The following is a 57,671-nucleotide window of genomic DNA, read 5'->3' as shown; positions in this document are numbered from 1 at the left end:
GACTCCTCAGTCAGTTCGATCGAAGTTCGGCGGCGGTTTCCAGACGGCGCGCGTGCAGCACCGGGTACAGCGCGGCGGCCGCGGCCATCGCGACCAGGCACAGCGGCACCACCACGAGGGGACGCCCGACGGCGCCCCAGTCGACCTGCACGCCGTAATTGACCGGTGAGGTCAGCGCTTGCAGGTAGACCAGTCCGGAGCCGCCGGCCAGACCGGCCGCGACGCAGGCCGCCGCCAGCAGCGCCGCCTGCACCACGATGACGGCCTGTTCGACGCCGGGCGTGGCCCCCAGCGCGCGGACGACGGCGCGCTCGCGGCGCCGCTGGACCAACCCCAGCAGGAAGATGTTCAGCACGCTCACCCCGGCGATGCCCATGATCACGTAGCCGGTGACGGTGAACGGTTCGAAGAACCGCGGGACCACGGTGGCCGCCGCCGCGCGCCAGCGGTCGTTGTCGTAGACCGAGAGGCCCTCGCCCAGGGCGGCGAAGGTGTCCACCTGCGCCGCGGCCTCCGGTGCGGACGGGAAGTGCACGGCCACCCGGGTGCGGGCCGCCGCCCAGCGCTGCGCGGCCTGCGTGCCCGATACCAGCACCACATCGCCGATGGGACTGTCCGACAACATCGCCGGGTCGAAGACGCCCGCGACGCGGAAGTCGGCGTAGCCGGTGGGCGTGGGCAGCGTGACCGTGTCGCCCGCCGCGGCGCCCAGCCGTCCGGCGGCGACCACGCTGAGCCCGATCTCCCCGGCCCGCAATCCGTTCCAGAGCCGGTCCGCGTCGCCGAGCGGGGTGGCCAGGGCGGTCGCCTGCCTGCTGCCGGGCGTCACCCCGACGATGAGCCGGGGTTCGGTCGGCGACGGGATGACGGCCGTCCACTGATCGTCGACCGGATTCCCTCGAGCCGCTTCCTCGATTCGAGCGTAGGTGGCGTCGTCGATGCTCGCGGGCCGCTGGTCGAGCATGCTCTTCGGCTCGATCACCAGGGAGGTGGGCAACCCCGCGGTCTTGTGCCCCGAGACGTCGGCGGTGAGCAGGGCCTGCATGGTCTGCGCGCCGATGGCCAGGGTGGCGCCGAGCGCGGCGATGGCGGCCGTGGAGGCGAACATCAGGGCGTAGCGCCGGATGTCGCCGTGCGCCAGCCTGCCGATCGCGGGCAGGCGGGCCGCGACGGGCGTCACCAGGACGCGCACCAGGCGCGGGGTGAGCGAGATCATCGCCGCGGTGAATCCGGCCAGGCCGAGGAAGATCCCGGCGTTGCCGACCGTCAGCGACACCTCGCCCTTGTTGAAACGGCGCAGCACCACGATCGCGAGCACGATCAGCGCGACACCGGCGAGCATCGGATACCACGACACCCGCCGGGGCGCCTGAACCCCGCCGAACCCGGCCACCGAGGCCAGCGGTCCTTCGCGGACCAGCTGCCAGGCGGGCACCGCCATCGCGAGCAGTCCGCAGACGGCGCCCGCGCCCACACCGAGCGCGATGATCGACCGGTCCCAGGCCAGGGCGAGCTCGGCCCCGGAGCCCGACAGCACCGAACGGCCGAACCGGTCGACGAGCCACGCGCCGAGCAGATAGCCCGTCGGCACGGCCAGCAGCCCGCCGACCGCGCCGAGCAGCGCGCCCTCGCCGAGGAAGCCGGCCAGGATGCGGCGCGGCGTCGCGCCGAGCACCCCGATCGTGCCCATGACTCGGCGCCTGCGCTCGAAGCCGAACAGGACTGTGTTGACGGCGATGAGCACGCCGATCAGCAGGCCGGCGATCGCGGTGAGGTCCAGGGTCTGTTTGGAACTGGCGTAGATCGCGGGGATCTGCGGACGCGGCGGACCGACCGAGGCGATGCCGTCGGTGGCGGCGGCGAGTGCGCCGGAGAGGTCGGCGCCCGCGTGCGGCAGGACGAACAGCGAGGTCAGGTGGTCGGACGCGCCGAGCACCCGTCCGGCGTCGGTGGGCGAGGTGGCCAGCAGCACGCGGCCGGCGTTCATGCCGTCGAGCGGTGCGCGCGCGGGGAACGTCCAGCCGAGGTGCGCGGCGTCGGCGGCCCGGCCGGGCAGCGGGATCGGCGCTCCCGGCGTGAGCCCCAGGTCGCGGGCCGCGTCCTCGGACATGCCCAGCGGCAGGCCCGGTCCCGGCGTGAGTCTGGTCGCCGAGGCGAGGCCCGCGCAGTCGAAGGGGCCGAGCAGTCGTTCGACCGCGCAGGTCGCGCCGAGCACGAAGAATCCCTCGGCGCCTCCGCCGAGGTCGATCTGGGTCATCCCGGCGGTCACGGGGACGACCGCGTCGACGCCGGGCACCGCCGCGACCTCGGCGACGGCACCGGCGGGCAGCCGCCCTTCGACCAACGGAATGACTTGTAGCACTTCCGATCCCGCGCCCTCGGCCAACGCGGGGCCGAAGGCGTCGAACGGGCGCAGCAGCACCTGATTCAGCTGCACCACCGCGACGACCAAGGTCACACCGACGGCGACGCCGACGACCGTGAACACGTTGCGCCGCCAGTCGCGCAGTACGGCCGCGAGATGGAGACGGCCGAACACGCGCAGGGCCGCGCCGATTCGTCCCCTCACTCGCCCAGCCCCCAGGCGGCCGCTCGCTCCTCGGCGCGTCCGTCGACGAGAACCAGCTGTCTGGTGCCGTATTCGACGGCGGCGGCGTCGTGGGTGACCATCACCACCGCGGTGCCTTGCTCGTCGGCAACGTCGCGCAGCAGCGTCAGAACAGATTCCGAGGACCGGGTGTCGAGGTTGCCGGTCGGTTCGTCGGCCAGCAGCACGGCGGGCTCGGCCACCAAGGCGCGGGCCACGCTGACGCGCTGCATCTGCCCGCCGGACAGTTCGGCGGGCAGATGCCCGGTCCGGTCACCCAGGCCAACGCGCTCGAGCAGGGCGGTGGCGCGGGCGTCGGCGATTCGGGCCGGCACACCGTCGAGCAGCAAGGGCAGCGAGACGTTGTGCACCGCCGACAGGGTGGGCACCAGGTTGAACGACTGGTAGACGAATCCGAGGTGGCGGCGGCGGAACGCGGCGCGCCGGTTCGGGCGCAGCGCGGCGATGTCCTCGTCGCCGAACAGCACCCGCCCGGCGTCGGGGGGTTCCAGACCCGCCGCGACGTGCAGGAGCGTCGATTTGCCCGCGCCCGACGGCCCTGTGACGACCACGAACTCGCCGGGCCCGACGGCGAAGTCGACCTCGGCGAGCGCGCGCACCAGTTCACCGCCCCGGTGGAAACTCTTGGAGACTCCCTCCAGCCGCAGCACCCGGCCCGCGTCGATGGCGTCCGCCGTCTCGGTCGCTGCGACCATCACTCACACCTTCGCCCCACTCGTCGGCTGTTGCCCTGCGAAAGACCCAGCCGTTCTTGCTTTTTGCCTCGTCGCACGCGAATTCGGTGGTCCGTGCCGGAATGTCGCGTCGGCTCCGGACTATTCGTGCGACCCGTACACCGTCCACGCAACGCTCGTCGTGAACGGCTCTGTATCAGACGGGCGCGGGCACATCACCCGAGTATGTCCAGACGGAGCCCGGCGAGTCACTGCACGCTGACGAGAACAAGAGGGTGGTGAATTTGGCTCGAGTCACTAGACATCCGGCCGCCGAGAGTGACGAATCGGTGACAGTCGATCTCTGCCGTGATGCCCTGACTTCTGCCGTCCTGCGGCGGGTGGGCCCTGCCCCTAGAATCGGTATCGGTTGGTTGGCAGGGCTTTTCGGGGGTATCGATGTACCAACTTCCACCCGATCCGTTCGATTCCGAGTCGACCGATCGGCTCCTGCGCGCCCAGCGGCGGAAGTCGGTGATGTCCAAGCGGATCGGCACGGTGCTCGTGGTGACGCTGGTGCCGCTCGCGGTCGTCGCGCTGGTCGCGTTCGTGGCGATCATGCTGCCTTCGATGATGGGGGAGTCCGCGTCCTCCGGTGTGTCCGCGTCCTCGAGCCCGTTGCGGGAACTCGCGCCGGTCGATCCGACCAAGCCGTACGCGAACACCCCCGCCGCAGGCTGGGCGGAGGGGGAAGCGGGGATCGTGGTGCCGCCGCCGGTTCCGCTCGGGCGGTTCACGGCCGAGGACGTCGGCGCGGCGATGGCGAGGGTGCGCGAGCTGATCATCGCCGCGCGGCTGAACCCGCACGTGCTCGGAACCCACGACGCCGAGCCGGTGCTGGCGCTGCTGGCCGGGCATCAGGCAGAGGAAGCGCGCGCACTGCTGCGTCCCGGCAACGAGGCCGAGACGTGGTGGGTGTCGGTCAAGATCGCGCCGGGGCACCGGCTGCTGCCCGTCGCCCCGCGCGTGGCCGGGTCGATGACGCCGATCATCGACGAGCAGGGCGATCTGGTGATCCGGACGAACTTCCTGATCGCCTACGCGTTCCACCACGACTACCCGAAGGTGCTGGACGGCCCGATGGACATCGTCGCGGTCGACCGCTGGGAGTTCGACTACATCTGGGTGCAGGACCCGCGGTACGACGCGGGCTCCCAGGGCATCTACTACGGCGACATCGCCGCGCACAGCTACTCGGTGAACTGCTCGCTGCACGACAAGGGTTTCCTCGCACCCAATTACAGCAATCCGCCCGCTGTCACGCCCATCCGTGAAGCGCGTGATCCGGAGGAGTACTTCGACCCGGGTGTCCCCATTCCGGACGAGAGCAACTGCTGAATCGGCTGTCCCGCAGCCGATTCCGGAGCGGAACCGGTATCGGCTTGCCCGGCAAACGGGTTCACGGCCACGAAAACGACCGCGCCCGCACGGAGTTCACCGTGCGGGCGCGGTCGCTGGACGGAGCCGGTACTACTTCGCCAACCCGGTCTCGATCGCCTCGATGATGCGCGGACGCAGCTCGGCCGCGCGGATGATCGCGTCCACCGACCCGACCTCCACCGCGCGCTGGATGCTGTGCACCCGGTCGAACTCCGCCGCGACATCGCCGAGCTTCTCGGCCCGCACCGAACCGCGCAGCTCGTCGAGTTCGGCGGTGAGCGCGGCCCGTTCGGTGCCCGACGCGTTCGCCGCGCGCTCCTCCAGTTCACGGACCCGGGGATCGGTGGCGGTGCGCTTGTCGACCTCGTTGGAGAACACCACGGCCGCGGCGGGCGCGCCGCCGAGCACCGAGGCGAACGAGCCTTCCAGCGCCAGCACCGTCATGTTCGGGTTCAGGGCCTTCGAGAAGACCACGAACGCGCCGCCGTGGTAGCGGGAGATCACGCAGAACACGATCGGGCCGCGGAAATTGACGATGGCGCGGCCGATTTCGGCGCCGTACTCCAGCTGGAGCTTGCGCATCGACTCCGGGGAGCCGTCGAAGCCCGACAGGTTCGCCAGCACCACGAGCGGCCGGTTGCCGCTGGCGGTGTTGATCGCCCGCGCCGCCTTCTTCGAGGAGCGGGGGAACAGCGTGCCCGCGGTGTAGACGTCGGGGCCGTCGGTGGACGGGAACCCGCGACGCGGCACACCGCGCGACTCGATGCCCAACAGGCACACCGGGATTCCGCCCAGGCGCGCGTCCTGCACCACCGCGGTCTCGGCGTCGGCCATGCCCGCCCAGCGCTCCAGCACCGGGTGGTCCTGGTCGGCCAGCGCCCGCATCACCGTGCGGATGTCGAACGGCTTCTTGCGGTCGGGATTGGCCGTGGCGGAGAAGATCTCGCCGACGGTGGTGAAATCGCTGTCCGGCGAGACGTGCGGGAAGCTCGACACGTCGCGGTCGATCGGGTCGCTGGTCTCCGAACGGCGCGGCGTCTGCTCACCGGGCGCCACGTAGGTGTGGTCGTAGTGCGACATCAGCACGTCGCGCGCGGCGGTCAGGTTCGGCGCCCAGTACTGCGCCTGGCCGTTGGGGCCCATCACACGGTCGTAGCCGCCGATGCCGAAGTTGTCCTCGGCCGACACGCCACCGGAGAAGTCCAGCGACTGCTTGCCGGTGAGCACCATCGCCGAGTCCGGCGTCATCACCAGGATGCCCTTGGTGTGCATGAGCATCGTCGCCTCGGCGTTCCAGTACGGCTGCGCGCCGACGTTGATGCCCGCGACCACGATATTGATCTCGCCGCCGTCCTGGGTGAACTCGACGATCCGCTTGAGCGCGGCCGCCACCCAGTCCATGTTCTCGGTGCCCGACTCCATGGAGATCCGCGCGCCCGAGGACAGCGCGTACCACTCCAGCGGCACCTGCATCCGCTGGGCGAGGTCCAGCGCGGCGATCACCCGGCGGCACTCCGGTTCCGACAGCGCGCCCAGCGATTTGGTGGGATCGCCGAGCAGCACCACGCGGGTGATGCCGTCGGGATGCTGCGCCGTCCTGGTGGTGACCACGCCCGCGACGATCGCGGCCTTGTTCTGTCCCTTCGGCCGGTCCACCGGCACCAGCGCGTGCGTGGCGTCGAGGTCGTACTCGGTGAATTCGCCGAGCAAGCCGGTCAATTCGTACGGGTAGACGGTGTTGCGGCTGCTGGCGCGCAGCACCTTCTGGCGGTACTCGTCGATCGGCTCGACGGCGTCGTCGGAGCGCTCGCCGATGGTGACCTCGGTCCCGGTGGCGTCGAAGGCGATCCGCACCGCGACCTTCACCAGCTCGCCCGTCTTCGGATGCACATGCCGGGCGATGAGCAGGATCTCCTCGATACCCGCGCCCGCCGTGATCGGCTGGATGCGGTCCACGATCATGTCCAGTTCGGCGCGCGTGATGTCCACCGGCGGCCAGATGTACATGACGACGCGGTTGGTGTGGAACCGCTTGGCCGACGGGCGCAGCGACTGCGCGCGGCGGATGGAGTCGAGGCAGGCGGCGATGGTGCTCTCCGCCGTCGGCAGGGCCAGCAACCTGCCGTCGTGGTCGCGCAGCGCGGTCAGGTCGCGCACTTGGGTGAAGGCGACCAGTCGCTCGTCGGAGGCGTTCTCCTTGGCGACGCAGCGGAACAGGTAGACCTCTTCGTCCGAGGACGGCAGGCGCTTGAGGTCGAACTTGCGCAGCCGCGTCATCTGCATGCGCTGCGCGATGTAGGGGTGCAGGCCGCGGATCAGGCGCTCCTCGGCCATGCCGGTGGTGGTGGGCCGGAAGGTGAAGTGGTGGTGCATCACCGCGCCGCCGCTGCCCGCGACGGTGGTGGTGATCCGGTGCACCTGGTTGGGCAGCGCCCGCGCGCCCAGCACCTCCTGCAGCGCCGCCGCCAGCGCGTCGAAGTCCTCCGGCTGGTTCTCCCAGCTCAGGTAGATATCGGCTTCGATGGAGGCGGAATCGTCGGCCAGTTCGGCCAGACCGGCCAGCGCGGTGTCGAGGGCGTCGAAGCTCACCGCGGCCGAGACCAGGCTGGTGCCGCGGCGCTCGGCGATGACGAACGTGGTGCCCGCCGCCTGCTGGGTGCGCACCTCGGACAGGCCCTTGTTGCCGTAGTAGCGGCGGGTCAGGACCTCGAGCATCACGGTGTTGTCCAGATCGCCGCGCACCAGGCGCTGGCCGAGCAGGCGCACCAGCGGCTCGGTGCTGCGCACCATGTCGGCGATGCGCTCGGCGCGATCGGGCGCGGCCGGGTTCGCGTCCAGGTGGCTCAGGTGCTTGCGCACGTTGGTGTAGACGCGGGCGCGGTTGCGCCGCAGCAGCGGCTGGCCGTACCAGGCGTACACCACGCCTCGGGTGAGGTCGGCGATCACCGGGAACCGCACCTGCGTGGCCGCGACCAGGCGCTCCAGCGCCAGGCCGACCGGCTCCTGCAGCGCGCGGTCCGGCACCGGCTCGCCCAGCCATTCGCGCAGCAGCGTGGTCACGATCGTGACGGTGGCCGAGGGTCGCTGGGCAGCGAGGAAGATCCGGAACACCGCGCCTTCGAGATCGGGCGTGCGGTCCAGATCCTCGATGCCGTAGTGCCCCAGTGCCTTCGCCAGCTTGGCCCGGTAGGACTCAGGCAGGCCGGCGCGCTCCACGTCGAGGCTCTGCAAGTAGGTGTGGAAGTACTCGCGGGCGCTGTGCACGTGGCTCTGGCCGCCCTCGTCCTCCCAGGACCGGTCGCGGCTCAGCTCGGCGAGATCGGCGAACACCTGGAGCAGTTCCAGCTCCTCGGCCAGCGGCCTGCGGTTGTCCTCGATCGCGGCGCGGCGCAGCACCAGGTAGTCGTCGAGCACGCGACGGTCGTCGTGCGGGTCCACGTCGAAGCCGAGCAGCAGGCTGCGCAGATCCTGCAGCGCGCGCGAGATGCGCTCGTGCGGCTGCACGGTCGCGGGTTCGGCGGGCAGATCCAGCTCCACCGCGCCGGTCGACTCCTCGGCCTCCACGCCGTCCTCGGCCAGCGGCTCCAGACGCAGCAGCGGCGCACCGGTCTCGACCTGGGTGCCGACGGTGACGGCGCACTCCTTGAGCCGGGCGCGGAACGGTGCGCGCAGCACCGTCTCCATCTTCATGGACTCCAGCACCAGCACGGGCGCGCCCGCCTCGACCTCGGCGCCGACCTCCAGCGGCGTGGCGACCACCAGCGCGGGCGCGGGCGAGCGGACGACGCCGCCCTCGTCGCGGCTGATCCGGTGCGCCACACCGTCGATGTCGACCAGGTGGATCGGGCCGTGGGTGGCGGTGGTCAGGCGGTAGCGGGTGCCGTTGACGACGATCTGGCCGGTGTGCTCGTCGAAACGCTCGAGATCCACGTCGGCCGTGCGCACGTCGCCGCCCGCCTCGATGCCGACCCGGAACCGGTGCGCGCCGATCCGGGCGACCCGCACGCGATAGCCCACGCCGCGCAGCTTGAGATCGCGCGGACGGCCGCTCTCGTGCTGCACCTGCGGGCGCCCGCCCGACGCGGTGGACAGCAGGCGGTGGCGCTCGGCGCGCTCGTCCTCCTCGTAGGCGTCGATGGCGGCCGCGGCCAGCGCGACGGTGGAGTGCCGCTGCGAGACCAGCCTGCCCTCGCCGCGCACCCGGTCGATCCAGCCGGTGTCGGCGCTGGCGTCGATCACCTCGGGCTGGTTCAGCAGGTCGAGCACGAAGCTCTTGTTGGTGGCGCCGCCCTCGATGACGACGGTGGTCTGCGCCATCGCGCGGCGCAGCCGGCCCAGCGCCTGCTCGCGGTCGTGACCGTAGGCGATGATCTTGGCGATCATCGAGTCGAAGTCGGCGGGGATGGTGTCGCCCTCGCTGACGCCGGTGTCGACGCGGATGCCGGGGCCCGCGGGCAGATCCAGGCGCGCGATGCGGCCCGGGGCGGGCGCGAAGTCGCGGTCGGGGTCCTCGGCGTTGAGGCGGGCCTCCACGGCGTGGCCGCGCTCGGCCGGCGGCTCGCCCTCGAGGCGTCCGCCGGAGGCCACGTGCAGCTGGGCGCGGACCAGATCGAATCCGGTGGTGTACTCGGTGATCGGGTGCTCGACCTGCAGGCGGGTGTTCACCTCGAGGAAGGCGAACAGCCGCTCACCCGGGTGGTAGAGGAATTCGACGGTCGCCGCGCCGCGGTAGTCGACCGCGACGGCCAGGCGCTCGGCGGAGGCCTTGAGTTCGGCGGTCTGCTCGGGGGAGAGCACCGGCGAGGCCGACTCCTCGATGATCTTCTGGTTGCGCCGCTGCACCGAGCAGTCGCGCACGCCCAGCGCCCAGGCCGTGCCCTGGCCGTCGGCGATGACCTGCACCTCGACGTGCCGCGCGCCGGTGACCAGCCGCTCCAGGAAGACCACGCCGCTGCCGAACGCACGCACCGCCTCCTGCCTGGTGCGTTCGTAGGCGTCGACGAGTTCGGCCTCGTTGGTGATCACGCGGATGCCGCGCCCGCCGCCACCGGCGGTGGCCTTGAGCATCAGCGGGTAGCCGATCCGCTCGGCGGCCGCGAGGGCGTCCTCGACGGTGTCCACCGCGCCGCGGCTCCACGGCGCGACCGGCACGCCGACTTCCTCGGCGATCAGCTTGGCGCCGATCTTGTCGCCGAGCTTGCGCATCGCCTCGGGGCTGGGCCCGACGAAGGTGACGCCGATCTGGTCGCACAGCTCGGCGAACGCCGGGTCCTCGGCGACGAAGCCCCAGCCGACCCACGCGGCGTCGGCCTTCGTGGTGACCAGCGCCTGCTCGAGCGCTTTGAGATCGAGGTACGGGCGGGCGGCGGCGGGGCCGAGGTCGTAGGCGACGTCGGCTTCCCGGACGAAGGTGGCGTGGCGATCGACATCGGTGTGGAGCGCGATGGTTTCGATCGGCCGCCCCGTCTCCGCGGCCAGATCTCGGACAGCGTGAATGAGGCGCATGGCGGCCTCACCCCGGTTCACGATGGCGATGCGGCTGAACACTCGCCGTCTCCTTCCTGCGTATGCACTGGCCCGGTCGGGCGAGGGTTTCGATCCCGATTACGCGTAGTCTGCCCCCTCCCCGTCCATAAGTGCACAGCACTCCGGGGTTACCCGCACGTATTCCTTCGAAGGCCGGCGTGACCGGCCGCCGGCGCGCGGCCGGACGGGTCTCGCGCGGGCGGGCGTGCGATGCGGGTGCCGCGGGCATTTGCTCCGGGCTAGCTGTGGAGCGCGGGATCGACGTGCGCGGCAGGAAGGCCGCGGATCAGCCGTCCCGGCTCACCGCGGCGCCCGCGACCCGGCCGTACGGGACGGCGTCGAGCAGGGTGACGTGCACCCGCGCCCCGTTCGGCACCGTGTAGCTGCGCCGCTCGCCGCGCCGCGCGCCCACCAGCGCCGCGCCGAGCGGTGAGTCGGGGGAGTAGATCTCCAGGTGCGAGCCGTCGGCGCCGCGGGTGCCGAGCAGGAAGGTCTCGGTGTCGTCGGTGCCGTCGTAGCGCACGGTGAGGACCATGCCCGGTTCGGCGATGCCGTCGTCGGGCGGGTCCTCGCCGACCACGGCGTTGGTGAGCAGGTCTTGGATCTGCCCGATCCGCGTCCGGCGCCGGTAGAGCGCGGCGGCCGGGTCGTCGTCGGCGGTGTGCGCGTCCTCGGCGTGGTCGGCGGCGAGCAGGCCGGCCAGTTCGGCCTGGAGTTGTTCGCGGGCGTGCGGCGTCAGCCAGACAGGTGTCATGTCTCCCTACCGGGGTGTGTCGGGGTGTGGAACAGCGGAGGCCGTCAGGGCGGCCTGGAGGAGGGGGCCGCCCTGACGGCGAAGTCCGCGGCGCCGGGCATCGAGGCATCCGGCTCCCGCGGATCGGGGGAAATGGCTCCGGAAGTCAGCCCGGTGGCGCGCTCGGAGGCGGACACCACGGGGTGCGCTCCGGACGGAGCCGTCTCGCCGTGCGTGCCATGGTCACCTCCTGCTGCCGGGCGAAATGCGCTGTTCCCGCCATCATGGCCCGGTTCGGACCCGGTGGGCTTGTCCGATCGGCACAGTTCGGCACCGGTCGGTTAGGGGTTCTCCACAGCGGGCTCGTCCTCGGCGGCTGCGAGGTCGATCGTCATCGCCAGGCGGGCCCGCGCGTCGTGCAGGTCGAGGACGGCGATCTCGTTCATCCGGCGCAGCCGGTTGCGCACGGTGTTCGGGTGCACGCCCAGCCGGTCGGCGGCCTCGGTGAGATCGCCCTGCGCGTCCAGCCACGCCCGCAGCGTCGCCACGAAGGGCGTGCCGTTTGCCCGATCGTGGCTGCGCAGTTCCGCCACCGGCCCGCGCGCGGGGACCCGGCCGGTCCGGGCGGTGGCGCGCAGCCGTTGCAGCAGGATGTCGCCCCACGATTCGTCGTAGGCCGGAGTTACGGAAACCGACGGCCGATGTTCATGCAGCGCCAGGCACTCGTCGGCCTCCTGGCGGGAGAGCTTCAGGTCCGCGCTCGACGCCGCCGCGCCGATCCCGGCGCACAGCGTGAGGTGCGCGGGCAGGCCGGCGCGCAGGCCGGCCAGCCACTCGCGGGCGGTGCGGACCCGGTCGGCGGGCAGGATCGTGTAGACGGTGTTGTCGGTCAGCGCGCTGCGGCCCGGCCGCGACCAGCCGAAGCCCATGGTCGCGTGTTCGAACGCCAGCAGCAGCCCGGCGTGCCGGTCAGCGGCCGCCCGGGTGCGCACCGCGACCACGCGCAGCGGGCCCGGTGCGAGCCCGAGCCTGCCGATCAGCGTCGCGGCGTCGGGCGTGCCTTCCAGCAGCCGGATCACCAGGTCGGATTCCACCTGGCGTTCCAGGTCCGCGCTCGCGCGGGAGCGCAGCAGGTGCAGGGCGACGGTCGGCGCGCTGTCGGCCAGCGCGGCCAGCCGGTCGCCCGTGAGCGGAGCGGGGGTGCTCACCCACACCGACCCCAGCGGCTCGCGTCCGACGCGGACCGCGACGACCATCCGTCCGGTGAGGCCGGGTGCGGGCGCGACGAACAGCGGCTCGTCGGAGGCCGCCAGATGCGCGGGGACGCCCCGGGATTCGAACAGCGCGCGCAATGTCTCCGGCGCGCGGCGGCGCAGGACCGTCTCCGAACGCGCGGGGTCCGACTCCTGGCTCAGGCTCGAATACGCCACCACTCGCGCGAGCCGGTCCTCGATGGTGACCGCGCCCCCGACGGTGCCCGCGAGGCTGTCGGCGAGGGCGAACAGGTCGGTCGGCCCGCGCCCGGCCGCCGTCTCGCGTCCTTCGAGAACCACCCCGTAGACCACCCCGGCCAGCTGACTCCACGACACCGACGGGTCGACCACCAGCACTGCGAGATCGGGGGCGCTCATCTGCTCGCCGTCGCCGTCGCGGGCCAGTACCACGACGGCCCGTGCCGCCCGCGCGGCGGACACCGCTTCGGACAGCGACCGAGCGCCGACAGCCAGGAACACATCGCCCGCCGTACCTTCCGGGCCGGTCGGATCGTGGACCGCGACACCGCGAATCACCGTCGACGGCGGCACCGGGCAACTCGACACCCGGACGCCGTAGCCGCCCAGAACGTTCACGAGATGGTCCAGCCGCACCACGAATGACTCCCGTCGCCCTAGGTCCAGCCACCCTATCCACCCGGAAGGAGGTGTCCAGAGGCCTGGACACCTCGGACGCACGCGCGCCGGGTCGGGTGCGCGGCACGTGCGTCAGGTGTGGCACAGCTCCGACGACGAGCACGTGCCGGGTGCCGCAGGCCGTCGCTGCCGTGTACGAGCGTGCGGGCGACCGTGATCCGGGAGTTCGCACCCGTCGGCGTCATGTTCACCGAGAAGGGCCCTCCAGCCCCGATGTGCCGCGCGCCGGGGACATCGCGCCGATGTCCCCGGCAAGCACTCAGGCGATCAGGTTCTCGCTCTTCAGCCAGTCATAGGCGACGTCGGAGGGGTCCTCGCCGTCGATGTCGACGCGGCCGTTGAGCTCCTGCATCAGATCGTCGGTGAGGCGCTCGGAGATGGTGCCGAGCAGGGTGCGCAGTTCCGGATGGGCCTCCAGGATCACCCCGCGCACCACGGCGGTGCCGCTGTAGGGCAGGAAGAACTCCCGATCATCTTCCAGCACAACGAGATCCAGGTTCTTCACCCGCCCGTCGGTGGTGTACACCATGCCGAAGTTGCAGGGCTCGCCCCTGGCCGTGGCGGTGTAGACCACGCCCGCGTCCATGCGCGTGACGTTCTCCGACGGCACGCCCGTCGGCATGTTGTACGGGATGCCGTACTTCTCCAGCATCGGGAGGAAACCGTCGGAGCGACTGAAGAATTCGTCGTCCACGCAGAACGTGCGATCGGGCACCGGCAGCGCGGCCACATCGGAGAGCGACCGGGTGTTGAGCCGTTCGGCGTTCGGGGTCGAGGCGCCGAAGGCGTAGGTGTTGTTGAAGTTGGCGGGCGGCAGCCACTCCAGGTCGTAGTCGCGCTTCTCCACGTCGTGGACCCGCTGCCAGAGTTCGGCCGGATCGGAGATGGTCTCGGTCTCGGCGTGGTAGTTGACCCAGCCGGTGCCGGTGTACTCCCACAGCACGTCGGCGTCGTCGTTGAGCTGGGCCTGTCGCGAGGACGCCGAACCCGGCGCGCCCGTCAGGTCCGTCACCGACGCGCCCGCCGCCGCCAGATACGTGGCGGTGATCTTGCCGAGCAGCACGCCCTCGGTGAAGCTCTTCGAGGTCACCACCAGCTTCGCGCCCTCCAGCGGGCGTTGGCCGTCGGGGAGGGTGGCGTCGTGGAACGTGCCCGACGAACTCACCAGGCCACAACCGGCCAGCGCCAGCGTCGCGGCCAGCACCGTGGTCAGCCAACGCGCTCTCATGACACACCCCTCGGGGTCGCGGCCAGTTCCACCAGTCGGCCGAGCCAGTCGATGATCAGCGCGAGCAACCCGACCAGGATCGCGCCGGAGATCAGCAGTTTCGGCAGGAAGAGAGTGACGCCGGTGGTGATCAGCGTGCCCAGGCTGGTGGCGCCGATGAACGTGCTCAGCGTCGCGGTGCCCACCAGGATCACCAGGGCGGTGCGCACGCCGTTGAGGATCACCGGCACCGCCAGCGGCAGTTCGACCTGGAACAGCGTGCGCGACGCCGAATAGCCGATGCCGCGCGAGGCCTCGATGGTGCGCTGATCCACCTGCCGCAGCCCGACGATCGTGTTCTGCAGGATCGGCAGCACCGCGTAGACCACGAGACCGACTATGGCCGTGCGGAACCCGGTGCCGAGCCAGAAGGTGAACAGCACCAGCAGGCCGATCGCGGGCGCCGCCTGGCCGATGTTGGCGATATTGACGGCCAGCGGCTCGAACCGTTTCAGCGCGGGCCGGGTCAGCGCGATGCCGAGCGGGATCGCGATGGCCACCACGATGAGCGTCGCCACCACCGTCAGCTTCACGTGCTCGGCGATCGTGGTCCGCAGGTTCGACCAGCCGAGCGCGGCCTGTTCGGTGCTGGTGAACGTGGTCGACCGGTACCAGACCGCGTAGCCGACGCCGATCACCAGGATGATCAGCGGTTCGAACCAGACGTCGATCGGCAAGCGGCGCAGGCGATTCATGACGGTTCGGCCGATCCGTGTTCGTCGTCGGCGGCGACCACCGGGGTCGGCGTGGTGTCGGTACCGTCGACGTAGGTGGAGTAGGACGGGTCGTCCTCGTCGCTGCGCACGTCGGCGAGTTTGTCCCGGATCGTCTCGGTCACCGCGCCGATGCTGAGCGATCCGACCACCGCGCCGCGCCCGTCGGTCACCAGCGCAGCGCCCTGGCTGGCGGCCAGCATGGCGTCGAGCGCGTCGTTGAGGGTGGAGGAGCGCGCGACCACGGGCAGCCGCCGGTCGAGGTAGTCGGAGATCTCCGGTTTGGACGCCACCTCGGTGAGCGAAGGCCACGACCGCGGCCGCCCGGCCTTGTCCACGACCACCACCCAGGTGTGCCCGGCGGCCTTCGCGCGGGCGATCACCTCGCCGGACGGTTCGCCGATCCGCGCGGTGGTCACCGCGTCGTGCTCGACGTCGCGCACCCGCTGCACGGTCAGATACGCCAGCTTCGCGCCCGAGCCGACGAACTCCTCCACGAACGGCGTGGCGGGATCGGTGAGGATCTCCTCGGGCCGCGCGTACTGCTCGACGTGCCCGCCTTCCGACAGGATCAGCACCTTGTCGCCGAGTTTGGTGGCCTCCTCGAAATCGTGCGTGACGATGACGATGGTCTTGCCGAGTTCGTGCTGGATCGCGATCAGGCTGTCCTGCAACCGGACTCGCGTAATCGGATCGACCGCGCCGAACGGTTCGTCCATGAGCAGGACGGGTGGGTCGGCCGCCAGCGCGCGGGCCACGCCGACGCGCTGCTGCTGGCCGCCGGACATGTCCTTGGGCAGCCGGTCGGCGAAGACCGCCGGGTCGAGGCCGACCAGGTCCAGCAGGTATTCAGTGCGTTCGGCGATCTTCTTCTTGTCCCAGCCGAGCACGCGGGGGATGGCGCCGATGTTCTTGGTGACCGACCAGTGCGGGAACAGGCCGCCGGACTGGATGACGTAGCCGATGCCCTGGCGCAGCTCGTCGGGGTCCTCCTTGGTGACGTCGCGGTCGCCGATGAAGATGCGGCCCTCGGAGGGCTCGATGAGCCGGTTGATCATCTTCAGCGTGGTGGTCTTGCCGCAGCCCGACGGGCCGACGAACGCGACGATGTCACCGGCCTCGATCTCCAGGTCCAGGCGCTGCACGGCGGGCTTGTCCTGGCCCTTGTAGCGCTTGACCACGCCGTCGAGCCGGATGGACGCGCCGGTGACGTTGCGTTCCGGGGTGGCGGGCAGGCTGGTCACATCGGTCATGACAGTCCCTTCGCGATCGTGAGGCGTCCGAGCAGGACGAGCAGCGCGTCGAACACCAACGCGACGAGGACGATGAGAATGGTGCCGGTCAGCGCCATCTCGAGGGCGTTCGCGCCGCCGAGCCGGGACAGGCCGTTGAAGATCAGCGAGCCGAGGCCGGGGCCGAGCACGTAGGCGACGATGGCGGCCACGCCGACGATCATCTGCGTGCTGATCCGAATGCCGGTGAGGATCACCGGCCAGGCGATGGGCAACTCGACCGTCAGCAGGATGCGCCAGCGCGGCAGGCCGATGCCGCGCGCGGACTCGATCACCGATTCCGGCACCGAGCGCAGGCCCACGATGGCGTTGCCGATCACGGGCAGCGTCGCGAAGAACGCCAGCATGATGAACGACGGCACCACGCCCAGCCCGAACGGGACCAGCAGCAACGCCAGCAGCGCCAGCGAGGGAATGGTCAGCGCGACGCGGCTGGAGGTGAGGGTCAGCGAGGAGAGCAGCGGCAGCCGGTACACCGCGACGGCGATGAGCACGGCCAGCACGGTCCCCACCAGCACGGTCTGGAACGCCAGCGAGGCGTGCTGGTAGGTGAGGAACGTGAGCACCTCGCCCCGGCCTCGGACGTAGTTCCACAGATTCACGGGATTCCCCTCGTCGGCCGGAACCGGGTGGTACCGGCCTGATAGGCACCGGACGCGCGGGTCGTCGAAGGGTAAACGATGCCGGGCGCCGGATTCGGGATGAGACGCACCGGCGTGTTCCCCTACGCCGCGCGGGTGAGCGGGCCGGTGGCGTAGCCCTGGGCGTCGCCGGCGATGACGGTGCTGGTGGTGCCGTCGACCGCCACCGGGACCTCGCCCGCCAGGGTGATGCGGGTGAGCTGCCGGCGTTCGCGGCCGTCGTAGTCGTCCACCGCGTAGTGCTGGGTGGCGCGGTTGTCCCAGATCGCGACGTCGCCGGGCGCCCAGTTCCAGCGGGTGGTGTGCTCGAGGCGGATGACGCGCTCCTGGAACAGGCGCAGCAGCGCCTGCGATTCCGAACTCGGCAGGCCGACGATCTCCTTCACGAAACCGCCCAGCAGCAGGGCGCGTTCGCCGGTTTCGGGGTGGACCTCGACCACGGGGTGCTCGGTCTCGAAGTAGGTGGCCTCGAATTCGCGGCGGTAGGCCTTGATGGTGTCGTCCACGCGGTCCTCGGCGGTGGCGGCGTAGTCGTATTGGTTGGTGTGCCGGGCGCGCAGGCTCTCCGCGAGCCGCTTGAGCGGGTCCGGCAGCGAGTTGTAGGCGGCGACGGTGGAGGCCCAGGTGGTGGAGCCGCCGTAGCTGGGCAGCGTGACCGCGCGCAGGATCGAGGCCCGCGGCACCCGGTCGACGAAGGTGACGTCGGTGTGCCAGCTGTTGGCGCGGCCGTGCCGGGAGTCGATGGCCAGACTCTTCACGCCCGCCGAGGTGACCGTCGGGTGCGGGGTGGTGGGAGTGCCGAGCAGTTCGGCGAACTCGTACTGCCCGTCCTCGGTGAGGTGGTGCTGGTTGCGGAAGAAGATCACCTTGTGCTCGTTCAGCGCCGCCTGCACCACCTCGACCGTCGCCGCGTCCAGGTCACCCCCGAGCCGCACCCCGTCGACCTGCGCGCCGATGTGCATACCGAGCTTGACCACCTGCACGGCGGCGGCGTCAGCAGTGTGCTCGCCAGACATACGAGGGACTCCTCTCGAACCGGGACGTAGGCCCCAGATCCGACCACCGCGGCCCGGCCGGCGCCAGGATTACGATCGGCCGGATCGAATCGCGTGACGGTGGGCGAGGTTGCTGTTCGGGGGTGTGGCTGAGGACGGCCTCCGTGTGGCCCGCCGGCATCAGGCGGCGAACGTTCAGCAACTGGATCTCGGCGACGCGCCCCGAGTGGCTGCGGGCAGCGAGCTTAGGCTAACCTTTGTGCTTTGTTCCCGATAGGTTCAAGGTAGTGCGTGATGCGTTCGTCCGGTGACAACGATGAATTCCTGCCACTGACGTCCGCTCAGCGCGAAGTGTGGTTTGCCCAGCAGCTGCTGGGGGAGGTGCCGGTCACCACCACGCAGTACATCGATATCGAAGGTCCGCTGGATCTGGCGGCCTACCAGGAGGCCGGGCGGTTAGCCGGCCGGGAGCTGGGCGCGTACCTGCGGTTCACCCAGGCCGCCGACGGATCGGTCACGCAGTCCATCGAGCACGATCAGCACGACGAGATCGGCTACCTGGACCTCACCGGCGAACCCGACCCGGCCGCGGCCGCGCTGGACTGGATGCGCGCCGACCAGGCCCGCCCGTTCGCCCTGCACACCGACCCGCCGTTGCAGGGGACGTTCCTGCGCGTCGGCCCCGAACGCCACTTCTCTTACGCCCGCGCCCACCACATCGCGCTCGACGGCTACGGCGCCATGCGCATGCAGCAGCGGCACGCCGAGATCTACGCCGCCATGATCCGCGGCGAGGAGATCCCGCCCGGCGTGCTCCAGCCGCCCGCCGCGCTGGTCGAGGCCGATATCGCCTACCGCGAGTCCACGCGCTACGAGACCGACCGCGCCCACTGGGCCGAGCGCGCCGCCGACCTGCCTGCCCCGACCACCCTGGCCACCAGGCCGGGCGCCCCCGCCGCGCAGGCGCTGGTGGTGGGCGGCGCGCTGCCCGACGAGCTGAACGCCGCGCTGGAGCGCGCCGCCGACGGCGCGGGCACCTCGGGCGTGCTCATCGCCGCGCTCGCCGGCTACCTGGCCAGGATGACCGGCGCCGACGAGATCACCATGAGCCTGCCGGTGACCGCCCGCACCACGGCCGTGCTGCGGCGCGGCGGCGGCATGGTGAACAACATCGTCCCGCTGCGCGTCGCCGTCACCGACGACACCACGCTGGCCGATCTGCTCGCCGCCACCCGCCGCGAACTCAGCGGCGCGCTGCGCCACCAGCGCTTCCGCGGCGAGGACATCGCGCGAATGGCGGCGCGCGGCACCGATGTTCGCGGTTTCGGGCCCGCCGTGAACATCATGAACTTCCGCACCGGCGTCGACCTGGGCCCGGCCCGCGGCACCCTGCACCTGCTGTCCACCGGCCCGGTCGAGGATCTGACGCTCAATATCTACCCGGCCGATTCCGGGTTGCGGATCGAGTTCGAGGGCAACCCGAATCGCTACTCCCACACCGAACTCGAGGCCCACCACCGCCGATTCGTCGGGCTGCTCGGCGATCTCGTCGCGGCCGACGCGGCCACCCCGCTGCGCTCGCTCGAGGTGCTCGACGCGCAGGAGCGGGAGCGCCTGCTGCCGTGGCGCGGCACGCCGGGCATCCCCGCGGCGACCCTGGGCGACCTGATCGCCGACGCGGTGGCCCGCAACCCGCACGGCACCGCCGTCGTGCACGGCGACCGCCGCTGGACCTACACCGAATTCGACACCTGGACAAACCGTTTGGCCCGTGCGCTGGTCGCCGTGGGCGCGGGTCCGGAGACGCGCGTCGCCATGGCGGTAGAGCGTTCGGCCGAGTCCGTGGCGGCCGGCTGGGCGATCACCAAGGCGGGCGCGGCGTTCGTGCCGGTCGACCCGGGCTACCCGCCGGAGCGGATCGCGCATATCCTCGGCGACTGCGGCGCGCGAATCGGCTTCACCACCAGCGCTTTACGTGCGGAACTGCCGGATTCCACGCACTGGCTGCTGCTCGACGACCCGGCCACCACGGCCGGTTTCGGCGGGGCCGCCCTCACCGACGCCGACCGCACCGCCGCGCTCTCCCCGGCAAACACGGCGTACCTGATCTACACCTCGGGCTCGACCGGCGTCCCGAAGGGCGTGCTGGTGACCCACGGCGGCCTGGCGAACCTGGCCGAGGAACGTCGCGACCGCTACGACCTGCACCCCGGCTCGGTCGCGCTGCACCACGCCTCACCCGGCTTCGATATGGCTGTCGGAGAACAGCTTTGCGCGCTCGCCGGAGCGTCGACGGTGATCGTCGCGCCCCGCTATGTGGTGGCCGGCCCCGATCTGGCCGACCTCATGCGCCGCGAGCGGGTGACGAACGCGATCATCACCCCCGCTGTGCTGGCGACCCTCGATCCGGCCGAACTGCCCGATCTGAAGGTGCTCGGCGTCGGCGGCGAGGCCGTGCGCGCCGATCTGGTCGACGCCTGGGCGCCCGGCCGGCTCATGCGCAACGGCTACGGCCCCACGGAGGCCACCGATATCGCGACCATCGCCGAACTGGAAGCGGGCGTACCGGTGACGATCGGCGCGCCGCTGCGCGGTTTCCGCGCGGTGGTGCTCGACGCCCGGCTGCGGCCGGTGCCGCCCGGGATGCCGGGCGAGTTGTACATCGGCGGACCGGCTCTGGCGCGCGGCTACCACGGCCGCACCGCGCTCACGGCGGCGCGTTTCGTCGCCGACCCCTACGCCCCGGGCGAACGCATGTATCGCACAGGCGATCTCGTGGCCATCACCCCCGGCCCCGATCCCGCGCTCCTCTACCACGGCCGCACCGATTTCCAGATCAAGGTGCGCGGGCACCGGATCGAACCCGGCGAGGTGGAGTCCGTGCTGACCGCGCGTCCCGAGATCGCGCGCGCGGCGGTGATCGCGCACACCGACGAACGATCGGGCGCGCACCTGGTGGCTTATCTTGTACCCGAGGATGGTTCGGCCATCGACGTGGAAGCCGTGCGCGCCGAGGTCGCCGACGCGCTGCCCGCCTACCTGCGTCCCGGCGCCTACGTCGTGCTCGACACGTTGCCGTTGACGCCGAACGGCAAGCTCGACACCCGCCGGCTGCCCGCTCCGGTATTCGGCCGCACCGGCTTCCGCGCGCCCGCCACGCCGGGGGAGCGCCGGGTGGCGGCGGTGTTCGCGGAGGTGCTGGAGGTCGAATCCGTCGGCGCCGGTGACGATTTCTTCCTGCTCGGCGGCACGTCGCTGACGGCGACGCAGGTCGCGGCCCGGCTGGGTGTGGGTGTGCGCGAGGTGTTCGACGCACCGACCGTCGCGGCGCTGGCGGCCCGACTCGCCGACGCCACGGCGGTGCCGGAGCCGATCGCGGGCCCGCGCCCCGAGCGGATTCCGCCCGCCCCGGCCCAGCTGCGGTTGTGGCTGCTCAACCAGCTGTTCCCCGACTCGTCGGCGTACCACCTGCCGGTGGCGCTGCGGCTGACCGGACCGCTGGACCCCTCGGTGCTCACCGCGACCGTCGCCGCCGTGGTGGAACGGCACGAGGTGCTGCGCACCGTGTACCCGGAAACCCCGGCGGGGCCGTACCAGCGGATCCTGCCGGTGGACGACGCGGTCGCCCGTCTCGACCTCGAGCCGGTGGATGTCGCACCGGATACCGTGGACGGTGCGATCGCCGAATTCGTCGGCGCGCCTTTCGATATCACGTCCGACCTGCCGGTGCGGGCGCGCCTGCTGCGCACCGCCACCGACGATCACGTGCTGGTGCTGGTCGCCCATCACATCGCCGCCGACGGCTGGTCGTTCGGCCCGCTGGTCGCCGACCTCACCACCGCCTACGCCGCGCGGGCGACCGGTGGCCACCCGAACTGGGCGGCGCTGCCGGTGCAGTACGCCGATTACACGCTGTGGCAGCAGGACCGGCTCGGCGCGGCCGACGACCCGGAGTCGGTGGCGGCGCGTCAGCTCGCGCACTGGACCCGGGCACTCGCGGGCACGCCGGGTTATCTGCCGCTGCCGGTGGATCGTTCGTCCGCCACGGGCGACAGTCGCGGGGCGGCGGTGGAATTCGCGGTGGACGCCGAGATCGCCTCGGCGCTGGGCGAGCTGGCCCGCACCAGCGAATCCACCGTGTTCATGGCCGCCTACGCCGCTTACGCCGTTCTCCTGCAACAGCTTTCGGGCAGTACGGATATCACCGCGGGCACGGCGGTGGCCGGGCGCGGACACCCCTCGCTCGACCATCTCGTCGGCATGTTCGTCAACACGCTGCCGCTGCGCACGGTGATCGACCCGGCCGCGCCGTTCACGGAGCTGCTGTCGCTGGTCCGCACCGTCACGCTCGACGCGTTCGAGAACGCCGAGGTGCCGTTCCACCACATCGTGGAGGCGGTGAACCCGCCGCGCGCCGAGGGCAGGCACCCGCTGTTCCAGACCGTCTTCTCCTTCGAGAACCTGCCCGCCATCCCGGAACTGGAGCTCGACGGCCTGCGGCTGGCGGTGCTCGACCTGCCGCAGGACACAACCCATTTCGACCTGGCCCTGACCCTGCGCCAAGAGCCCGGCGCCGAGGGGTTCACGGCCGTCTTCCGTTACGCCACCGAGCTTTTCGATCACTCGACCGTCGAGGATTTCGCCGCGCGCTACCTGCGCATCCTGTCGGCTGTCGTCGCCGACCCCGCCGCGCCGATCGCCGTCGTCGCCCCGGCCGACGGCGATACGTGCGTCGCGGTCGCCCCGTCCGGCAACGGAACCCGTAAGGCCGCAACACCTTCCGACGACCGTCCGCTGACCGAGCAGGAACAGCTCATCGCCGGTGTGTTCGCCGAGATCCTGGAATGTGATGCGGTCGGCCTGGACGACACCTTCTTCGAGCTCGGCGGCACTTCCCTGATGGTGTTCAAGCTGCGGGGCAGGCTCTCGGAGGCGCTGGGCGCGGAGGTCGATCCGCGCACCGTCTTCGAACAGCCCACCGTGCGCGCCCTCGCCGCGCTCGATCTCGGCGCGGCGCAGGACGAACGGTGGGTGGCGCGGCTGGTGTCCGACGGCCGCCTCGACGCTTCGTTCTCCGTGGCCGACGACGCCGCACCCGCCTCTGCCACCGGCGAGGTGTTCTTGACCGGCGCCACCGGCTTCCTCGGCATCCACTTGCTGCGAGAACTGCTGGACCGCACGGACTCTCGCGTGCACTGCCTGGTGCGGGCGAGCGATCCCGAGGAGGGACTGCGCCGGATCGCCGCCGTCGCGGACGAATACCGCCTGCCCGCCCACGATCTGGCCGACCGGGTGATCGCGGTCCCCGGCGATCTCGCCGCCCCGCGCCTCGGCCTCTCCGACGCCGCGTTCGCCGACCTGGCCGCGCGCGTCGCGGTGATCATCCACAACGGCGCGCGCGTGAACCACATGGAGTCCTACGGGGATCTGCGCGCCGCCAACGTCGGCGGCACCACCGAGGTCCTGCGCTTGGCTGCCACCACCCGCGTGAAGCCCGTCCACTTCGTGTCCACCCTCAACGCCGTGCTCGGCACCGAGACGGACGGAATCGTGGACGAGGACAGCGCGATTCCCGCCGAGGAGGTCACCCGCCACGGCTACGTCGCCACCAAATGGGTCGCCGAACAACTGGTGCTCGACGCGGGCGCGCGCGGCATCCCCGTCGCGGTCCACCGGCCCGGATTGATCTGCGGCTCCGTCGATTCCGGCGTGATGAGCGCCGACGACTCGATGTGGACGATGGTGCGCGCCGCCGCCCTGCTGGGCGTCGCGCCCGACGTCGGCACCGCGACCGTTTTGCTCGCCCCGGTCGATTACGTGGCTCGCGCCATCGTCACCCTCGCGGCGCAGGGTGTGCCCACCGGTCAGCGATACCACCTGGTCAACACCCACCCGACCCCCGCGACGGACCTGCTGGCGGGCCTGCGCCGCCTGGGCTATCCGATCGAGACCGTGAGCGTCGAGGAGGCCGAGCAGCGCCTCGCCGAAAGGGCTTCGGAGAACGCGGATCTCATGCGCGCCGCCCTCCTGGTCGGCAACTTCGTCCACGTCGGCGACCCGGCCGCCGCCGACGTCATCCTCGACGACGCCCGGGCCCGGCGCGCCTTGGCACCTCTGGGCATCACCTGCCCGGAGGTGACCGACGCGGTCATCGACCGCTACCTCGGCTGGTTCCGCGAGGACGGCCTGCTGCCGGAGCTGCCGTCACCGGTGTAGTGATCGCCGCCCGTCGAACGAACGTTCGCGTCATGGCGCGGTCAGGGCGGAGCCAAGGGGGCGGCGGCTCCACCGCCGGGCAGTGCGCGATCGTGGCGAATCTGTGGTCAGCGGCGCCGCCCACCCCTATCCTGATCGGAACCGGACCCTCGAACACGGGAGGTCGCGATGTTGCGGCGCATCTCGGGACATGCGATCTGGCGGCACATCCTGCGCGGGCTGCTGCTGTACGGCGTGAGCTTCGGCGGCGCGGCGCGCTCCTGTGCGGAGTGGGAGCGCGGGTGGAAGCGAACGTCAGCGGGGGAGACGGACGATGTCGCGTCGATGTCGTGGGACAACACTTCCGCGTGTGAGGCGGACGCTGCCGCACCGGCATGGGACACGCGTGAGGCGGGAGGCACTGCGTCGACCACGCGGGAGAACACGCCCGCGCGGACAACGGAGAGCGCCGCCGGAGAACCCGGGCCGCAGTGGGACTGGACGATCCCCTACCTCTGGTACGACGCCGCGCACGGGTGAAACGTCACTGGTACGACACGCGAACGGGTGATACTCAGCGTCCGCCCGGGTGTGTCGGCGCGGCGGCGGCATCCGGTTCCGGCGTGTCGGTGACGGCGGGCGGTGTGTGCGTCGCCGCCTCGACCACACCCGGCACACCGTCGCGCACCACGTAGGTGGCGCGGGTGTGGATCGGCGCGCCGGGCCTGCGCACGAACGGGACGACGCGGAAATCGTTGCGCCACAGCTGATGATCGAGTTCCACCCGCACGTACCCGCGCTGGGAGTTGAAGAACTTGATATCGGGATTGGCGGCTTGCAGGCGGCGCCCGACCTCGTTCATGTCCGCGCCGTCGCCGCCGCTGGTGATCGACGTGCCGGTGAATTCCGAAGCCACGACCGGTGATTCGGGGTTCTCGTAGTCGCGGCGCAGGTCCGTGGCGTGGTTCTGGTGCCGGTCGCCGGTGATGACCACCAGGTTGCGCACCCCGGCGTCGGTGGCCGAGCCCAGCACGGCGTTGCGGTCGGCCACGTAGCCGTCCCACGAGTCGGTCGAGATCACCAGCGCGGGACCGGCGTCGACATCGGTCTGGCTCATGCCCACCTGGTTGCCCAACACCTGCCAGCGGGCGGGGGACTCGCGGAAGCCCTTGATCAGCCAGTCACGTTGCTCCGCACCGAGAATCGTGTGGTCCGGGTCGAAGCGCTCCGGGCAGTCGGCGGTGACGTTCTCGCTGCACACCTGCGCGTCGCGATACTGACGGGTGTCGATCATGGTGATCTCGGCCAGGTCGCCGAAGCGGTAGCGGCGGTGCAGGCGCATCCCCGACGAGGTCGGCAACTGCGCCAGCCGCAGCGGCTGGTGCTCGTACATGGCTTGCAGCGCGGCGTCGCGGCGGCGGCGGAAGATCGGCGGGATCAGGTAGATGTCGAAGCCCAGGCCCGGCGAGTCGCCCGCCCAGTTGTTGTCGACCTCGTGGTCGTCCATGGTGACCAGCCACGGGAACGCGGCGTGCGCGGCTTGCAGCGGGAGCTCGGCCTTGGACTGCGTGTAGCGCAGGCGGTAGGAGCGCAGATCCACGGCCTCGTCCCGGAATTCGGGTCCGGACGGGCGGCCCGGGCGGCGCGTCCACTCCTTCTCGTAGATGTAGTCGCCGAGGTGCACCACGAAATCCAGGTCCTCGGCGCTGAGATGGTCGTAGGCGGTGTAGTAGCCGGAACTCCAGGACTGGCAGGAGGCGTACGCGAAGCGGATCCGTTCGGTCGGCGCGCCCGCCGCCGGTGCGGTGCGGGTGCGGCCGACGGGGGAGATCGCCGCGCCGGCGCGGAATCGGTAGAAGTACCAGCGGTCCGGTTCCAGCCCGTACACCTCGGGGTGCACGCTGTGCGCGAGTTCGCGGGTGGCGACGGCGGAACCGCGCGCCGCGATGTGCTGGAACTGTTCGTCGTGCGCCACCTCGTAGTCCACGGTGACCGGCGCGTTCATCATGCCGCCGTGCCCGTCGGGGGCGAACGGGTCGGGCGCCAGGCGTGTCCACAGCACAACGCTGTCGGGCGCGGGATCGCCGGAGGCGACACCCAGGGTGAACGGATCCCCACCCCATCGCGGCACCCGGAACCGCCCGCTGCTCGCCGCCGACGCGCCCACGAGGACCGCGGCCGATCCGGCGGCGCCGAATCTCAAGAGCTGTCGACGAGACACGGCCATAAGTCACGGTACATCGGGCCCGCGGGCCGGGCCGACCCGCGACGCACCCCACATCCGGCATTAACGAGGATTTCGCACGCCGCTCGCCCGAGGTGAACCGCGCTGTTCGGCCTCCGGCGGAGTGACCGAGAGCCTCACCGGAACTGATGCGATCCGGGTCGGCGACCGTGCGCCAGTCGTCGTCCGTCACCTGTTTGGACACGGCCTACGGGGTCACCTTGCGTGCGATCCAGCAGGACTTGTCGGCTATTCGTGTCTGGAAGCACGACGACACCACGTTCGAGGACTCCGCCCGCGCGAACGTCGCTGCCCGCGGCAGGAGCGAGTTGGTGGACCTCGGCGATATCGACTGGTGCGGGCCGAACAGGCCGGACGATCCCGACGAGGCCACAGCGACGGTGAGCGTGCGATACGAACGGCCATCAGCCGAAACCGGCAGCGCAACCGCACGGTTCCGTGCCACCTACGCCAAACAAGGCGATCGCTGGCAGGTATGCGCGATCGAATGACTCTGAAAGCCCTATCGGACCACGGTCAGAGTCCTCCGAGAAACGGGGAACCTCAGCGGTGGGTTGACCGGTCGGGTGGGGCCGGGCATGGTGGGGCGATGGGCGACGAGGTGCGCGCGGGCGTGACCCTGACCAATCTCGACCAGCCGCTGTTCGACGGGGCGGACGCGACGAAGCGGGATCTGATCGACTATCTGGAGGCGGTCGGTGAGCGGTTCGTGCGGCAGTTGCGCGACCGGCCGCTGTCGGTGGTGCGGGTGCGGCCCGGCCAGGAGCCGTTCATGCAGAAGAATCTGCCCAAATACACTCCGGAGTGGGTTCGGCGGGTGACGGTGTGGGCCGAGAGTTCCCACCGCGACGTGACATACGCGCTGTGCGACGACGTGCGCACGCTGGTGTGGTTCGGCAATCAGCGTGCGGTCGAATATCACCCGACGCTGTTGCTCGCCGACTATTCCGCCGGGCAGACACACCTGGTGCTGGATCTCGATCCCTCACCCGGCCAGACGTTCCGCGACGCCGTGCGCGCGGCCGAGCTCATCCGGACCGCGCTCCAGGCCGACGGCTTGGACGGCGCGGTGAAAACCAGTGGGGCCAAAGGCGTTCACGTGTTCGTGCCGATCGTGGCGGGCATTCCGATCGAGGACGCGGCCGCCGCGACCAGGGCCGTGGCCGCCCGCGCCGAACGCCTCGACCCGGCGCTGGCCACCACCGCGTTCATCCGCGACGACCGCGAGGGCAAGGTGTTCCTCGACTCCACCCGGTCCGGCGGCGCGACCGTGGTCTCGGCCTACAGCCCGCGCATCCGGCCGGGTGTGCCGGTCTCGTACCCGGTCGGCTGGGCCGACCTCGCCGACGCCACCCCGGCCGATTTCACCCTGCGCACCGCGCCGCGACGCCTGGGCGAGCGCGACCCGTGGGCCGAGGAGATGCCCGCGCCGCAGGAACTGCCCGCCGACCTGGTCGCCGAGGGCCACACCATTCCCGTGGCCCGGGTGCAGGCCATGCACGAGGGCAAACGCCGCGCCCGCGCCCGCCGCGCGACCTGATCAGGGGATGCGCGCGACCGCGCCGAGCATCGAGACGGCCTCGGGGCGCGGGTGCGGCCGCCATTCGGTGGGCCGCCAGGTCAGGATGGAGCCGATACCGGGCGGCACCAGGTCCAAGCCGGTGAAGAACTGCTTGAACTCCTCGGTGGAGCGCAGCTGGAACGGCACCCCGCTGCGCTTGTTGGCGAGGTTCGCCTCGGCGAGGTCCTCGTCGGTGAGGTGATCGCTGGTCGCGTGGGTCATCACCAGGTGGCTGCCCGGCGCGAGGGCCTCGCAGAGTTCGCGCACCAGCCCGTAGGGGCCCTCGTCGTCGGTGATGAAGTGCATGACGGCCACCAGCATCAGCGCGACCGGCTGGGAGAGGTCGAGGGTGCGCAGCAGATCGGGGTGGCGCAGGATGCCGCCCGGATCGCGCACGTCGGCGTCGAGGTAGGCGGTCGCGCCCTCGGGGGAGGAGTTCAGCAGTTCGCGCGCGTGCACCAGCACGATGGGGTCGTTGTCGACGTAGACGATGCGCGATTCGGGCGCGATGCTCTGCGCGATCTCGTGCACGTTGCCCGCGGTGGGCAGGCCGGTCCCGAGGTCGAGGAACTGGCGCACGCCCGCCTCGGCGGCCAGGTAGGTGACCACCCGGCGCAGGAAGCTGCGGTTCTCCACGGCCGAGAGGCGGACCGTCGGGAACGCCTCGGCCACCGCGTCGGCGGAGTCCCGGTCGGCGGGGTAGTTGTCCTTGCCGCCGAGCCAGTAGTCGTACCGCCGCGCGGGATGCGGTTTGGAGGTGTCAATCCTGGCTGCCGCCGATTCCGAGTCCACCGCGTCCTCACTTCGTCTCGACTAGGGTCATCATGTCAGCTCGAGTTGCGAACCGGTTGCGAGGGCTGCCCTCGCACGGCCCCCGGAAGGCTCCGTCATGCAGTTGCAGTACAGCCCCTACGACTTCGACGTCCACCGCGACCCTTACCCCTATTACGCCAGGCTGCGCGAGGAGGCGCCGGTCTTCCGGAACGCGCAGGACGATTTCTACGCCTACTCCCGGTACGCCGATGTTCTTGCGGCGCTGCGGGATTCGGACACATACTCCAGCGCCAACGGATTGCGGATGGAGCCCGCGTTCTGGGGACCCCAAGCGGAACAGTTCTTTTCGTTCGTCGCGATGGACGCGCCGAAGCACACGCGACTACGCGGACTGGTCACCAAGGCGTTCACGAACAAGCGCGTGCAGGGCCTGGAGCCGCGCCTGCGCGAGATCGCGCGCGGGCTGTGGGAGCCGCTGCTGGAACGCGAAAGTTTCGATCTCATAGCGGATTTCGCCGGACCGTTCCCCACCGACGTGATCTCCGAATTGGTCGGGGTGCCCGAGTCCGATCGTGAGATGCTGCGCAAGCTCGGCACCGAGATCATGTACACCGAGGAGGAGTCCACCGATCTGCGCCCCGAGGCGATGCAGGCGATCGGCGCGCTCGTCGGCTACTACACCGAACTCACCATCGAGCGCGCGAAGTCGCCCCGCGACGATCTGCTCTCGGGTTTGCTGGCCGCCGCCGAAGGTGACGATCGCCTCACCCCGGAGGAGATCGTCGGCGTGTTGATCCTGCTCGTCGGCGCGGGCATCGAGACCACCATGCTCACGCTGGGCAATCTCTGGCACGCCGCCTGGCAGCACCCGGATCAGCGCCGCGCGGCGCTCGACGGCAGGATCGGCGACTGGATCGACGAGGCCATGCGCTACGACCCGGCCACCCAATCCCAGCTGCGCACCACCACCGCGCCGGTCTCGCTGCACGGCGTCGACATCCCGGCCGGTGCGCGCATCCTCTTGCTGACCGGCTCGGCGAATCGCGACCCCGAGGTGTTCGACGCGGCCGATGCCTTCGATCTGGACCGCGACACCTCGCGGGCGCTGGTGTTCGGCAGCGGCCGCCACCACTGCCTCGGCGCCAACCTGGCCCAGTTGGAGCTGCGCATCGCGCTCGGCGAAATCGCTTCCACCATCACCGATTACGAGATCGACCCGGCGAATCTGCGCCGCATCCACTCCTCGAACAATCGCGGTTTCGCGAGCCTGCCCACCACGGTCAGCGTGCGCTGAGACCGGTCGCGCGCCGGACCGAGCGGTCCGGCGCGCGTTCTCACGTAGATCGCGCAGCCCCGCGCTCAGAGCACGCGGCGCAGTGCGTCGGGCGTGAGTTCCGCGGGGGTGCGGTAGCCGTCGACGGCCATGGTCAGATCGGCCTCGGCCAGCAGCGAGCGCAGCACGTGCACGACGCCGTCCTCGCCGCCGAGCGCCAGCCCATAGGCGTAGGGGCGGCCGACGCCGACCGCCGCGGCACCGAGCGCGAGCGCCTTGACGATGTGCTCGCCGCCGCGCACGCCCGAATCGAACAGCACCGGCAGGCCGTCGGCGGCGGCGACCACCTCGGCGAGCACGTCGAGTGCGGGCAGGCCGCCGTTGGCCTGGCGGCCGCCGTGGTTGGAGCAGTAGATGCCGTCCACGCCACCGTCTTTCGCGCGCCGGGCGTCCTCGGGATGGCAGATGCCCTTGACGATGAGCGGCAGGTCGGTGAGTTCGCGCAGCCACGGCAGGTCGTCCCAGGTGAGCGGATTGCCGAAGACCTGGACCCAGCGCAGCACCGCGGCCTGCGGCTGCTCCTCGGGCGGCGCGGGGAGCGCGGCGCGGAACACCGGGTCGGTGAAGTAGTTGGCCAGGCAGTGCCCGCGCAGCTGCGGGAAGTTCGCCGTGCTCAGATCGCGCGGGCGCCAGCCGGTGACCCACGTGTCGAGCGTGACGACGATGCCCCGGTACCCGGCCCGCTCGGCGCGGCGCACCAGGCTCTCGGCGAGGTCACGGTCGGTGGGAGTGTAGAGCTGGAAGAAGCCGGGGGTCTCCCCGAGCGAGTCCGCGACGTCCTCCATCGGGTCGACCGACAGGGTGGACGCCACCATCGGCACCCCGGTGCGGGCGGCGGCGCGGGCCGTGGCCAGATCGCCGTGCCCGTCCTGCGCGCACAGGCCGATCACGCCGATCGGTGCCAGGAAAACCGGTGCGGGCCAGGTGGTTCCGAACACGTCGACGGAGAGGTCGCGCTGGGCGGCACCGACGAACATGCGCGGCACCAATCCCCATCGGTCGAACGCCGTGACGTTCGCGCGCTGGGTGTGCTCGTCGCCCGCGCCACCCGCCACGTACGACCAGATGCCCGGCGGCAGCGCGGCCCGCGCCCGCTCCTCCAGATCGGCGAAGGTCATCGGGTACTCCGGCGCGATGCCGCCGAGCCCGCGCAGGTAGATCTCGTTCTGGTAGTCGCCGAATGCCATGGGTGCCGCGCCTTTCCGTGCTGTGGCACGATCATGAGATATCCGGTTGTCGCGGCCGTTGAATCGCAGGAATCGTGCGGAAGGGCGAAGAATATGCAGAATTCCGCCGATCTGCTGAGTGAGGACGAGCTCGCGCTGATCCACGCCCTGCAACTGCGCCCGCGCGGTTCCTGGACCGAACTCGGGCGGGTGCTCGGCGCCGATCCGGTGACGCTCGCGCGGCGCTGGCAGCGGCTCACCGCGCGCGGGGCGGCGTGGGTCGGGCCGTCACCCGGGCCGCGGCTGCTCGACCAGGTGACCGTCGCCTACGTCGAGATCGACTGCACGGCGGCCGCCGCTTCGACGGTGAGCCGGGCGTTGTGCGACCACGCGTACGCGGTGACGGTGGAGCGGTGCGCGGGCAGCGCCACCCTGCTGGCCACCGTCGCAACGGCCGATCTCGCGAGCATGTCGCACTACACCCTCGAGACCCTGCCCGCCGTCGAGCACGTCACGGCGGTGCGAGCGCGGATCGTCACGCACATGTTCACCGAGGGCGGGAGCTGGCGCATCGACGCGCTCGCGCCCGAACAGCGCGCCGAACTCAGCGGCGGCGCACCCGCCGCGGCGCCCGCGCGCTCGGCCGTCTTGGGAGAGCTGGATCGGGCGCTGCTCTCGGTGCTCGCCGACGACGGGCGCGCCACGCACAGCGCGGTGGCGGACGCGCTCGGGGTCGGGGCGTCGACCGTCAAACGTCGGCTCGACCGGTTGGTGTCGCTGGGACTGATCCGGTTCCGCTGCGATTTCGCCAGGCCGCTGGGCGGCTGGCCGGTGGCGGTGACGCTGTGGTCGGACGTGCCCGCCCACCGGCTCGCCGAGATCGGCGACGCCGTGGTGCGGTGGCCGCAGACCCGCAACTGCGCGGCGGTCAGCGGCCCGCACAATCTGCTCGTCCAGGCGAATCTGCACGGCCTGGGCGATATTCCGCGCCTGGAAGCCGCGCTGGTGTCCGCGCACCCCGGGCTGCGGGCGGCCGAGCGCACCGTGACGCTGCGCCACGACAAGCTGTTCGGGCATGTGCTCGACGTGTGGGGGCGCAGCACGCGGGTGGTGCGCCCCGACGTGTGGAGTGCGGTCGAGGGGTGAGTCAGGCCGCGGCGGTCCGCAGGCCGAACCAGCCGGCGGCCGGGTCGGCGTAGCCGTGGTAGACGAGCGGGACGCGCTGGTCGAGGCCGAAGTGGCGGTAGACGGCGAGCATCGCCCGCCGCATCGAGTCGGCCTGGAAGTCCTCGGTGCGGCGGAAGCCGATCCGGCGTTCGGGCAGCAGCGCGAGCCGGGTGAGTTCGGCGCGATCGCCGAGATCGAGGCCGTAGGGGTCGAGGATCAGGTGGTCGCGCAGGATCGCGCGGACGCGGTCGGGGTCGGGGAGCGCGGCGGCGAAGGCGCGCAGTTCGGGACGTACCGCGGGCTCGGGACGCTCCGGTTCGGCGGGCGTCTCCACCGATGCCACCAGCGCGACATCGGGTTGCGGCGGCGCGTCGGGATCGGTGACGACGGCCTGTTCCAGCAGGTGCAGCACGCTGCCGCCGGGCATCAGCGGCTCCGGCACCAGGAACAGGGTGATCGCGGGGCAGACGCACCCCGCTTCGGTCAGGCAGATCTTCGAATGGAGCGGGTAGGACATGCGTCCTCCTGGCGAGGTCGGACGAACGACCGGCGGGGCGGCGGCGCCGATCGACTGGAGCCCCGCGACCCGCTGGCGGGCGAGGCGAGGCGGCCGGTGTGGGTAGCGCGTGCGACTCGAGTGGTCCTCTCCTGCATGGTAGTCCGGCGGGTGGTCGGACGGAACGGGTCGCGCGACTCAGGGCGCGGCGGTCGTCGCGGCCGGATCGAAGCCGCCGGGGATCTCGTAGACGACGCCGGTGAACGTCGCGCCGAAGAGCCGGCCCGCCGAGAAGCCCCGCTCGCCGCGGCCGTAGGTGACGACGGTGGTGAAGGGGTTGCCCGAGCCAAGGACGCAGTACGACTGCGGTGCGTCGAGGCGGACCACTTGGCCCGCGGTGTTGAACGGGACGACCGGGCGGTCGAGGGAATCGAGGGTGAGGCCGTCGGGCGCGGCGAAGGCGTCACCGCCGCCGAGATCGAGCAGGGACTGCGGCGCCCAGGGCGCGGCGATCGGGATGCGGCTCACCCCGGGGTCGGCGAAAGTGCGTCCCACATAGAGGAATTCACCCCGGCGGTCGAGGACCGCGCCGTTGGCGCTGGGCAGGGTGGTCCAGTCCGCCTGGACCGCGCGGTCCGGCGCCACCCGGCCGACGAGCACGCCGAAATCGTTGGTGGCGTAGACGGTTCCGTCGCGCGCCACCGCCATGCCGTTGGCGGCGCTGAGTCCCGCCGCGTACGGCGCGACCGCCCCGGTGTCGGGATCGACCTCCACGATGCCCGCGTGCCGCAGCGTGTCGCCCACCACCACGCGCGGGTCCGCGCCGTAGCCGACGAGCAGGCGCCCCGAGGGCGTCCACGCCAGCGCGCCCGCACCGCCGCTGGGCACCGTCGCGAGGGGCACCGGCGCCGCGCCGGGCGCGTCGATGCGGAACACGCGCCCGGTCAGCGCGTCGGTGGTGAAGGCGCGGCCGCGCGCGTCCACCGTGAGCCCTTCGAGCGCGCCGCCGACGACGGCCGAGAGCAGCGTCGGCTGCCCGGCGCCCGGACACACCGGCGCCGCGTGCGCGGCGGGCGCCGCCATCGCCGAACACGCGATCGCCGTCAGTGTCGCAACCGCTCCTACCAGCGTCTTCATGGTCATCAATTGGACCACCTCGGCACCCGATCGCGCGGCGAATCGCCGGGGGACGGTGAAATCGGCCACGAAATTTGTTACCGCGAGTAACACCTATTTGAGCTGGGTGCGACATTCACGCTGGGACTCGGGCACGCAAGACCGGACGGAAGGCCTTCACCATTCCCGATTTGGCGACCGCGCTCGGCCACGGCTGGGCGCTGACCTTCGGTGGCGGCCCCCGAAGCGGCCGACACCACCTGGCCGGCGATCAGCGAATTCCTCGACGGCGCCCTGGTTCCGGCGTGACCCGCCTCGGCACGGATTCGCTTCCGTCGTAGACGATCTCGCGGACGAGCAACGCGATCCAGATCATCGTGAACGGGATGACGGTGACGTTCTTGACCGCCAGCTCCCACGCGAGAAACGTGTCGCGCCCGTCGGGTTCGACGAACGAGGTGGCGACGATCCACGGCAGCGCCTTGAACACCGCGGCCAGCGCCACGAGGATGCCCGCCGACGCGAGCAGCAAGCGCGTCCGGTCGCGGAAGGCCTCGCCCAGGCGGTCGGCCGCGGTCCGCCACGGCACCCGTGGCCGGAACACCGTCGCGATCACCCAGCCGAGGAACGCCAGGCGCACCGCGAGCGTGAACAGCTCACCCGCCACGCCGCCGGCGAAGGCGAACCGGTCGCCGCCGCCGACGGCGAGGAACCGTTGCGCCGAAACCAGTGCGCCACAGCAGAAGATCACCGGATAGTGCCGAATCGAGAACCGGATCGCGTCCGTGAACACCCGGGCGGCCGTCGCTACGTCCATGGCAATTCCTTCACTTTTCTGAAAGATTCAGTTGACTGAAGGATATGCCGCCCGTGACGATGGCACCATGGTGGAAAACCCTGATATCGGGAACCGGATGGGCGCCGAACTCAGCGACGCGGTCGTCGTGTTCCACGAGGCTGTGGGTGCGTTGCTGGGGCTGTCCGCCACCGATCACAAAGCGCTGGGCGTGCTCGGCCGCGAAGGCCCGATGTCGGGCGGCGAACTGGCGCGCCGGCTGTCGCTGAGCCCGGCGGCGGTCAGCGGGATCGCCGACCGCCTGGTCGCCGCCGAGCTGGTCGAGCGCACCCGCGACGACGCGGATCGCCGCCGCTCGGTGCTCACCGCCCGCCCGATCGCCAATCCCCGCTACGGGCGCGCGTTCGCCGACCTGCGCGCGGCGATGGCCGCAGTGTCGGCGACGTTCACGCCCGAGGAACTGGGCGTGATCGCCACCTGGGTCACCCGCACCACCGCGGTACTGCGCGACCAGGCCGCGCGACTCGCGGCACCGGAATGAGTTCGCCGGAGCGAAGGCCCGCGGGTCAGGTGGCGGGTTCGGGTTCCGGTTCGTCCGTGACTTCGGGTGGTGGGGCGGTGGCCGTGTCGATCTGCTCGCCGACGTAGCGCAGTACCACCGCGACGATCGCGGCCACGGGCACGGCCAGGAACGCGCCGACGATGCCGAACAGCGCGCCGCCCGCCGTCACCGCCAGCAGCACCACGACGGCGTGCAACTGCATCGAGCGGCTCTGCAGGATCGGTTGCAGCACATTGCCCTCGAACTGCTGCACCGCGATGATGATGCCGAGCACGATCAGCGCGGTGGTCAAGCCGTTGCCGACCAGCGCGACCAGCACCGCCAGCGCGCCCGCCACGAACGCGCCGACGATCGGGATGAAACCGCCGATGAACGTGAGCACGGCCAGCACCATGGCCAGCGGCACGCCGAGGATCACCAGGCCCGCGCCGATCAGCACGGCGTCGATCAGGCTCACCAGCGCCTGGGTGCGGATGAATCCGCCGAGGGTGTCCCAGATCCGGCTCAGCACGGCCTCGAAGTGCCTGCCGCCCTTGGAGCCCGTGACGTTGTGCAGCCAGGGCAGGAACCGGGGCCCGTCCTTGATGAAGAAGAACGAGAGGACCAGCACCAGGAAGAGGGTGACCAACGCCGAGGTGGCGGTGGTGACGCCGGTGAACACGCCGGTAGCGATGGTCTCGGCGCTGGACTGCAGGCGCGAGACGATGGCCTCGACCGCCGAATCCAGCTGTTCGTCACGGATGTTCAGCGGCGGACCCTGCAGCCAGTCGCGGACCTGGTTGACGCCCGCGGTGCCTTTGTCGGCGAGCTGGGGAGCCTGATCCACCACCGACGGCACGATCAGCGCGATCACGCCCGACACGATCGCGAAGAACCCGAGCAGCGTCAGTGTGGCGGCCAGCGCGGGCTTGAGTCCCTGTTTCATCAGCCACCGGGTGGGCGGCCACAGCACGGTCGCGACGACGATCGCCAGCGCGACGGGCAGTACGACCACCCACAGCTTCGCGACGACCCAGCCGAGCACCCACGCGCCCGCCGCGATCGCGACCACGCACAGTGACCATTTCGCCAACCAGAACAAGCCGGTACCGATGACGGCTCCCCGATCCGGGGCCGTGTCCTTGCCGATTGCCCCCGATGTGGGCTCTTCGCGCTCACTCACGCCGCCCAGTCTTACACGGCGAACGGCCGCGGACCGGTTGCGCTCAGGCGGCGTATTCGGTGGCGAGCGCGGTGAGCACTTCGGAGCAGCCCGCGTCGACGGTGTGGGTGGCCAGATCGTGCGCCCGGGTGCGGCCCCGGTTGACGATCACTATGGGACATCCGTTGGCCGCCGCCCGGCGCGCGAACCGCAGCCCCGACATGACCGTCAGCGAGGACCCCGCCACCAACAGCGCCCCGGCCCGGTCCACCATGTCGAACGCGGCGGCGACCCGGTCCTTCGGCACGTTCTCGCCGAAGTAGACGATATCGGGTTTGAGCAGGCCGCCGCAGCGGGCGCAGTCCACCATGCGGAAGGTCGCAGTGTCGGCGACCACCGCGTCGGCGTCGGGTGCGACCTCGATGCCGGTGGCGGTCGCGAGTTCGGCGAAGTGCGGGTTGGCGGCGTCGAGGCGCTCGGCCAGCGTCATCCGCGAGATCAGCGCCGAACAGTCCAGGCAGCGCACCCGGGCGTAGACGCCGTGCAGGTCGATCACGCCCCGATGGCCGGCCTTGGTGTGCAACATGTCCACGTTCTGGGTGATCAGCCCGGTCACCACGCCCGCGCGCTCCAGCCGCGCCAGCGCGCGATGGCCCGCGTTGGGGCGCGCGGCGTCCATGCGCCGCCACCCGACGTGATTGCGCGCCCAATACCGTTGGCGGAAGACGGGATCGCCCACGAACTGCTGGTAGGTCATCGGCGTGCGCGGGGGCGAGCCGGGGCCGCGATAGTCGGGAATGCCGCTGTCGGTGGACAACCCGGCGCCCGTGAGCACCGCGACCGGGCGGCCGGCGAGCAGGTCCGCCACCCGCCGCACGTCGATGCCGGCCGCGGGTGGCGCGAGGGACGACATGATTCGAGGGTAGCGATGATTCGACGGTAGCGGCCCGGCTCAGTGCTCGACGGAGATGACCAGCCGGGGCTTGCCCGGCTCGCCGGGCGCGGCCACCCGCTCCCACACCGCGTCCACCAGCGGCGCCAGCAGCAGCTCGCCGAGCTGGCGCACCAGCACGGTGACGATCTGCGCCGACTCGGGACGATCGGTGGAGGCCACGCCCGCGTCCCGCAGGGCGGTGATCTCACGCCGGGTCAGGTCGACCAGCGATTCCAGCAGTTCGAATCGCGCGTCGTTGGGTTCGAGCACGGCGCGGCGCACGTAGTTCACCACGGCCGGGTTCTCGGCGAGCATCGTGCGCACCGCCGCGTCGCGCGCCGCCGCCACCTGGGCGGTCGAGCCCTCGGCGGGCACCGAGGCCACCGCGTGCGCGAAGAAGTCGACGATCAACTGGTCCACCGCCGCGTGCAGGCCCGCCTTCGTCTTGAAGTGGTGCTGCACCAGGCCGAGGGTGACCCCGGCCTCGGCGGCGACGGCGCGTAGCGAGACGCGCTCCGCGCCGTACTGGGCGTACAGGTCCATGGCCGCGTTCCTGATGCGCGCCTTCGCGGTCAGATCGTCGTTGGTCGCCCGCGGATTCACCATGTGCCCTCGCCTCGTCCGGTGGTGCGGGTGATTCTACGTCCCGTAGTACCCCGCCGGCGACGGGCGCATCGTTCCCGGTGCAGTCGTACCACTTCTTTGGTACCCGCGTCGACCGCGCGACCCGCCGCGCCGGCGCACGGTCAGTTGCGAATGAGCAGGACGATGCCCGCGGTCACCACGCCGAGCAGGACGGCGCCCACACCGTAGGTGAGGCGGTGGGTGCGCAGCGGGCCCGCGAACCCGTCGATGCCGAGGCGGCCGGAACCGGTGAGCGCGAGTCCGGCGGCGGCCAGGGTGAGCACCAGTTCGTACTCGATGCCCTCGGGCAGGAAGAAGCCGCCGCCCCATTTCACCGCGATCGCGTTGAGCATGGTGCCCAGGATCGCGGCCGCGGCCAGCGGGGTGAGCAGGCCCAGCGCCAGCGCCAGTCCGCCGAAGGTCTCGGTGACGCCCGCGACGATGGCGAAGAACCGCGACGCCGGGTAGCCCGCGGAGCCGAAGAACCGGCTGGTGCCGTCGATGCCGCCGCCGTCGAACCAGCCGAACAGTTTCTGCGCGCCGTGCGCGGCCATGGTGAGCCCGACGCCCAGGCGCAGTACCAGCAGGCCCAGGTCGATGCCGATGTCGCCGGGCGCGGTGGTCGTCGCCGGTGTGGTCATGGTCGAGTCCTTTCGTTGCGGCCGGAGCCGGTGTTGGTGTTCAGTTGTGGGACAGGGGGATTCAGCCGAGCTGGATCGAGCGGCGCGCCATGCCGAGCCAGTAGCCGTCGACGGGCGTGCGCAGCGTCGCGAGATCGTCCGCGCCCGCGCCGAGGCTCACGAACAGCGGGGCGAAGTGTTCGGTGCGCGGATGCGCCAGGTGCGGCGCCGGCGCGCGGTGGCGGAAGTCGAGCAGCGAGTCGAGATCGCCCTCGGCCAGCGCGCGGGCGCCCCAGTCGTCGAACTCGGCGGTGAACGCGTGGACGTGCTCGTCGTCGGGGGTGAGCGCGCGCAGGTTGTGGGTGAAGAAGCCGCTGCCGACGATCAGCACGCCCTCGTCGCGCAGCGGCGCGAGGGTGCGCCCGATCGCGAACAGTTCGGTGGGATCGAGCGTGGGCAGCGACATCTGCAACACGGGCACGTCGGCTGCCGGATACATCTCTTTGAGCGGCACATAGGCGCCGTGGTCGAGCCCGCGTCCGGGTGCGTCGTGCACCTGGCCGCCGAGCAGTGCGCGCACCTTCGACGCGAGGTCCGGCGCGCCGGGCGCGGGATAGACCACCTCGTAATAGTGCCTCGGAAAGCCGCTGAAGTCGTAGACCAGCGGCACCGTCGTGGTGGCGCCGAGCGTGATGGGCGCGGCCTCCCAATGCGCCGAGATCATCAGGATCGCGGTGGGGTGCGGGAGTTCGCCCGCCCAGGCGGCCAGTTCGGCGGGCCAGTGCGGGTGGTCCGCCAGCGGTGGCGCGCCGTGGGACAGGTACAGCACGGGTGCGCGGTCGGACATGCCGGTCTCCTGCCGAAGTCGTTCAAGTTTGAACAACTGTAGCGCTTTGTTCAAATTTGAACAACAGGGCTAGGCTGGTGCCCGTGGACGAACCGAAGTGGCTGGACGCGGGGGAGATGCGCGCGTGGCACGCGTTCCTGGCCGCGGGCGCGCTGGTCACTCGCGAGGTCGAACAGCACCTCAAGCGCGAGGGCCTCTCACACCCCCAGTACGAGACGCTGGTGCGGCTGTCCGACGCCCCGGACGGCGCGCTGCGCATGACCGATCTGGCCGAGGCGCTGCTCACCTCGAAGAGCGGGCTGACCTATCAGGTCGAGCGGTTGGAGAAGGCCGGGCTGGTGCGGCGCACCGCGGCCCCCGGCGACGAGCGCGGTGTGGTCGCGGTGCTCACCGAGGCCGGGCGGCAGCGCCTGTCCGAGGTCGCGCCAGGGCATGTCGCCACGGTGCGGCGGGCGCTGATCGACGTGCTCACCCCCGGGCAACGCCGCGCCGTCGCCGACGGGCTCGGTGCGGTGGCCGAGCGGCTGTCGGGCCGCTGAGCAAACGACGGGGCGGACGGGTGCTTGGACCCGTCCGCCCGTGTGCGGCAAGGGATTACCGCTTGTCGTCGTCCTGATGCGTCCGCTGGCGTGCCTCGTCCACATCCGCTTCGGCCCTGGCCTTCTCGGCCTCGGCTTCCTTCCGCGCGGCCTCGCGCTGGGATTCGGCCTTGTCCTGCTGAGCCAGGCCCTCGTGTTCGAGGTCCTCGTTGCCGGTGACGGTGCCCGCGGCCTCCTTGGCTTTGCCCTTGACGTCCTCGACGACGCCCTTGACGCCTTCGCGGAATCCGCTCTCGTGCTTCGTCACGCTGTACCTCCATGATCGGGGTTGTCGGCTGACAGTTGCGCCCTACCCGGTCGATGGAGGCTCAATCACCGGGCGTCACAGCCGTTCGATGATCGTGGCGTTCGCCAGCCCGCCCGCCTCGCACATCGTCATCAGCCCGTAGCGGCCGTCCGTCTGCTCCAGGTGGTTGAGCAGCGTCGACAGGATGCGGGTGCCGGACGCGCCGAGCGGATGTCCCAGGGCGATGGCGCCGCCGCGCGGGTTGAGCCGCTCCGGATCGGCGTTCAGTTCGTGCCGCCAGACCAGCGGCACCGGCGCGAACGCCTCGTTCACCTCGTAGGCGTCGATGTCGTCGATGGCGAGTCCGGCGCGGTCGAGCACCTTGCGGGTGGCCGGGACCACGGCGGTGAGCATGAGCAGCGGGTCGTCGCCGAGCACGGCGAAGGAGTGGAAGCGGGCGCGCGGGCGCAGGCCCAGCTTCGCCGCGGTGTCCTCGCCCATGATCAGCGCGGCCGACGCGCCGTCGGTGAGCGGCGACGAGTTGCCGGGCGTGATCGACCAGTCGATCTCCGGGAACCGGGTCAGGTACTGATCGTCGGCGAACGCGGGCCGCAGCCCCGCCAGCCCCTCGGCGGTGGTGGAGGGCCGGATCGTCTCGTCGGCGGTGAGCGCGCCCGCCGCGACGAGTTCGCGGTCGAAGCCACCCGCCGCGGCGGTGGCGGCGGCCAGGCGATGCGAGCGGGCCGCGAACTCGTCCAGCGCCGCGCGGTCGTACTTCCAGCGCGCCGCGATCACCTCGGCCGAAATGCCCTGCTGGACAAAACCTTCCGGGTAGCGGTGGGCCAGCGGGCCGCGGTTGACGTCCTTGCCCTGCGTATTGGAGAACATGGGCGCGCGGCTCATCGATTCGACGCCGCAGGCGATGGCGATGTCGTAGGCGCCCGAGATCACGCCCTGCGCGGCGAAGTGCGCGGCCTGCTGGCTGGAACCGCACTGGCGGTCGACGGTGGTGGCGGGCACCGACTCCGGGAACCCGGCGGCGAGGACGGCGGTGCGGCCGATATTGCCGGCCTGTTCGCCCGCCTGGGTGACGCAGCCGGTGACGACGTCGTCGACCAGCGCCGGGTCCAGATCGTTGCGCGCGACCAGCTCGGCCAGCACGCCGGCGAGCAGGGTGGCCGGGTGGATCTCGGACAGGCCACCGCCCGCCTTGCCCTTGCCCGACGGTGTGCGGATCGCGTCCACGATCACGGCGGATCTCATGGCTGTCTCCGATCGACTATGTTAACTGTGATTCCGAATTAAGTTAACACGGATTCACTCGCCGGGAAATGCCTCGGCGGCCGCGGTGGGCGGTCGGCCGGTGCCGCCGGACACTCCGGCGTGCTAGACAGGGGCGAAACAAGTGCTGTTCGGATCGTCGCGTTCTCCCGGTCGGGTGGCCGGCGGCCTCGACCGATGAGGGTGCCCCGTGGAGAGTTGGCCGGTCGCCGTCGCGCTGCCGCTGGCGCTCGGGTTCATCATGTTCGGGCTCGGCCTCTCGCTCACGGTCGAGGACTTCCTGCGCGTCGTCCGGTATCCGCGCGCGGTGTTCGTCGCGCTGTGCTGCCAGGTGATCGTGCTGCCCGCGCTCGCGTTCGGGCTGGTGGCCGGTCTGGACGTCACGCCGGAACTGGCGGTGGGCGTGATGCTGCTGATGGCCTCGCCCGGCGGGGCCACCGCGAACCTGCTCAGCCACCTGTTCGGCGGCGACGTGGCGCTCAATGTCTCACTGACGGCGCTGAATTCGGTGCTGTCGGTGGCGACGCTGCCGCTCATCACCAATATCGCGCTCGGATACTTCGACCCCGCGGGCACGGGCGGGGTGGGGATGCAGTTCACCAAAGTCGCGCAGGTGTTCGCGTTGGTGTTCGTTCCGGTCGTCGCGGGCATGATCGCCCGGCGGCTGCGGCCCGGTTTCGCCGACCGTTCGGACCGGCCGGTGCGCGTGCTCTCGGTGCTGTTCCTGGTGATCGTGACGGTGGCGGCACTGGTCGCCGAACGGAACAACATCGTCGACTACCTGGTCGACATCGGCGCGGTGGTGGTCGTGCTGTGCGTCGCGAGCCTGGCGGTCGGCTACTTCGTGCCCAAGGCGTTCGGCGTGGTGCGCGCCCAGGCTCTGGCGTGCGCGATGGAGATCGGCGTGCACAACTGCGTGCTGGCCATGACCATCGCCATCAGCGTGCTGGGCGATGTCCGCATGGCCGTGCCCGCCGGTGTGTACAGCATCATCAGCGTCCCGATCGTCTACTCCGCGGGTGCCTGGCTGGGCCGCGGTGTCCGGAACCGGGAGCCGCGACCGTCGGGGTTGCCGGGCGCTTCCTAGTCGCGCGGCGGCCTATTGTGGGGGACGTCGATCGGCACGGAGGTGACATGCACGCCATAGCGTTCAACGAATTCGGCGGTCCGGAGGTTCTGCGCACGGTCGAGGTGGACACACCCGAACCGGTGGACGCGCAGGTCCGCATCGCGGTGCGCGCGGCGGGCGTCAACCCCGCGGATTGGAAGATCCGTTCCGGGGCCCTGGTTTTCGGTGAGCCGTCGTTCCCGCAGTTCCCCGGCGCCGAGGCGGCGGGCGTGGTGGACGCGGTCGGGCCGCTGGCCACCGGCGTCGCGGTCGGCGACGAGGTGATCGCCTGGACGCGCGGCGGGTACGCCGAGTACGCCGTGGTCACCGACTACGCGCCCAAGCCCGCGGGCCTGGCGTGGGCCGACGCGGCGGCCCTGCCGGTGGCGGTGGGCACGGCCGCGAAGGTGCTGGCCCTGCTCGAACCGAAACCGGGGGAGACCCTGCTCGTGAACGGCGCGTCCGGCGCGGTGGGCTCGATCGCGGCGCAGCTCGCGCGGGAGGCGGGCGCCACCGTGATCGGCACCGCCTCGGCCGCCAACCAGGATCTGGTCGCCGCGCTCGGCGCGATCCCCACCACCCACGGCGACGGACTGGCCGACCGGGTGCGCGCGCTCGCGCCCGGCGGCGTGGACGCCGTGTTCGATGCCGCCGGACACGGCGCGTTGCCCGCGGCCATCGAATTGCGCGGCGGCACCGAGCGCATCGTCACCATCGCCGACGACGCCGCGGCCGAACTCGGCGTCACCTTCTCCTCGGCGCCGGGCCCGCGCTCTCCCGAGTTGCTGGCCCACGTGGCCGAGCGGGTGGCCGCCGGCGCGTTCCGGCTGCCGGGCCCGGCGCGCACCTTCCCCCTCGCGCGGGCGGGTGCGGCACAGCGCGAGTCCGAGCACGGTCGAGGGCCGGGCAAGGTCGTGCTCCTCGTCGGCGCGGAGTGACCGGAATGCGCTGGCACGCGGTGGATATCCGGCTGGTGAACCACAGCGCCCGGGTCCCGCCCACGATCGCGGACCGGGCCCTGCTGGATCTGAGCGCCTCGGCCAACCACAACAAGTTGTGGCTGGCCGCGGGCGCGGCGATGGCGGTGCTCGGCTCGGGACCGGTGCGTCGCGGTGGACTGCGCGGCGTGCTCGCGACGCTGCTGGCCAGCGGCGTCGCGAACGGCATCGCCAAACCGCTGTTCCCGCGCCGTCGCCCGCCCGACGGCTCCGTGCCGTTCGTGCGCAGGCCGCTCTCGCCGCCGGTGTCCTCGTCGTTCCCGTCCGGTCACGCGGCCTCGGCCGCCGCCTTCGCCACCGGTGTGGCGCTGGAGAGTCCGGCCGCGGCGGCGGTGGTCGCGCCGGTCGCGCTGGCGGTGGCGTACTCGCGCGTCCACATCGGCGTGCACTGGCCCTCCGACGTCGTGGCGGGCGCGCTGCTCGGCTCCGGCATCGCGCTGGCGACGCATCGCTGGTGGGCGGTGCGCAACGACGAGCCCGCCACCGAGTGCGTCACCGAGAACATCGAACCGCTGCCGCACGGGCGCGGACTCCTGATGGTGACCAATCCCCTTGCCGGACTGGGTGATTCCGCGCTCGCCGAGGCCCGCTTGCGGGCGCGGCTGCCACGGGCGCGGTTCCTGCGGATGGATCCCGACCGCGATCTCGGCGCGCAGCTGGACGAGGCGATCGAGGCGGGCGGCGTCGTCGCCCTCGGCGTGCTCGGCGGCGACGGTACCGTGTCGTCGGTGGCCGAGGTGGCGGTGCGGCGCGATCTGCCGCTCGCGGTGTTCGCCGGCGGCACCCTCGACCACTTCGCCAGGGACGCCGGGGTGGAGACGCACGAGAAGACCCTGGCCGCGCTGGCGGCGGGATCGGTGTGCCGATTCGACGCGGCGACGGTGCGCTACGACGACGAGGGCGAGCGCGTGTTCGTGAACACCGCGAGCCTGGGCGGCTACCCGCGCTTCGTGCGCCTGCGCGACCGCTGGCGGCCGCGCCTGGGCAAATGGCCCGCCGCGGGCGTGGCGATGCTGCGCGTGCTGATGCGGGCCCGTCCGGTGCGCGCCACCGTGGACGGCGTGCCGGTGCTGCTGTGGATGTTGTTCGTGGGCAACGGGCGCTATCACCCGTCCGACCAGGTACCGATGTCGCGGCCGGAACTGCACCGCGGCACCCTCGACGTGCGGTACCTGCGCGCCGACCTGCCGCTCTCGCGGGCCCGCCTGATCTGGGCGACGCTCACCGGCACGCTGGGCACCTCGGCCGCGTATCGGCACCGGGAGGCGCAGCGGCTGGTGGTGCGGACGGCGCGAGCGCCCGTAGCCCTGGCCACCGACGGTGAAGTGGCCGCGAGCGGGCGGGAGTTCGTGTTCACGAGCAAACCGGCGGCGCTCACGGTGTTCCGTATGCCGGATTCGCCCGCCGAATAAGTATGACCTGCATCACATTACTTTTCGGGACGGCGGGATTGGGTAAGGGCCGTAAGTCGTTGCGGGCCAGTGTGATCGGTGGGATTCCGCGCGCCACGTGGTGATCTTGATGGAAAGGGGTGGTCGGATGGCGTCGATACATTGGACATCGATCCAGTAGTTCCCACCCACGGAGGAATCCGGTGAACATCATCGATCTCGGCTCGTCGGCGCTGAACCTGGCGAACACGGTTACCGGCATTTTGGCGAACGTAACCTATATCCTCCAGGCCTGGGGCGTTCTCTGATCCGAGTCGGAAGCTGTTCCCCGCAGACACGGGGGTGACCCGCCGCTGCACGCTGGAAACGTTGTTTGTTCCCCGCGCATGTGGGGTTGATCCGATTTTGGCGAAACTCACCTACCTTCTGCACGCCTCCCCGCGAAGCCCGCGCGGCAACACCGCGCGGGTTTCGTGATGTCGGGGATCGTGTTCGTCTCAGCCGGTAGCCCGCCCCCACTACGTGTCCCACCCCCACGCAACCACTACCTGCGCCTGTTGCCACGGCACTAAATGCCAAGCAATACGCCGCAGGCGCTAGCTCTTCCTCTACCGTAGGCACGGTCGACGCCGAGAGGGGCCGTGTGATGCGAACAGGGATGCTCGAACTCACGCAGTTGCGCGCGCGGGTCGAATCGGGGGAGATCGATACGGTGCTCGTCGCGATGACCGACATGCAGGGGCGGCTCCAGGGGAAGCGCTGCGCGGCACGGTATTTCCTGGACGAGGTGGTCGGGCACGCCACCGAGGCGTGCGACTACCTGCTGGCGGTCGACGTCGAGATGACCACCGTCGACGGCTACGCGATGTCCTCGTGGGACACCGGCTACGGCGACTTCGTCCTGCGCCCCGACCTCACCACGCTGCGCCTGGTGCCGTGGCAGCCCGGCACGGCGCTGGTGCTGTGCGATGTGGAGCGCGTACAACCCGTGGGCGCACCGGTCGTGGCCTCTCCGCGCCAGGTGCTGCGCCGCCAGCTGGACCGGCTGGCCGAGCACGGCCTGCGCGCCTACGTCGGCACCGAACTCGAATTCCTGGTCTTCGACGACAGTTACGAGGCGGCCTGGCGCGCCGGATACCGCGACCTGACCCCGGCCAACCAGTACAACGTGGACTATTCGATGCTCGGCACCGCCCGCGTCGAGCCCCTGCTGCGCCGCATCCGCAACGAGATGGCCGGTGCCGGAATGTATGTCGAGTCGGCCAAGGGCGAGTGCAATCCGGGCCAGCACGAGATCGCGTTCCGCTTCGACGAAGCCATGGTCACCTGCGACAACCACAGTATCTACAAGACCGGTGCGAAGGAGATCGCCGCCCAGGAAGGCCGCAGCCTCACCTTCATGGCGAAATACGATGAGCGCGAGGGCAACTCGTGCCACATCCACCTGAGCCTGCGGGACGGGTCGGGCGCGCCGGTGTTCGCCGGAGACGGCCCCGGCGGCCTGTCCCCGCTCATGCGCCACTTCCTCGCGGGCCAGCTGGACTGCCTGCGCGAATTCACCTACTTCCTCGCGCCGAACATCAACTCCTACAAGCGATTCGTGCCGGGCAGCTTCGCGCCGACCGTCCTGGCCTGGGGTCGCGACAACCGCACCTGCGCGCTGCGCGTGGTGGGGGAGGGACCCTCGCTGCGCGTGGAGAACCGCATCCCGGGCGGCGACGTGAATCCCTATCTCGCGGTGGCGGCCTCGATCGCCGCCGGGTTGCACGGCATCGAGCACCGGCTGCCGCTGGAGCCGGAGTTCCACGGCAACGCCTACCGCTCCCACCGTCCGCGGGTGCCCGCCACCCTGCGGGAGGCGGCGCAGCTGTTCGGTGAGAGCGCCGTCGCTCGAACGGCTTTCGGCGCCGACGTAGTGGAGCACTACCGCAACGCCGCGCGGGTCGAGCTGGACGCCTACGACGCGGCCGTCACAGACTGGGAGCGGGTGCGTGGCTTCGAACGACTCTGACGGCGACCGCCGTCCCGTCCTCGGGCTGCCGACCTACGCCGAGCGGACGCGGTTCGGTGACTGGGACGTGCCCGCCGCCGTCCTGCACCACGACTACGTCGAGATGGTGGTGCGCGCGGGCGGCATCCCGGTGCTGCTGCCGCCGGGCGGGGTGGCGCGGCCTGAACTGGTGGACCGGCTGGACGGGCTGCTGCTCACCGGCGGCGCGGACATCGAGCCGGCTCGCTACGGCCGCCCGCCCGCCGCGCTCGGCTACACCCGCGCCGATCGCGACGAGTCGGAGTTCGCGCTGTTCGCCCTCGCGCTGGCCGCGGGCCTGCCGATCCTCGCGGTGTGCCGCGGCCTGCAGCTGGTCAACGTGGCGTTGGGCGGCACCCTGATCCAGCATGTGCCGGACGTGGTGGGGCACGAGCAGCACTCCGGCGGGCCGGGATCGTTCGGAGACGTGCGGGTGCGCACCGTCGGCGGCACCCGCGTATCGGGACTGGTCGGCGCCGAGGCGACGGTGCGCTGTCACCATCACCAGGCGATCGACGCCCTCGCGCCGGGTCTGGTGGTGAGCGCGCGCGCCGACGACGGCACGATCGAGGCGATCGAACGGCCCGGCGAGGGATTCCTCGTGGGCGTCCAATGGCATCCGGAAGCCGACCGGGACGACGACCGGCTGGTGCGGGGATTGGTCGCCGCCGCGTCCGGGCGGACCGGTGGGAGCGGAGAGGAGTGGAACGGATGGTGACCACCGAGGTGGTGAACCCCGCGACCGAAAAGGTCGTGGCGACAGTAGAACTCGCCGATCTGGCCGCGACCGACGCCGCCGTCGACCGGGCGGTCCGCGCGTCGGAGTCGTGGCGCGCGATGGCGCCGGGCGACCGCGCCCGGCTGCTGCGTCGCTTCGCCGAGGCGGTCGACGCCGACCTCGGGGAACTGGCACGGCTCGAGGTCGAGAACTCCGGCCACACCTTGGGCAACGCCCGGTGGGAGGCCGGAAACGTCCGCGACGTCCTGCATTTCGCGGCCGGGATGCCGGAGCGGTTGTCCGGCAGGCAGATTCCCGTCGCGGGTGGGCTGGACGTGACCTTCCACGAGCCGCTCGGCGTGGTCGGCGTGATCGTGCCGTGGAACTTCCCGATGCCCATCGCCGCGTGGGGGTTCGCGCCCGCGCTGGCGGCGGGCAACGCCGTGGTGCTCAAACCCGCCGAACTCACCCCGCTCACCGCGCTGCGCCTGGCCGAACTGGCGCGCGCGGCGGGCATTCCGGACGACGTGTTCCAGGTACTGCCCGGCAAGGGCTCGGTGGTGGGGGAGCGGTTCGTCACCCATCCCGCCGTGCGCAAAGTGGTGTTCACCGGGTCGACGGAGGTCGGCAAGCGGATCATGGCGGGCTGCGCCGAGCAGCTGAAGCGGGTGACGCTGGAACTCGGCGGCAAGAGCGCCAATATCGTGTTCGCCGACGCGGACCTGGAGCGCGCCGCGGCCACCGCGCCCTACGGCGTGTTCGACAACGCCGGGCAGGACTGCTGCGCGCGCTCGCGAATTCTCGTGCAGCGCAGTGTGTTCGACCGGTTCCTGGAGCTGTTCGAACCGGCGGTGCGCGGTGTGCAGGTCGGTGACCCCGGCGCGGACGGCACCGAGATGGGCCCGCTGATCTCGGCGGCGCATCGTGAAAGGGTCGCGGGATTCGTCACGCCGGGCGAAGTGGCGTTCACCGGTGACTGCCCGAGCGGCCCGGGATATTGGTACCCGCCGACGGTCGTGCTGCCCACTTCGCCGACCGCCCGTGTGCTCACCGAAGAAGTGTTCGGCCCGGTGGTGACGGTGCAGCCCTTCGAGGACGAGGCCGACGCACTGCGCCTGGCCAACGACACCGAATACGGTCTGTCCGGCTCGATCTGGACCAACGACCTCGGCCGCGCCCTGCGCGTGAGTCGCGGGGTGGCGGCCGGGAACCTGTCGGTGAACTCGCACTCGTCGGTGCGGTACTGGACGCCGTTCGGCGGGTTCAAACAGTCCGGGCTCGGCCGCGAACTCGGCCCCGACGCGGCGCTGGCCTTCACCGAGACCAAGAACGTCTTCCTCGCCACCGAGTGAGTGGTTCAGGCCATCCCACGAAAGGAGATGCGTTGCAGCGCTTACAGGATCGGGTCGCCGTGGTCACCGGCGGCGGCAGCGGGATCGGCCTGGCCACCGTGCGCCGCTTCGCCGCCGAGGGCGCGCGGGTGGTGGTCGCCGATATCGACGCCGCCGCGGGCGAGCGCGCCGCCGAGGAGGCGGGCGGGCTGTTCGTGCGCGCCGACGTGACCGACGAGGAGCAGGTGCGCGCCCTGTTCGAGGCGGCGGTCGCCGCGTACGGCGGCCTGGACATCGCGTTCAATAACGCGGGCATCTCCCCGCCTGAGGACGATTCGATCCGCACCACCGGTCTGGACGCCTGGCGCCGGGTGCAGGAGGTGAACCTCACGTCGGTGTACCTGTGCAGCAAGTACGCCATCGAGCACATGCTGGTGCGCGGCAAGGGGTCGATCATCAACACCGCCTCGTTCGTCGCGGTGATGGGCGCGGCCACCTCGCAGATCTCCTACACGGCCTCCAAAGGCGGCGTGCTGGCCATGAGCCGCGAGTTGGGGGTGCAGTTCGCGCGGGAGGGCATCCGCGTGAACGCGCTGTGTCCCGGCCCGGTGAACACCCCGCTGCTGGCGGAGTTGTTCGCGAAGGACCCGGAGCGCGCGGCGCGCAGGCTGGTGCACATCCCGGTCGGGCGGTTCGCCGAACCGGAGGAGATCGCGGCCGCCGTCGCGTTCCTGGCCAGCGATGACGCCTCCTTCATCACCGCGTCGCAGTTCCTGGTGGACGGCGGCATCTCGGGCGCCTACGTCACCCCGCTCTGACGCCCCTATGACCACTGTCACAATTCGTGGTTGCCGCGCAGGTGAGCGGGTAGATGCCGAACGGGTGATCGGGCCCGCGCCGTTTGGGTTCCGCCGCGGCGGGTAACGCCTCCTTCCGTGCCCGGCCGCTCGTCGCGCCCGGGCCCGATCGACGAATCGAGGCCCACGGGGCGCATCGGGTGAGGAGGCGGAGATGACCGACCGCGCACAGGAGGCGAGGCCGCTGAAACGGTCGGTGGCCGCGTCCGCGATGGGCAACGCCACCGAGTGGTTCGACTACGGCGTGTACGCCGCGACCGCCACCTACCTCACCGACGCGTTCTTCCCCGGCGAGCTCGGCACCCTCGGCACCATGCTGGGCTTCGCCATCTCGTTCCTGCTGCGCCCGCTCGGCGGCATGGTGTGGGGCCCGCTCGGCGATCGCATCGGCCGCAAAGCGGTGCTGGCCACCACGATTCTGCTGATGTCGGCCGCCACCGGCCTCATCGGCCTGCTGCCGACGCACTCCTCGGTGGGCGTGCTCGCGCCGATCCTGCTCATCCTGCTGCGCGTGGTCCAGGGCTTCTCCACCGGCGGCGAATACGGCGGCGCGGCCACCTATCTGGCCGAATGCGCGACCGACCGCAGGCGCGGATTCCTCGGCAGCTTCCTCGAATTCGGCACCCTCGCCGGCTTCGTCGGCGGTTCGGCCGTGGTGCTCGCCTGCCAGCTCGCGCTGGGGTCGGAGGCCATGCACGACTGGGGCTGGCGCATCCCGTTCCTGATCGCCGTGCCGCTGGGCCTCACCGGCTGGTACCTGCGCGCCAAGCTGGACGAATCGCCGGTGTTCGAGGAGGTCGCCGAGAAGCCGCACCCGCCGACCGGCCTGCGCGAGCTGGTCACCGGCTACCGCCGCGAGCTGCTCACCCTGGGCGGTCTGGTGATCGCGCTGAACGTGGTCAACTACACGCTGCTCACCTACCAGCCCACCTATCTCCAGAACACCATCGGCATGTCGGAATCGGGCACCACCGCCATGATGCTGACCGGCCAGATCGTGATGATGCTGGTGCTGCCGTTCTTCGGGCTGCTCTCCGACCGCGTCGGGCGCAGGCCGCTGTGGCTGGTCTCGCTGGTGGGTCTCGCGGTGGCCGCCGTGCCGATGTACTGGCTGATGGGGCAGGGAACCGCCTGGGCCATCACGGGATTCATCGTGCTCGGCCTGCTGTACGTGCCGCAGCTGGCCACGATCAGCTCCACCTTCCCGGCGATCTTCCCGACGCACGTGCGCTACGCCGGTTTCGCGCTGGCCTACAACGTGTCGACGGCCGCGTTCGGCGGCACCGCGCCGCTGGTCAACGAGGCCGCCATCGAGTCGACCGGGTGGTCGCTGTTCCCCGCGGCGTACATGGTGGGCGCCTCGCTGATCGGCCTGGTGGCCTGGGCGTACCTGCGCGAGACGGCGGGAACGTCGTTGCGCGGCACCGAGGTTCCCGACGCGGAGCGCGCGGCGGTGCCGGTGAGCTGACCCGCTACTTCGGCCAGGCGTCCTCCACGACGACCCCGCCTTCGGCACGCGCCTTCGCGTACTGTTCGGCGATCCACGCGACGGGATAGGTCGGCCACAGCGACACCGCGCCGGTTTCCTTGTCTATCACCGACATCGAGCCGGCCGCGAGCGGCGGTGGCACGCCTTCCCCGTTCGCCGCGAGCGGTCCGAGTACGCCCGACACCACGAAACAGGTGTCGAATTCCGTGATGACAGTGGTGATTTCGTCCCCGGCCTGGCGGGGGAAGTACTTGTCGGCAATCCCCCGGGCGGCCGTGGCGTCCACCGGTGTGGCCGCGCCGGTGGGGTAGGCGTGGACTCGCATGGCCGAGACTGTATCCCGCGCGGGCGGGCCGCGGAGGGGCTGTGCGAAGGACGCCGTGCGAGAAAGGGCCCGGCCGCTCCTGCTCCCCCCTCCTGGAGCAGGTTCGGCCGGGCTCGGAAGAACCATGCCTCGGGGGGCTTGACAGGGGCTTAAGGAGGGCTTATCGGGTCAGAGCACGGCCTGGGTCTGGGTCACCTTGGCGACGAGCTTGCCCGCGTCGTCGTGGATCTCGGTCTCCACCACGATGAACGAACGGCCGGCGTGCAGCGCGCGGGCCGAGGCCACCGCGTGCCCGGAACGGATCGCGCGCAGGAAGTTGGTCTTGGACTCCACGGTGGTGGTGCCCTGCTTGCCCTCGGGCAGGTTCAGGAACGCGCACACCGCGCCGGTCGCGTCGGCCAAGGCCATCAGGACGCCGCCGTGCAGCGCGCCGCCCAGCGTGCACAGCGACTCGTCCCAGGCCAGGCGGCTGCGCACCAGGGCGGGGCCGTGTTCGAGCACCTCGACGCCGAGGCGTTCGGTGAACGGCATGGACTGATGGAACAGGGCGGTGCCGGTCTCGTCGATCATGGGGGCCATGCTGCCCGGCGCGGGCGCGCCGGTCGATTACCCGCGAGGTAATCGGCGCCGATCCGCGCGGGGATGGCGGGAACTGGCGAGTCAGCCGATCCGCGCGACGAGTGCGGCGGGCAGATGCGGCAGCGCCGCGCCGATCAGGCGCCAGGGCCAGGCCGGGACGCACGCGCGGGTCTGTTCGCGCTCGATCGCCCGCACCATCGCGGTCACGCCCTTGTCCAGCGGCGCCACCAGCTTCGCGTCACCCGCCTTCGCGGCCATATCGGTGGCGATGAAGCCGGGCAGCAGAGTGGTGACGGCGATCGGCGTGCGCGCCAGCTCGGTGCTCAGCGCGTCGCCCAGCGCGGCCAGGCCGGCCTTGCTCGCCGAGTACGCGGCCTTCTTCTTCGGCAGCCCGCGCAGCGCGCTGATCGAGGACACCAGCACCAGGTGCCCGGCGTTCTGCTCGCGGAAGATCTCCAGCGCCGCCTCGGCCTGGGCCAGCGCGCTGACGAAGTTGGTGGTGGCGGTGGCCAGGTTGGCGTCGGCGCGCCCGCTGCCGATCACCGCGCCCTTGCCGAGGCCCGCGTTCACGATCACCCGGTCCAGGCCGCCGAGTTCGGCGCGCAGCTCGCCGAAGACGCGCGGCACCGCCGCGTGGTCGTTCACGTCGAGCGCGCGGATCGCCACGGTGCTGCCGGGGTGCGCGGCGGTGAGTTCGGCGCGCAACTCCTCGAGCAGTTCGGTACGACGGGCGCACAGCCCGAGATCGCGTCCCTCGGCGGCGAACGCCCGCGCCATGCCCGCGCCCAGCCCGGAGCTGGCGCCGGTGATCAGAATCCTCTGCCTCGTCATGCGGCGACCCTAATGCGCGGGCCGCCCCGCTCAGAAGCCGGCTGAGCCCGTGGACGGCGGCGGGGGCAGCATCCGCCACGCGCCGCAGTTCTCGGTCTTGAACGCGACGTCGGTCGGTTTGATCACCACGCGCACCGGGGCGAGGCGGGTGAAGTTGTTGCCGATGATGTAGTTCATGTTCGTGTTGTCGCCCTCGACCTTCCACAGCCTGCGCCAATCGCAGCCGTAGGCGGGGTCGGGCGTGCCCGGCGACTCCCACACACCGGGGAAGATGTCGACGCCCACCAGGTAGAGCCCGTCGCCGGGCATGACGGTGGCGGGTTGGGCGGCGGCGGTGCCCGCCCCGAGCAGGGTGGCCGCGGACGCCATCGCGCCCGCGATCAAGAGCGTGCTGGCACGCATGACGTTGTTCTCCTCCGGCTCGCGTGTCGCCCGAGTCGGGCGGCTGACCTGCTGAGATCCCCGTGTCTCGAAGGCCAGATCTACCAGAGTCCCGGCGCGCCGTCCCTCGATTCAAGAGATTTCTGTCACATTCACCGGGGGCGCGGTCGTGTTTCGGGGTGGAATGGTTGCTGGACCGGCGGGAATGTGTCGCCAGGGCGGCTTGATCCGCATCCGACGAGCCCGCTCTATACCGATTGACCAGGCAGAATGCGGGCCGAGTGTCGGGTAACAGTTCGGTAACCAGGGTTGCCCCGCCGTGTCGGGCGTTGCAAGAGTGAACCACTGGGTTTGGTGTTACTAGTGGGAAGGGAGGGGTGCTCCGTCCCGGGGCGCCGACCGAACATGAAGCCGAGCATCATCAAGGCCGGTATCTCCACCGCCGTCACGGCCGCGGTAACCGTCACCCTCGCCGGAATCGCCCCGCTCACCGCGTCGGCCGAACCGGTGTCCCCCGAGAACGCCGCCAGGCTCACGGGCACCACGGTGTTCCTCGATCCCGGCCACCAGGGCCCCGGTCACGCCGAGAACCTCGGCAGACAGGTCTCCGACGGACGCGGCGGCACCAAGGACTGCCAGACCACCGGTATGACCTCCGTGCACGGCGTGCCGGAACACACCATCAACTGGAACGTCTCCCAGCTGGTCAAGACCGCGCTCGAACACCTGGGCGCGCGCGTGGTGCTCAGCCGCGCCGACGACACCGGCTGGGGCGGCTGCATCGACGAGCGCGCCCGCGCCGCCAACGAGTCCGGCGCCGCCGTCGCGGTGAGCATCCACGCCGACAGCGCACCGCCCGCCGAGCGCGGCTTCCACCTCATCGTGCCCGCGCTGCCGATCCCGGATTCCCAGGCTGACGCGGCGCAGTCCGGCGAGGGTCGCGCGCTCAGCGAATCGGTGCGCGACGCCTACCTCGCGGCCGGCTTCCCCGCCGCCACCTACGCGGGCATCCAGAACGGATTGCAGACCCGCACCGATATCGCAGGCCCCGCGCTGACCCGGGTGCCGCTGGTGTTCGTGGAGATGGGCAACGGCGCCAACGCCGACGACGCGACCGAACTCGGCAGCCCGGAAGGGCAGTTGAAGCACGCGGTCGCCATCACCACCGGTCTGGTGAACCACCTGCTGGGCGGCGCGCCGCCGGCCGACACCCCGGCTGCCGCACCGGAATCGCCCACCGCCGCACCGACTTCGGCACCGGCGCCCGCCGATCCGCAGCCGGAGGCCGCGCCGACCTCCGAACCGCAGACCCCGGCCGCGCAAGCTCCCGGGTCACCACAGGTTCCGGCGGCACTCGCGCCGCCGAGCCGTCCCGCGCCCGGTGCGGAGCCTTCGGCGCCGCTGCGGCCGAAGACGCCCACGCTGCCCGGCTCCTCGCCCGACGAGTCGAGTTCGCTGGTCGGCACCGTGATGAAACTACTCATGCCGCTCGCGGGTGCGCTCGGCATGGACGACACCAGGATCACGGCCGAGCTGATCAACCTGGCCTACACCCTCGCCAGCGCCCTGCTCTCGCCGACCGACTGACCGGGCGGCGCGGCTTCACCCGGAAAGCACGGCCGCGCGGGCCGCTATGGTGGTCCGCGTGGCTGACCGGATACCTGTCCTGATCGTCGCCGGGTTCCTCGGAGCGGGCAAGACCACGCTGCTCAACCACCTGCTGCGCAACAATCGCGGCACCCGGATCGGTGTGGTCGTCAACGACTTCGGCGCCGTCAATATCGACGCCATGCTGGTCGCGGGCCAGGTGGACGCGATGGTGTCGCTCGGCAACGGCTGCGTGTGCTGCGCCGTCGACGTCTCCGAGCTCGACGACCTGTTCACCCGCCTGACCGAACCGCGCGCCGGGATCGACGTGATCGTGGTGGAGGCCAGCGGTCTCGCGGAGCCGCGCAACCTGATCCGCATGGTCCTCGGCAGCGAGAACCCCCGCATCCGCTACGGCGGGCTGGTCGAGGTGGTCGACGCCGAACTGTTCGGCGAATCCCGCGCCCGCCACCCGGAACTCGCCACCCACCTGCGCCTGGCCGACCTCGTCGTGGTGAACAAGGCCGACCGCGTGCCCGAGGCCGACCTCGAGGCCCTGCGCGCGGAGTTGACCGACCTGGTGGGGCAGGTTCCGGTGTACGCGACCACGCGCGGGCGCATCGACCCCGGCCTGCTCTTCGACGAGCCGCTGCGCGCCGAGCCGCGCGTCGCCGAACAGCTGAGCTTCGATTCGTTGCTCGCCGAGCACGACCACGATCACAACGACCCGGACCACAAGCACCTGCACGACGACTACACCAGCGTCAGCTTCACCAGCGATCGCGATCTGGACCCGCGCGCGCTGATCGGTTTCCTGGAGGACCCGCCGCGCGGACTGTTCCGCGCCAAGGGGTTCGCGGCGTTCGGCGTCGCGGCCGAGCGCCGGAAGTTCGAGCTGCACATGGTCGGCAGGCATATCGTGTTCGAGCCGAGCCCGTGGCGGCGCGGCGAACGGCGCGCCAGCAACCTCGTGCTCATCGGCGCGGGCCTGCCCGCCGACCGTGCGCTGGCGCGTCTGCGTGACACGGTGCACACCGGCGAGGACCCCCTCGACGAGCGGGCCATGCTGGGCGTTTGGCGCTACACGCCGCACTGAGTACGCACATTGGCGCGTTTGCCGCGAGCTGGCGCGTTCGGTGCTGGCGGCGCCACCCGGTTTGCCGCGACACTGCTAGCACGCCCGCCGCCGCGTCGGTGCACTGCGCCGCGCGAGGGGCCGGATGGGTCGGACGTTCGTTCTGCGAGTGAGGGGAGAGTTCGGTGTCCGAGACCTGGGAGAGCGCCACCGCCTACGTGATCGCGGCCCTGGAGGCCAAAGGGACGGCGACGCGCCACGACTTCGACGTACCCGCCATCGTCGCCGCGAGCCGCGATATCGCCGACAGCTGGGATTTCCGCGCCATCGAGGCCGCCACCTTCTGGCGTATCGCGGCCACGTTCCTGCGCGTGTGAGCACCGGGCGATATGCCGGGTGCCCGTGACCCACTACCGCTCAGTCGAAGCGTTCGGCCTGGCGCGCGCCGCCCTCGACGCGCCAGCGCCGGGCGGCCCGCCGGATCGAGCCCGCGTCGGAATAGCCCAGCAGCTGGGCTTGGCGGGACCGGCTCAGCGGGCCCGTCGCCCTGGCCGCGCGCAGCCGGTCGGCGCGCGCCCGGTCCAGTTCCTTGCGCCAGGTGGTGCCCGCTTCCATGAGCCTGCGCTGCAAGGTGCGCGGACTGGTGGCCAGGCGCCGGGCGACGGCGTCGAGCGAGGTGTCGCCGGCGGCGAACGCGTCGGCGAGGGCGTCGGCGACCCGCTGCGGCCAGGCCGAGGGCAGCGGCGGTGGCGGCGGCAGCGCGGCCGCCAGCGGGCGCAGGATCTTCGCCAGCACCGGATCGGCGGTCGTGAGCGGCAGGGACATATCCGCGGTGCGGAAGACGAGGGCGTCGGCGTCGGCCTCGAATTCGACGGCGTCGGTACCGAAGACCTCGACGTAGGCGCGGTGGTCGGCGGGCGCGCGTCTGCGCAGCGTGACCCGCAGCGGCACCAGCGGACCGTCGACCACGCGCCGCGCGCGGCTGAGCACCGCGCTCAACCCCCACAGCTGGGTGAGGTCGCGGCCCAGGCCCTCGCCGTCGATCATCTCCAGGTACAGCGCCGTCTCGTGCTCGTCGTGGGTGACCAGGTCGAAGCGGTGATTGGTGGTGACCGCCGAGACGTAGGGCCCGCAGGTGGCCAGCCCCTCGCCGAGCGTCGGCGCGGTGGCGAACAGGTAGTCGTAGAGCCCGAGGCTGCGCAGTTCGTAGCGGTGCGCGACCCGCAGCGGGATGTCCGGATCACCCAGGCCGTGCGCCGCGAGTTCCCACAGGCGCGAGAAGGTCTGGCTGGGCAAGTGGACGTCGTCGCCCGACATGGTCCACACCGGTAGCCCGGTCTCTTTGATCAATCGGTCGCGGTCCAGCCCGGCGGCCGTCAGCTGCGAGATGACGAAGCGATGCAGCAGCACCTGATCGGTTCCCACGCGTCCTCCTGCCGTCCGGGGCGGAACAACTCCGGACGAGAACGCTAACGTCGCCGGATGTGATCCGTCATCGGATTCGGGTTACG

General features: G+C 71.2%; 48 protein-coding genes. 20 read left to right on the top strand and 28 right to left on the bottom strand.

The window, feature by feature from the left end:
- Window positions 1–10: 10 nt before the first annotated feature.
- Window positions 11–2,569, bottom strand: a complete 2,559-nt coding sequence (locus tag OHB21_RS37115; protein ID WP_147265741.1) for an ABC transporter permease — start codon at window positions 2,567–2,569, stop codon at window positions 11–13.
- Window positions 2,566–3,303, bottom strand: coding sequence for an ABC transporter ATP-binding protein (locus tag OHB21_RS37110; protein ID WP_067513936.1), 738 nt, complete (start codon window positions 3,301–3,303; stop codon window positions 2,566–2,568). The genes OHB21_RS37115 and OHB21_RS37110 overlap by 4 nt, the downstream gene beginning before the upstream one ends.
- A gap of 495 nt (window positions 3,304–3,798) precedes the next feature.
- On the opposite strand from OHB21_RS37110, the gene OHB21_RS37105 reads away from it, so the two are divergent.
- A complete protein-coding gene (locus OHB21_RS37105; protein WP_147265740.1) occupies window positions 3,799–4,659 on the top strand; it encodes a hypothetical protein in 861 nt (286 codons plus the stop codon).
- Window positions 4,660–4,791: 132 nt separating this feature from the next.
- On the opposite strand, the gene OHB21_RS37100 is transcribed toward OHB21_RS37105, so the two are convergent.
- From OHB21_RS37100 to OHB21_RS37065, 8 genes are all read right to left on the bottom strand, one after another.
- A complete protein-coding gene (locus OHB21_RS37100; protein ID WP_067513934.1) occupies window positions 4,792–10,248 on the bottom strand; it encodes an ATP-binding protein in 5,457 nt (1,818 codons plus the stop codon).
- Window positions 10,249–10,513: 265 nt separating this feature from the next.
- Window positions 10,514–10,981, bottom strand: a complete 468-nt coding sequence (locus OHB21_RS37095) for a GreA/GreB family elongation factor (RefSeq protein WP_067513933.1) — start codon at window positions 10,979–10,981, stop codon at window positions 10,514–10,516.
- A 320-nt stretch (window positions 10,982–11,301) separates the two neighbouring features.
- Window positions 11,302–12,831, bottom strand: a complete 1,530-nt coding sequence (locus tag OHB21_RS37090; protein ID WP_195125959.1) for a PucR family transcriptional regulator — start codon at window positions 12,829–12,831, stop codon at window positions 11,302–11,304.
- Between the two features lie 298 nt (window positions 12,832–13,129).
- A complete protein-coding gene (locus OHB21_RS37085) occupies window positions 13,130–14,098 on the bottom strand; it encodes a glycine betaine ABC transporter substrate-binding protein (protein ID WP_195125958.1) in 969 nt (322 codons plus the stop codon).
- Complete coding sequence (locus OHB21_RS37080) at window positions 14,095–14,832, bottom strand: ABC transporter permease (protein ID WP_113974951.1); 738 nt, start codon at window positions 14,830–14,832, stop codon at window positions 14,095–14,097. Before OHB21_RS37080 ends, OHB21_RS37085 begins: the two co-directional genes overlap by 4 nt.
- The gene (locus OHB21_RS37075; RefSeq protein ID WP_067513930.1) at window positions 14,829–16,103 is read right to left on the bottom strand and encodes an ABC transporter ATP-binding protein; all 1,275 of its coding nucleotides are present in this window, start codon (window positions 16,101–16,103) and stop codon (window positions 14,829–14,831) included. Before OHB21_RS37075 ends, OHB21_RS37080 begins: the two co-directional genes overlap by 4 nt.
- Window positions 16,100–16,744: an ABC transporter permease gene (locus OHB21_RS37070; protein WP_067513929.1), complete on the bottom strand. Its 645-nt coding sequence runs from the start codon at window positions 16,742–16,744 to the stop codon at window positions 16,100–16,102. Before OHB21_RS37070 ends, OHB21_RS37075 begins: the two co-directional genes overlap by 4 nt.
- 122 nt (window positions 16,745–16,866) lie before the next feature.
- Window positions 16,867–17,799 carry a TauD/TfdA dioxygenase family protein gene (locus tag OHB21_RS37065; RefSeq protein WP_067513928.1) on the bottom strand — a complete coding sequence of 311 codons (933 nt, stop codon included), beginning with the start codon at window positions 17,797–17,799 and terminating at the stop codon, window positions 16,867–16,869.
- 273 nt (window positions 17,800–18,072) lie between these two features.
- Between OHB21_RS37065 and OHB21_RS37060 the strand changes: the two genes are divergently transcribed.
- Together OHB21_RS37060 and OHB21_RS37055 are read left to right on the top strand one after the other, a co-directional pair.
- The gene (locus OHB21_RS37060) at window positions 18,073–23,994 is read left to right on the top strand and encodes a non-ribosomal peptide synthetase (RefSeq protein ID WP_195125957.1); all 5,922 of its coding nucleotides are present in this window, start codon (window positions 18,073–18,075) and stop codon (window positions 23,992–23,994) included.
- Window positions 23,995–24,162: 168 nt separating this feature from the next.
- Complete coding sequence (locus OHB21_RS37055; protein WP_195125956.1) at window positions 24,163–24,513, top strand: hypothetical protein; 351 nt, start codon at window positions 24,163–24,165, stop codon at window positions 24,511–24,513.
- A gap of 34 nt (window positions 24,514–24,547) precedes the next feature.
- On the opposite strand, the gene OHB21_RS37050 is transcribed toward OHB21_RS37055, so the two are convergent.
- Window positions 24,548–26,200, bottom strand: a complete 1,653-nt coding sequence (locus OHB21_RS37050; RefSeq protein WP_195125955.1) for an alkaline phosphatase D family protein — start codon at window positions 26,198–26,200, stop codon at window positions 24,548–24,550.
- Window positions 26,201–26,394: 194 nt separating this feature from the next.
- Here OHB21_RS37050 and OHB21_RS37045 point away from each other — a divergent pair, with 194 nt between their 5' ends.
- Window positions 26,395–26,709, top strand: coding sequence for a hypothetical protein (locus OHB21_RS37045; protein ID WP_147265739.1), 315 nt, complete (start codon window positions 26,395–26,397; stop codon window positions 26,707–26,709).
- A 98-nt stretch (window positions 26,710–26,807) separates the two neighbouring features.
- Window positions 26,808–27,758: a DNA polymerase domain-containing protein gene (locus tag OHB21_RS37040; RefSeq protein ID WP_195125954.1), complete on the top strand. Its 951-nt coding sequence runs from the start codon at window positions 26,808–26,810 to the stop codon at window positions 27,756–27,758.
- Here the strand turns inward: OHB21_RS37040 and OHB21_RS37035 are convergent, their stop codons facing one another.
- The gene (locus tag OHB21_RS37035; protein WP_067513922.1) at window positions 27,759–28,571 is read right to left on the bottom strand and encodes an SAM-dependent methyltransferase; all 813 of its coding nucleotides are present in this window, start codon (window positions 28,569–28,571) and stop codon (window positions 27,759–27,761) included.
- Window positions 28,572–28,668: 97 nt separating this feature from the next.
- Here OHB21_RS37035 and OHB21_RS37030 point away from each other — a divergent pair, with 97 nt between their 5' ends.
- Window positions 28,669–29,847, top strand: coding sequence for a cytochrome P450 (locus OHB21_RS37030; protein WP_067513921.1), 1,179 nt, complete (start codon window positions 28,669–28,671; stop codon window positions 29,845–29,847).
- 65 nt (window positions 29,848–29,912) lie between these two features.
- Here OHB21_RS37030 and OHB21_RS37025 read toward each other — a convergent pair whose 3' ends face one another.
- A complete protein-coding gene (locus OHB21_RS37025) occupies window positions 29,913–31,073 on the bottom strand; it encodes an alpha-hydroxy-acid oxidizing protein (RefSeq protein ID WP_067513920.1) in 1,161 nt (386 codons plus the stop codon).
- 93 nt (window positions 31,074–31,166) lie between these two features.
- Here OHB21_RS37025 and OHB21_RS37020 point away from each other — a divergent pair, with 93 nt between their 5' ends.
- The gene (locus tag OHB21_RS37020; RefSeq protein ID WP_067513919.1) at window positions 31,167–32,198 is read left to right on the top strand and encodes an Lrp/AsnC family transcriptional regulator; all 1,032 of its coding nucleotides are present in this window, start codon (window positions 31,167–31,169) and stop codon (window positions 32,196–32,198) included.
- A gap of 1 nt (window position 32,199) precedes the next feature.
- Here OHB21_RS37020 and OHB21_RS37015 read toward each other — a convergent pair whose 3' ends face one another.
- The 3 genes from OHB21_RS37015 to OHB21_RS37005 form a co-directional block, all read right to left on the bottom strand.
- Window positions 32,200–32,736, bottom strand: a complete 537-nt coding sequence (locus OHB21_RS37015) for a hypothetical protein (protein WP_067513918.1) — start codon at window positions 32,734–32,736, stop codon at window positions 32,200–32,202.
- 177 nt (window positions 32,737–32,913) lie between these two features.
- Window positions 32,914–33,852 (bottom strand): SMP-30/gluconolactonase/LRE family protein, encoded by a 939-nt coding sequence (locus tag OHB21_RS37010; protein WP_113974975.1) that lies wholly within the window; start codon window positions 33,850–33,852, stop codon window positions 32,914–32,916.
- A 250-nt stretch (window positions 33,853–34,102) separates the two neighbouring features.
- Window positions 34,103–34,648, bottom strand: a complete 546-nt coding sequence (locus OHB21_RS37005) for a hypothetical protein (protein WP_067510195.1) — start codon at window positions 34,646–34,648, stop codon at window positions 34,103–34,105.
- A 67-nt stretch (window positions 34,649–34,715) separates the two neighbouring features.
- Between OHB21_RS37005 and OHB21_RS37000 the strand changes: the two genes are divergently transcribed.
- Window positions 34,716–35,168 (top strand): MarR family transcriptional regulator, encoded by a 453-nt coding sequence (locus OHB21_RS37000; protein WP_067510198.1) that lies wholly within the window; start codon window positions 34,716–34,718, stop codon window positions 35,166–35,168.
- Window positions 35,169–35,193: 25 nt separating this feature from the next.
- Here the strand turns inward: OHB21_RS37000 and OHB21_RS36995 are convergent, their stop codons facing one another.
- The 5 genes from OHB21_RS36995 to OHB21_RS36975 all read right to left on the bottom strand — a co-directional run bounded on the left by OHB21_RS36995 (window position 35,194) and on the right by OHB21_RS36975 (window position 39,355).
- Window positions 35,194–36,351 (bottom strand): AI-2E family transporter, encoded by a 1,158-nt coding sequence (locus tag OHB21_RS36995; protein ID WP_195125953.1) that lies wholly within the window; start codon window positions 36,349–36,351, stop codon window positions 35,194–35,196.
- Window positions 36,352–36,394: 43 nt separating this feature from the next.
- Window positions 36,395–37,243, bottom strand: coding sequence for an NAD-dependent protein deacetylase (locus OHB21_RS36990; RefSeq protein ID WP_195125952.1), 849 nt, complete (start codon window positions 37,241–37,243; stop codon window positions 36,395–36,397).
- A 39-nt stretch (window positions 37,244–37,282) separates the two neighbouring features.
- Entirely contained in the window at window positions 37,283–37,870 is a 588-nt protein-coding gene (locus OHB21_RS36985; RefSeq protein ID WP_067510204.1) for a TetR/AcrR family transcriptional regulator, read from the bottom strand.
- 140 nt (window positions 37,871–38,010) lie between these two features.
- The gene (locus OHB21_RS36980; protein WP_067510207.1) at window positions 38,011–38,529 is read right to left on the bottom strand and encodes a DoxX family protein; all 519 of its coding nucleotides are present in this window, start codon (window positions 38,527–38,529) and stop codon (window positions 38,011–38,013) included.
- Window positions 38,530–38,590: 61 nt separating this feature from the next.
- Window positions 38,591–39,355 carry a dioxygenase family protein gene (locus OHB21_RS36975; RefSeq protein ID WP_067510209.1) on the bottom strand — a complete coding sequence of 255 codons (765 nt, stop codon included), beginning with the start codon at window positions 39,353–39,355 and terminating at the stop codon, window positions 38,591–38,593.
- An 83-nt stretch (window positions 39,356–39,438) separates the two neighbouring features.
- On the opposite strand from OHB21_RS36975, the gene OHB21_RS36970 reads away from it, so the two are divergent.
- Window positions 39,439–39,894, top strand: coding sequence for a MarR family winged helix-turn-helix transcriptional regulator (locus OHB21_RS36970; protein WP_067510445.1), 456 nt, complete (start codon window positions 39,439–39,441; stop codon window positions 39,892–39,894).
- A 55-nt stretch (window positions 39,895–39,949) separates the two neighbouring features.
- On the opposite strand, the gene mbp1 is transcribed toward OHB21_RS36970, so the two are convergent.
- Window positions 39,950–40,201 carry a microaggregate-binding protein 1 gene (gene mbp1, locus OHB21_RS36965; RefSeq protein ID WP_067510210.1) on the bottom strand — a complete coding sequence of 84 codons (252 nt, stop codon included), beginning with the start codon at window positions 40,199–40,201 and terminating at the stop codon, window positions 39,950–39,952.
- Window positions 40,202–40,276: 75 nt separating this feature from the next.
- Window positions 40,277–41,443 carry a thiolase family protein gene (locus OHB21_RS36960; RefSeq protein ID WP_195126636.1) on the bottom strand — a complete coding sequence of 389 codons (1,167 nt, stop codon included), beginning with the start codon at window positions 41,441–41,443 and terminating at the stop codon, window positions 40,277–40,279.
- A 208-nt stretch (window positions 41,444–41,651) separates the two neighbouring features.
- Here OHB21_RS36960 and OHB21_RS36955 point away from each other — a divergent pair, with 208 nt between their 5' ends.
- The 8 genes from OHB21_RS36955 (at window position 41,652) to OHB21_RS36920 (ending at window position 51,361) form a co-directional block, all read left to right on the top strand.
- Window positions 41,652–42,548: a bile acid:sodium symporter family protein gene (locus OHB21_RS36955; RefSeq protein ID WP_067510214.1), complete on the top strand. Its 897-nt coding sequence runs from the start codon at window positions 41,652–41,654 to the stop codon at window positions 42,546–42,548.
- Window positions 42,549–42,595: 47 nt separating this feature from the next.
- Window positions 42,596–43,507: an NADP-dependent oxidoreductase gene (locus OHB21_RS36950; RefSeq protein ID WP_195125950.1), complete on the top strand. Its 912-nt coding sequence runs from the start codon at window positions 42,596–42,598 to the stop codon at window positions 43,505–43,507.
- A gap of 5 nt (window positions 43,508–43,512) precedes the next feature.
- Complete coding sequence (locus OHB21_RS36945) at window positions 43,513–44,979, top strand: phosphatase PAP2 family protein (RefSeq protein WP_195125949.1); 1,467 nt, start codon at window positions 43,513–43,515, stop codon at window positions 44,977–44,979.
- A 625-nt stretch (window positions 44,980–45,604) separates the two neighbouring features.
- Window positions 45,605–46,969, top strand: a complete 1,365-nt coding sequence (locus OHB21_RS36940; protein ID WP_228791542.1) for a glutamine synthetase family protein — start codon at window positions 45,605–45,607, stop codon at window positions 46,967–46,969.
- The gene (locus tag OHB21_RS36935) at window positions 46,950–47,705 is read left to right on the top strand and encodes a gamma-glutamyl-gamma-aminobutyrate hydrolase family protein (RefSeq protein ID WP_067510220.1); all 756 of its coding nucleotides are present in this window, start codon (window positions 46,950–46,952) and stop codon (window positions 47,703–47,705) included. Before OHB21_RS36940 ends, OHB21_RS36935 begins: the two co-directional genes overlap by 20 nt.
- On the top strand, window positions 47,699–49,057 hold the full coding sequence (locus OHB21_RS36930; RefSeq protein WP_195125948.1) for an aldehyde dehydrogenase family protein: 1,359 nt from the start codon (window positions 47,699–47,701) through the stop codon (window positions 49,055–49,057). Before OHB21_RS36935 ends, OHB21_RS36930 begins: the two co-directional genes overlap by 7 nt.
- On the top strand, window positions 49,054–49,854 hold the full coding sequence (locus OHB21_RS36925) for a 3-oxoacyl-ACP reductase (RefSeq protein ID WP_407675104.1): 801 nt from the start codon (window positions 49,054–49,056) through the stop codon (window positions 49,852–49,854). Before OHB21_RS36930 ends, OHB21_RS36925 begins: the two co-directional genes overlap by 4 nt.
- A gap of 193 nt (window positions 49,855–50,047) precedes the next feature.
- Window positions 50,048–51,361, top strand: a complete 1,314-nt coding sequence (locus tag OHB21_RS36920; protein WP_067510226.1) for an MFS transporter — start codon at window positions 50,048–50,050, stop codon at window positions 51,359–51,361.
- Between the two features lie 4 nt (window positions 51,362–51,365).
- Here the strand turns inward: OHB21_RS36920 and OHB21_RS36915 are convergent, their stop codons facing one another.
- The 4 genes from OHB21_RS36915 to OHB21_RS36900 form a co-directional block, all read right to left on the bottom strand.
- Window positions 51,366–51,707, bottom strand: coding sequence for a hypothetical protein (locus OHB21_RS36915; protein ID WP_067510228.1), 342 nt, complete (start codon window positions 51,705–51,707; stop codon window positions 51,366–51,368).
- Window positions 51,708–51,875: 168 nt separating this feature from the next.
- Window positions 51,876–52,277 (bottom strand): PaaI family thioesterase, encoded by a 402-nt coding sequence (locus OHB21_RS36910; protein WP_195125947.1) that lies wholly within the window; start codon window positions 52,275–52,277, stop codon window positions 51,876–51,878.
- A 90-nt stretch (window positions 52,278–52,367) separates the two neighbouring features.
- Window positions 52,368–53,117: an SDR family oxidoreductase gene (locus tag OHB21_RS36905; protein WP_195125946.1), complete on the bottom strand. Its 750-nt coding sequence runs from the start codon at window positions 53,115–53,117 to the stop codon at window positions 52,368–52,370.
- A 30-nt stretch (window positions 53,118–53,147) separates the two neighbouring features.
- Entirely contained in the window at window positions 53,148–53,519 is a 372-nt protein-coding gene (locus tag OHB21_RS36900) for a hypothetical protein (RefSeq protein WP_067510235.1), read from the bottom strand.
- Window positions 53,520–53,903: 384 nt separating this feature from the next.
- Between OHB21_RS36900 and OHB21_RS36895 the strand changes: the two genes are divergently transcribed.
- From OHB21_RS36895 to OHB21_RS36885, 3 genes are all read left to right on the top strand, one after another.
- Window positions 53,904–55,085 carry an N-acetylmuramoyl-L-alanine amidase gene (locus OHB21_RS36895; protein ID WP_067510237.1) on the top strand — a complete coding sequence of 394 codons (1,182 nt, stop codon included), beginning with the start codon at window positions 53,904–53,906 and terminating at the stop codon, window positions 55,083–55,085.
- A 46-nt stretch (window positions 55,086–55,131) separates the two neighbouring features.
- The gene (locus OHB21_RS36890; RefSeq protein ID WP_067510239.1) at window positions 55,132–56,181 is read left to right on the top strand and encodes a CobW family GTP-binding protein; all 1,050 of its coding nucleotides are present in this window, start codon (window positions 55,132–55,134) and stop codon (window positions 56,179–56,181) included.
- 164 nt (window positions 56,182–56,345) lie between these two features.
- Entirely contained in the window at window positions 56,346–56,537 is a 192-nt protein-coding gene (locus OHB21_RS36885; RefSeq protein WP_067510241.1) for a hypothetical protein, read from the top strand.
- 40 nt (window positions 56,538–56,577) lie between these two features.
- Here OHB21_RS36885 and OHB21_RS36880 read toward each other — a convergent pair whose 3' ends face one another.
- A complete protein-coding gene (locus OHB21_RS36880) occupies window positions 56,578–57,585 on the bottom strand; it encodes an AraC family transcriptional regulator (protein WP_067510242.1) in 1,008 nt (335 codons plus the stop codon).
- Between the last annotated feature and the right edge of the window lie 86 nt (window positions 57,586–57,671).

Origin of the sequence: Nocardia puris (assembly GCF_036051655.1) — a bacterium.
Taxonomy (GTDB): Bacteria; Actinomycetota; Actinomycetes; order Mycobacteriales; family Mycobacteriaceae; genus Nocardia; species Nocardia puris.
This window is presented reverse-complemented; position numbering and strand designations above follow the sequence as displayed.

Excerpts from the sequence above, each read along its gene's own strand:
- OHB21_RS37110 (WP_067513936.1), bottom strand. The coding sequence starts at position 3,303 with ATGGTCGCAGCGACCGAGACGGCGGACGCCATCGACGCGGGCCGGGTG.
- OHB21_RS37105 (WP_147265740.1), top strand. The coding sequence starts at position 3,799 with ATGTCCAAGCGGATCGGCACGGTGCTCGTGGTGACGCTGGTGCCGCTC.
- OHB21_RS37095 (WP_067513933.1), bottom strand. The coding sequence starts at position 10,981 with ATGACACCTGTCTGGCTGACGCCGCACGCCCGCGAACAACTCCAGGCC.
- OHB21_RS37085 (WP_195125958.1), bottom strand. The coding sequence starts at position 14,098 with ATGAGAGCGCGTTGGCTGACCACGGTGCTGGCCGCGACGCTGGCGCTG.
- OHB21_RS37080 (WP_113974951.1), bottom strand. The coding sequence starts at position 14,832 with ATGAATCGCCTGCGCCGCTTGCCGATCGACGTCTGGTTCGAACCGCTG.
- OHB21_RS37075 (WP_067513930.1), bottom strand. The coding sequence starts at position 16,103 with ATGACCGATGTGACCAGCCTGCCCGCCACCCCGGAACGCAACGTCACC.
- OHB21_RS37065 (WP_067513928.1), bottom strand. The coding sequence starts at position 17,799 with ATGTCTGGCGAGCACACTGCTGACGCCGCCGCCGTGCAGGTGGTCAAG.
- OHB21_RS37060 (WP_195125957.1), top strand. The coding sequence starts at position 18,073 with ATGCGTTCGTCCGGTGACAACGATGAATTCCTGCCACTGACGTCCGCT.
- OHB21_RS37055 (WP_195125956.1), top strand. The coding sequence starts at position 24,163 with ATGTTGCGGCGCATCTCGGGACATGCGATCTGGCGGCACATCCTGCGC.
- OHB21_RS37050 (WP_195125955.1), bottom strand. The coding sequence starts at position 26,200 with ATGGCCGTGTCTCGTCGACAGCTCTTGAGATTCGGCGCCGCCGGATCG.
- OHB21_RS37040 (WP_195125954.1), top strand. The coding sequence starts at position 26,808 with ATGGGCGACGAGGTGCGCGCGGGCGTGACCCTGACCAATCTCGACCAG.
- OHB21_RS37030 (WP_067513921.1), top strand. The coding sequence starts at position 28,669 with ATGCAGTTGCAGTACAGCCCCTACGACTTCGACGTCCACCGCGACCCT.
- OHB21_RS37025 (WP_067513920.1), bottom strand. The coding sequence starts at position 31,073 with ATGGCATTCGGCGACTACCAGAACGAGATCTACCTGCGCGGGCTCGGC.
- OHB21_RS37020 (WP_067513919.1), top strand. The coding sequence starts at position 31,167 with ATGCAGAATTCCGCCGATCTGCTGAGTGAGGACGAGCTCGCGCTGATC.
- OHB21_RS37015 (WP_067513918.1), bottom strand. The coding sequence starts at position 32,736 with ATGTCCTACCCGCTCCATTCGAAGATCTGCCTGACCGAAGCGGGGTGC.
- OHB21_RS37010 (WP_113974975.1), bottom strand. The coding sequence starts at position 33,852 with ATGAAGACGCTGGTAGGAGCGGTTGCGACACTGACGGCGATCGCGTGT.
- OHB21_RS37005 (WP_067510195.1), bottom strand. The coding sequence starts at position 34,648 with ATGGACGTAGCGACGGCCGCCCGGGTGTTCACGGACGCGATCCGGTTC.
- OHB21_RS37000 (WP_067510198.1), top strand. The coding sequence starts at position 34,716 with ATGGTGGAAAACCCTGATATCGGGAACCGGATGGGCGCCGAACTCAGC.
- OHB21_RS36990 (WP_195125952.1), bottom strand. The coding sequence starts at position 37,243 with ATGTCGTCCCTCGCGCCACCCGCGGCCGGCATCGACGTGCGGCGGGTG.
- OHB21_RS36985 (WP_067510204.1), bottom strand. The coding sequence starts at position 37,870 with ATGGTGAATCCGCGGGCGACCAACGACGATCTGACCGCGAAGGCGCGC.
- OHB21_RS36980 (WP_067510207.1), bottom strand. The coding sequence starts at position 38,529 with ATGACCACACCGGCGACGACCACCGCGCCCGGCGACATCGGCATCGAC.
- OHB21_RS36975 (WP_067510209.1), bottom strand. The coding sequence starts at position 39,355 with ATGTCCGACCGCGCACCCGTGCTGTACCTGTCCCACGGCGCGCCACCG.
- OHB21_RS36960 (WP_195126636.1), bottom strand. The coding sequence starts at position 41,443 with ATGAGATCCGCCGTGATCGTGGACGCGATCCGCACACCGTCGGGCAAG.
- OHB21_RS36950 (WP_195125950.1), top strand. The coding sequence starts at position 42,596 with ATGCACGCCATAGCGTTCAACGAATTCGGCGGTCCGGAGGTTCTGCGC.
- OHB21_RS36945 (WP_195125949.1), top strand. The coding sequence starts at position 43,513 with ATGCGCTGGCACGCGGTGGATATCCGGCTGGTGAACCACAGCGCCCGG.
- OHB21_RS36940 (WP_228791542.1), top strand. The coding sequence starts at position 45,605 with ATGCGAACAGGGATGCTCGAACTCACGCAGTTGCGCGCGCGGGTCGAA.
- OHB21_RS36930 (WP_195125948.1), top strand. The coding sequence starts at position 47,699 with ATGGTGACCACCGAGGTGGTGAACCCCGCGACCGAAAAGGTCGTGGCG.
- OHB21_RS36920 (WP_067510226.1), top strand. The coding sequence starts at position 50,048 with ATGACCGACCGCGCACAGGAGGCGAGGCCGCTGAAACGGTCGGTGGCC.
- OHB21_RS36915 (WP_067510228.1), bottom strand. The coding sequence starts at position 51,707 with ATGCGAGTCCACGCCTACCCCACCGGCGCGGCCACACCGGTGGACGCC.
- OHB21_RS36910 (WP_195125947.1), bottom strand. The coding sequence starts at position 52,277 with ATGATCGACGAGACCGGCACCGCCCTGTTCCATCAGTCCATGCCGTTC.
- OHB21_RS36905 (WP_195125946.1), bottom strand. The coding sequence starts at position 53,117 with ATGACGAGGCAGAGGATTCTGATCACCGGCGCCAGCTCCGGGCTGGGC.
- OHB21_RS36900 (WP_067510235.1), bottom strand. The coding sequence starts at position 53,519 with ATGCGTGCCAGCACGCTCTTGATCGCGGGCGCGATGGCGTCCGCGGCC.
- OHB21_RS36895 (WP_067510237.1), top strand. The coding sequence starts at position 53,904 with ATGAAGCCGAGCATCATCAAGGCCGGTATCTCCACCGCCGTCACGGCC.
- OHB21_RS36890 (WP_067510239.1), top strand. The coding sequence starts at position 55,132 with ATGGTGGTCCGCGTGGCTGACCGGATACCTGTCCTGATCGTCGCCGGG.